The sequence below is a fragment of the Paenibacillus sp. DS2015 genome, assembly GCF_050433705.1.
GTDB lineage: Bacteria > Bacillota > Bacilli > Paenibacillales > Paenibacillaceae > Paenibacillus_AQ.
This window is the reverse complement of the sequence record NZ_JBNPWS010000042.1, coordinates 1-41,438: the sequence shown is the minus strand read 5'-3', so window position 1 is coordinate 41,438 and position 41,438 is coordinate 1. Positions and strand designations below refer to the sequence as shown.

The 41,438-nt window shown below is 40.8% G+C and carries 48 protein-coding genes and 1 riboswitch; of the genes, 5 read left to right on the top strand and 43 right to left on the bottom strand.

Annotated elements, in window-relative coordinates; translation table 11 throughout:
* Positions 1-116 precede the first annotated feature (116 nt).
* The 28 genes from J2T13_RS23960 to J2T13_RS23825 form a co-directional block, all read right to left on the bottom strand.
* The gene (locus J2T13_RS23960) at positions 117-650 is read right to left on the bottom strand and encodes a spore maturation protein (RefSeq protein ID WP_429374977.1); all 534 of its coding nucleotides are present in this window, start codon (positions 648-650) and stop codon (positions 117-119) included.
* 6 nt (positions 651-656) lie between these two features.
* The gene (locus J2T13_RS23955; protein WP_429374975.1) at positions 657-1,292 is read right to left on the bottom strand and encodes a nucleoside recognition domain-containing protein; all 636 of its coding nucleotides are present in this window, start codon (positions 1,290-1,292) and stop codon (positions 657-659) included.
* Positions 1,293-1,323: 31 nt separating this feature from the next.
* On the bottom strand, positions 1,324-2,511 hold the full coding sequence (locus tag J2T13_RS23950) for a D-alanyl-D-alanine carboxypeptidase family protein (protein WP_429374973.1): 1,188 nt from the start codon (positions 2,509-2,511) through the stop codon (positions 1,324-1,326).
* Between the two features lie 137 nt (positions 2,512-2,648).
* On the bottom strand, positions 2,649-3,134 hold the full coding sequence (ytfJ, locus tag J2T13_RS23945; protein WP_429374970.1) for a GerW family sporulation protein: 486 nt from the start codon (positions 3,132-3,134) through the stop codon (positions 2,649-2,651).
* Positions 3,107-3,784, bottom strand: a complete 678-nt coding sequence (locus tag J2T13_RS23940; RefSeq protein ID WP_429374969.1) for a DUF2953 domain-containing protein — start codon at positions 3,782-3,784, stop codon at positions 3,107-3,109. The genes ytfJ and J2T13_RS23940 overlap by 28 nt, the downstream gene beginning before the upstream one ends.
* A 181-nt stretch (positions 3,785-3,965) precedes the next feature.
* Entirely contained in the window at positions 3,966-4,565 is a 600-nt protein-coding gene (gene scpB / locus J2T13_RS23935) for an SMC-Scp complex subunit ScpB (protein ID WP_429374968.1), read from the bottom strand.
* Positions 4,534-5,316 (bottom strand): segregation and condensation protein A, encoded by a 783-nt coding sequence (locus J2T13_RS23930; RefSeq protein WP_429374967.1) that lies wholly within the window; start codon positions 5,314-5,316, stop codon positions 4,534-4,536. The genes scpB and J2T13_RS23930 overlap by 32 nt, the downstream gene beginning before the upstream one ends.
* A gap of 143 nt (positions 5,317-5,459) precedes the next feature.
* On the bottom strand, positions 5,460-5,927 hold the full coding sequence (gene ribH, locus J2T13_RS23925; RefSeq protein ID WP_429374966.1) for a 6,7-dimethyl-8-ribityllumazine synthase: 468 nt from the start codon (positions 5,925-5,927) through the stop codon (positions 5,460-5,462).
* Positions 5,928-5,964: 37 nt separating this feature from the next.
* Complete coding sequence (locus J2T13_RS23920; RefSeq protein ID WP_429374982.1) at positions 5,965-7,206, bottom strand: bifunctional 3,4-dihydroxy-2-butanone-4-phosphate synthase/GTP cyclohydrolase II; 1,242 nt, start codon at positions 7,204-7,206, stop codon at positions 5,965-5,967.
* 46 nt (positions 7,207-7,252) lie between these two features.
* On the bottom strand, positions 7,253-7,918 hold the full coding sequence (gene ribE, locus J2T13_RS23915; protein ID WP_429374965.1) for a riboflavin synthase: 666 nt from the start codon (positions 7,916-7,918) through the stop codon (positions 7,253-7,255).
* 33 nt (positions 7,919-7,951) lie between these two features.
* Complete coding sequence (ribD, locus tag J2T13_RS23910; RefSeq protein WP_429374980.1) at positions 7,952-9,055, bottom strand: bifunctional diaminohydroxyphosphoribosylaminopyrimidine deaminase/5-amino-6-(5-phosphoribosylamino)uracil reductase RibD; 1,104 nt, start codon at positions 9,053-9,055, stop codon at positions 7,952-7,954.
* A gap of 270 nt (positions 9,056-9,325) precedes the next feature.
* A riboswitch (FMN riboswitch) is annotated at positions 9,326-9,491 on the bottom strand.
* A gap of 254 nt (positions 9,492-9,745) precedes the next feature.
* The gene (locus J2T13_RS23905) at positions 9,746-10,183 is read right to left on the bottom strand and encodes a peptidylprolyl isomerase (protein ID WP_429374964.1); all 438 of its coding nucleotides are present in this window, start codon (positions 10,181-10,183) and stop codon (positions 9,746-9,748) included.
* A 284-nt stretch (positions 10,184-10,467) separates the two neighbouring features.
* Positions 10,468-11,799: a diaminopimelate decarboxylase gene (gene lysA / locus J2T13_RS23900; protein ID WP_429374963.1), complete on the bottom strand. Its 1,332-nt coding sequence runs from the start codon at positions 11,797-11,799 to the stop codon at positions 10,468-10,470.
* A gap of 123 nt (positions 11,800-11,922) precedes the next feature.
* The gene (locus J2T13_RS23895; RefSeq protein ID WP_429374962.1) at positions 11,923-13,500 is read right to left on the bottom strand and encodes a spore germination protein; all 1,578 of its coding nucleotides are present in this window, start codon (positions 13,498-13,500) and stop codon (positions 11,923-11,925) included.
* A 26-nt stretch (positions 13,501-13,526) separates the two neighbouring features.
* Positions 13,527-13,949 (bottom strand): stage V sporulation protein AB, encoded by a 423-nt coding sequence (locus J2T13_RS23890; protein ID WP_429374961.1) that lies wholly within the window; start codon positions 13,947-13,949, stop codon positions 13,527-13,529.
* Positions 13,949-14,590: a stage V sporulation protein AA gene (locus tag J2T13_RS23885; protein ID WP_429374959.1), complete on the bottom strand. Its 642-nt coding sequence runs from the start codon at positions 14,588-14,590 to the stop codon at positions 13,949-13,951. Before J2T13_RS23885 ends, J2T13_RS23890 begins: the two co-directional genes overlap by 1 nt.
* A gap of 140 nt (positions 14,591-14,730) precedes the next feature.
* Positions 14,731-15,486, bottom strand: coding sequence for an RNA polymerase sporulation sigma factor SigF (gene sigF, locus J2T13_RS23880; protein WP_429374957.1), 756 nt, complete (start codon positions 15,484-15,486; stop codon positions 14,731-14,733).
* Between the two features lie 11 nt (positions 15,487-15,497).
* Positions 15,498-15,959 (bottom strand): anti-sigma F factor, encoded by a 462-nt coding sequence (gene spoIIAB, locus J2T13_RS23875; protein WP_429374955.1) that lies wholly within the window; start codon positions 15,957-15,959, stop codon positions 15,498-15,500.
* A complete protein-coding gene (spoIIAA, locus tag J2T13_RS23870) occupies positions 15,956-16,309 on the bottom strand; it encodes an anti-sigma F factor antagonist (RefSeq protein WP_429374953.1) in 354 nt (117 codons plus the stop codon). Before spoIIAA ends, spoIIAB begins: the two co-directional genes overlap by 4 nt.
* A 92-nt stretch (positions 16,310-16,401) precedes the next feature.
* On the bottom strand, positions 16,402-17,592 hold the full coding sequence (locus J2T13_RS23865) for a D-alanyl-D-alanine carboxypeptidase family protein (RefSeq protein ID WP_429374952.1): 1,191 nt from the start codon (positions 17,590-17,592) through the stop codon (positions 16,402-16,404).
* A gap of 282 nt (positions 17,593-17,874) precedes the next feature.
* On the bottom strand, positions 17,875-18,696 hold the full coding sequence (locus tag J2T13_RS23860; protein ID WP_429374979.1) for a purine-nucleoside phosphorylase: 822 nt from the start codon (positions 18,694-18,696) through the stop codon (positions 17,875-17,877).
* Positions 18,697-18,981: 285 nt separating this feature from the next.
* Positions 18,982-19,890 carry a site-specific tyrosine recombinase XerD gene (xerD, locus tag J2T13_RS23855; RefSeq protein ID WP_429374951.1) on the bottom strand — a complete coding sequence of 303 codons (909 nt, stop codon included), beginning with the start codon at positions 19,888-19,890 and terminating at the stop codon, positions 18,982-18,984.
* 110 nt (positions 19,891-20,000) lie between these two features.
* Entirely contained in the window at positions 20,001-20,240 is a 240-nt protein-coding gene (locus J2T13_RS23850; protein WP_429374950.1) for a DUF4227 family protein, read from the bottom strand.
* 156 nt (positions 20,241-20,396) lie between these two features.
* Positions 20,397-20,858 carry a Fur family transcriptional regulator gene (locus J2T13_RS23845; protein WP_429374948.1) on the bottom strand — a complete coding sequence of 154 codons (462 nt, stop codon included), beginning with the start codon at positions 20,856-20,858 and terminating at the stop codon, positions 20,397-20,399.
* 502 nt (positions 20,859-21,360) lie between these two features.
* The gene (locus J2T13_RS23840; RefSeq protein ID WP_429374947.1) at positions 21,361-21,612 is read right to left on the bottom strand and encodes a GlsB/YeaQ/YmgE family stress response membrane protein; all 252 of its coding nucleotides are present in this window, start codon (positions 21,610-21,612) and stop codon (positions 21,361-21,363) included.
* A 148-nt stretch (positions 21,613-21,760) separates the two neighbouring features.
* Positions 21,761-22,384 carry a stage II sporulation protein M gene (gene spoIIM / locus J2T13_RS23835; RefSeq protein WP_429374945.1) on the bottom strand — a complete coding sequence of 208 codons (624 nt, stop codon included), beginning with the start codon at positions 22,382-22,384 and terminating at the stop codon, positions 21,761-21,763.
* A 148-nt stretch (positions 22,385-22,532) separates the two neighbouring features.
* On the bottom strand, positions 22,533-23,738 hold the full coding sequence (locus J2T13_RS23830; protein WP_429374943.1) for an endonuclease Q family protein: 1,206 nt from the start codon (positions 23,736-23,738) through the stop codon (positions 22,533-22,535).
* Between the two features lies 1 nt (position 23,739).
* Positions 23,740-24,327, bottom strand: coding sequence for an NUDIX domain-containing protein (locus J2T13_RS23825; protein WP_429374942.1), 588 nt, complete (start codon positions 24,325-24,327; stop codon positions 23,740-23,742).
* Positions 24,328-24,420: 93 nt separating this feature from the next.
* Between J2T13_RS23825 and mciZ the strand changes: the two genes are divergently transcribed.
* Positions 24,421-24,555: a Z-ring formation inhibitor MciZ gene (gene mciZ, locus J2T13_RS23820; protein WP_429374941.1), complete on the top strand. Its 135-nt coding sequence runs from the start codon at positions 24,421-24,423 to the stop codon at positions 24,553-24,555.
* A gap of 81 nt (positions 24,556-24,636) precedes the next feature.
* Here the strand turns inward: mciZ and J2T13_RS23815 are convergent, their stop codons facing one another.
* Positions 24,637-25,782: a M20/M25/M40 family metallo-hydrolase gene (locus tag J2T13_RS23815; protein ID WP_429374940.1), complete on the bottom strand. Its 1,146-nt coding sequence runs from the start codon at positions 25,780-25,782 to the stop codon at positions 24,637-24,639.
* Between the two features lie 92 nt (positions 25,783-25,874).
* Here J2T13_RS23815 and prli42 point away from each other — a divergent pair, with 92 nt between their 5' ends.
* On the top strand, positions 25,875-25,967 hold the full coding sequence (prli42, locus tag J2T13_RS23810; RefSeq protein WP_429374939.1) for a stressosome-associated protein Prli42: 93 nt from the start codon (positions 25,875-25,877) through the stop codon (positions 25,965-25,967).
* Between the two features lie 100 nt (positions 25,968-26,067).
* On the opposite strand, the gene lipB is transcribed toward prli42, so the two are convergent.
* The 5 genes from lipB to lpdA form a co-directional block, all read right to left on the bottom strand.
* On the bottom strand, positions 26,068-26,766 hold the full coding sequence (lipB, locus tag J2T13_RS23805) for a lipoyl(octanoyl) transferase LipB (RefSeq protein WP_429374938.1): 699 nt from the start codon (positions 26,764-26,766) through the stop codon (positions 26,068-26,070).
* 66 nt (positions 26,767-26,832) lie between these two features.
* Positions 26,833-28,206 carry a dihydrolipoamide acetyltransferase family protein gene (locus J2T13_RS23800; RefSeq protein WP_429374937.1) on the bottom strand — a complete coding sequence of 458 codons (1,374 nt, stop codon included), beginning with the start codon at positions 28,204-28,206 and terminating at the stop codon, positions 26,833-26,835.
* Between the two features lie 24 nt (positions 28,207-28,230).
* Positions 28,231-29,217: an alpha-ketoacid dehydrogenase subunit beta gene (locus J2T13_RS23795; protein WP_429374936.1), complete on the bottom strand. Its 987-nt coding sequence runs from the start codon at positions 29,215-29,217 to the stop codon at positions 28,231-28,233.
* Positions 29,208-30,284, bottom strand: coding sequence for a thiamine pyrophosphate-dependent dehydrogenase E1 component subunit alpha (locus tag J2T13_RS23790; RefSeq protein WP_429374935.1), 1,077 nt, complete (start codon positions 30,282-30,284; stop codon positions 29,208-29,210). Before J2T13_RS23790 ends, J2T13_RS23795 begins: the two co-directional genes overlap by 10 nt.
* Positions 30,285-30,488: 204 nt before the next feature.
* On the bottom strand, positions 30,489-31,910 hold the full coding sequence (lpdA, locus tag J2T13_RS23785) for a dihydrolipoyl dehydrogenase (protein WP_429374934.1): 1,422 nt from the start codon (positions 31,908-31,910) through the stop codon (positions 30,489-30,491).
* 152 nt (positions 31,911-32,062) lie between these two features.
* Here lpdA and J2T13_RS23780 point away from each other — a divergent pair, with 152 nt between their 5' ends.
* Positions 32,063-32,371 (top strand): DUF2627 domain-containing protein, encoded by a 309-nt coding sequence (locus tag J2T13_RS23780; RefSeq protein ID WP_429374933.1) that lies wholly within the window; start codon positions 32,063-32,065, stop codon positions 32,369-32,371.
* Positions 32,372-32,530: 159 nt separating this feature from the next.
* Here the strand turns inward: J2T13_RS23780 and J2T13_RS23775 are convergent, their stop codons facing one another.
* Positions 32,531-32,743, bottom strand: a complete 213-nt coding sequence (locus J2T13_RS23775) for a hypothetical protein (protein ID WP_429374932.1) — start codon at positions 32,741-32,743, stop codon at positions 32,531-32,533.
* 191 nt (positions 32,744-32,934) lie between these two features.
* Here J2T13_RS23775 and J2T13_RS23770 point away from each other — a divergent pair, with 191 nt between their 5' ends.
* Together J2T13_RS23770 and J2T13_RS23765 are read left to right on the top strand one after the other, a co-directional pair.
* Positions 32,935-33,504 carry a thymidine kinase gene (locus J2T13_RS23770; protein ID WP_429374931.1) on the top strand — a complete coding sequence of 190 codons (570 nt, stop codon included), beginning with the start codon at positions 32,935-32,937 and terminating at the stop codon, positions 33,502-33,504.
* 57 nt (positions 33,505-33,561) lie between these two features.
* A complete protein-coding gene (locus tag J2T13_RS23765; protein WP_429374929.1) occupies positions 33,562-34,293 on the top strand; it encodes a ZIP family metal transporter in 732 nt (243 codons plus the stop codon).
* Positions 34,294-34,321: 28 nt separating this feature from the next.
* Here the strand turns inward: J2T13_RS23765 and J2T13_RS23760 are convergent, their stop codons facing one another.
* The 8 genes from J2T13_RS23760 to J2T13_RS23725 all read right to left on the bottom strand — a co-directional run bounded on the left by J2T13_RS23760 (position 34,322) and on the right by J2T13_RS23725 (position 41,114).
* Positions 34,322-35,161, bottom strand: a complete 840-nt coding sequence (locus tag J2T13_RS23760; protein WP_429374927.1) for a stalk domain-containing protein — start codon at positions 35,159-35,161, stop codon at positions 34,322-34,324.
* 242 nt (positions 35,162-35,403) lie between these two features.
* The gene (locus tag J2T13_RS23755; protein WP_429374925.1) at positions 35,404-35,694 is read right to left on the bottom strand and encodes a MazG nucleotide pyrophosphohydrolase domain-containing protein; all 291 of its coding nucleotides are present in this window, start codon (positions 35,692-35,694) and stop codon (positions 35,404-35,406) included.
* Between the two features lie 38 nt (positions 35,695-35,732).
* Positions 35,733-36,116, bottom strand: coding sequence for a VOC family protein (locus J2T13_RS23750; protein ID WP_429374924.1), 384 nt, complete (start codon positions 36,114-36,116; stop codon positions 35,733-35,735).
* A gap of 436 nt (positions 36,117-36,552) precedes the next feature.
* Entirely contained in the window at positions 36,553-36,765 is a 213-nt protein-coding gene (locus J2T13_RS23745; RefSeq protein ID WP_429374922.1) for a DUF3006 domain-containing protein, read from the bottom strand.
* Positions 36,766-36,784: 19 nt separating this feature from the next.
* Complete coding sequence (locus tag J2T13_RS23740) at positions 36,785-38,164, bottom strand: MBL fold metallo-hydrolase (protein ID WP_429374921.1); 1,380 nt, start codon at positions 38,162-38,164, stop codon at positions 36,785-36,787.
* A gap of 784 nt (positions 38,165-38,948) precedes the next feature.
* A complete protein-coding gene (locus tag J2T13_RS23735; RefSeq protein ID WP_429374919.1) occupies positions 38,949-39,275 on the bottom strand; it encodes a hypothetical protein in 327 nt (108 codons plus the stop codon).
* A 199-nt stretch (positions 39,276-39,474) separates the two neighbouring features.
* Positions 39,475-40,149: an HAD family hydrolase gene (locus tag J2T13_RS23730; protein WP_429374917.1), complete on the bottom strand. Its 675-nt coding sequence runs from the start codon at positions 40,147-40,149 to the stop codon at positions 39,475-39,477.
* 485 nt (positions 40,150-40,634) lie between these two features.
* Positions 40,635-41,114: a GNAT family N-acetyltransferase gene (locus J2T13_RS23725; RefSeq protein WP_429374916.1), complete on the bottom strand. Its 480-nt coding sequence runs from the start codon at positions 41,112-41,114 to the stop codon at positions 40,635-40,637.
* Positions 41,115-41,438: the final 324 nt, after the last annotated feature.

The following is a 41,438-nucleotide window of genomic DNA, read 5'->3' as shown; positions in this document are numbered from 1 at the left end:
GGGGTGGTGGGTTTTTTTGCGCCATTTTTAGTAAAAGGCACCTTAAAGGACCCCATAACTGCTACGTTAGTGTAAAGAGCTATTTTCGTATAAAAAGTCATCCATTGATCACGCAGCTATCCAAAGAAAACTAAACAAACAGCTATGGCAGCTACAAATCCAACAGCATCTGAGAAGAGCCCTACCTTTAAGGCATAGCGTCCATTACGAATGCCTACAGCTCCCATATATACCGTTAACACATATAAAGTGGTATCTGTGCTCCCTTGAATCGTTGATGCCATTCTGCCAATAAGAGAGTCTGGACCATATACGCTAATTAAATCCGTCGCAAAAGCTAAAGAACCTGTCCCCGTTAAAGGACGAAGCAGACCTAACGGAATAATCTCACTAGGTACCCCTAACGATTGTAAAAAGGGCGCGGTCCATCCTACGAAGAAGTCAAGCGCTCCAGATGCCCGAAATACACTAATCGCAACCATCATGCCAACGAGATGTGGAATGATTTGCACAGCGGTAGAGAAACCGTCTTTAGCTCCATCTATGAAGGATTCATACACAGGTACTTTACGCACGAATCCATATAGGGGTATAAACGCAATAAGTAAAGGTATGGCCCATGCTGAAATAATACTAATCAATGCAATCAAGGATAATCATCCTTTCACACTAGGCTTAGAGGAAATCCCGTTCGGTCGAGGTCTCCTATCTTTATGAAGATTCCATCTACGGCACCAACGGTCTGCAAGAATGGCTGCGAGCGTAGCAATGGCTGTTGCTACTAGTGTCGTCCCCACAATTTCAGTCGCATTTGCTGAATTATAGTTAATACGAATAGCAATCAAGGTCGTTGGAATTAACGTGATACTTGCTGTATTTAACGCAAGTAGTGTACACATTGCAGGGCTAGCCACCTCTTTATCAGGATTAAGTGTCTGAAGCTCCTGCATGGCTTTGATCCCCATCGGAGTGGCCGCGTTACCTAACCCGAGCATATTAGCACTCATATTAGATAGAATGTAGCCAAGTGCAGGATGGCCCTTAGGAATATCGGGGAATAAAAATGAAACGATCGGGCTCAGTAACTTCGCTATTTTATTCAGCAGACCTGAATCTTCCGCAATTTTCATCATTCCCATCCAGAATACCAATACACTTATTAGACCTAAACATACCGTTACTCCTGTCTTGGCACCATCAAAGGCAGCTGTCGTCACAATTTCCACATTACCCGTTGCCGCAGCAAAACCGAAACCAATGATAATTAATCCAAGCCATATGATATTGATCAATTCGCTTCCCCTCCCCCGTTACTCATCCATCTTATTCCGTAGTAAACAACAACTTTTTGAATACTTTAGTCAAAGCATATTTCCATGTAGGAGTGTTTGTCCCTACTGAGTCTGATACCATTGTTGTTGTAGAAGTCGAAGCCGTGGCTTTCACGGGTAGAACACTCCCGGGTATGTATACAGGAGCACTGCCAATTGCATGTCCATCCAGTAGAAGATCTATTCGACCTCTTAATCCAAATGAAAGGTCTGCTGTATTGATATCAGATCTGAATAATACAAGTCGCTTACTCAAGGTATTCTCTTCTCCAGTTGCTAATGGATAGGAAAATCCCCTCCCCACGATAAGGTCATGACCTTCTACCTTTTGTCCTCGCTCCATCAAGTTCTGAAGTGGATAATAGGCGAAGCCATAATCCAACATTTTACCGTGGTCATTCCAATCGTCGCCATCATTTATCGTTACAGCAACTAACTGTTGACCATTTCTAGTAGCCGAGCTTACGAGGCAACGCAAGGCCTTCTTTGTATATCCTGTTTTCACTCCGTCCGCCCCATCATAGAAACGCAACATTTTGTTCTTATTATCCCACTTATAATCCCAAGTCTCGTTTGGATTAGGAACCTTTTTAACAGGTGTTTTTACAATTTCTTTAAAGGTTTCATTATGCATCGCATAAGCGGTCATTGTCGCTAGATCATTAGCGGATGAGTAATGTCCGTCTGCATCAAGTCCATGTGGATTTCGGAATTGGGTATGTTTCAGACCTAATTCCTCCGCTTTGTTATTCATCAAAAGAACAAATCCCTCTTCTGAACCTCCGACATGCTCAGCAATGGCTGTGGCTGCATCATTTCCGGATCGAAGCATTAAGCCATAGAGCATGTTCTCAAGACTCATTTGCTCACCTAACTTCAAATATATGGACGAACCTTCTTTGGCATAAGCATTCTTACCTACACTAACGGGTTTATGAAGTTGTCCATATTCAATCGCTACAATCGCTGTCATGATTTTGGTTAAGCTAGCGATGCGTAACTCCTCATCCCCATGGCTTGAGTAAAGCAATCTCCCCGATGTAACGTCTATTAAGGCTGAAGCTTGTGCATGGGTTGAAATTGTTGGTCTGGCTTCAGCGTAAGTTGATCCAGTACTGATGGTAAGTGACGACGATACGATGACCCACAGGATAGCCATAACCCTTTTTCTTCTTTTCATCTCTTCATTCCTCCGAAATTCTTGGAATCTTGTACAAGTATATGCCTTACTTCTGAGATGTATGTCCTCAACGGTTCTCTCATAATATACAGAAAAAACCCTCTCCCACTTCATAGCCCGGAGAGGGGTAGATCCATTTACAAAATGGGAGTATCAGGGATGTCATTAGCATTGAATGCTGTATTATCACTTACTGAATTTTTAGATCCCGTATTTTCTTTTTGGCACATCGATTGAATTTTCTCAACCACATAGGGTACGGTATCAATAATTTTTTCATAAATGTGAGTTTGGCAATCAATCGGTAGCATATATACGCCGTCCTTACCCACTACGAGAAACGAGATAGGACTAATGGAGATCCCACCACCAGCACCACCACCGAAAGGAAGCCTTTTTTTCTCTTCATTACCGTTACCCGATGTTCCACCTGACTTACTTCTGTCCTCTACATTGAAGTCGCTACCCCCTGCTGCAAATCCAAAAGTCACCTTACTAATGGGCAGAATCACACTTCCATCTGGCGTCTGTACCGGATCACCCACAATGGTATTGACATCAACCATATTCTTGATGTTTTCCATCGCTGTTTTCATTAAACCTTGAATAGGATGCTCTTCCATTTCTTAATTCCTCCTTTCACCTTAAACACGCGAACCATAAGAATCAGTCCAGCATACATAGCGTATCCGCAAGAGATTTGGGCTATGCAAGAAAGCTCAGTGGAAAATTGAGGCTTATCATCAAATACCGGCACTACAAACAATCTAGGAGCTGTTCTCATACCCATATGATAGGATAACCATCCAACCAATGAACCTTTAATACTCCAGACCATACCTGTTGCTATTGCTGTATAAGCGGCATCACCAGCAGATATATTCGTAGACCAATCCAACTTCAAGATAGACACATGTGATAGCGTCTTTTTCATCCATATTAGAAAGGAATCTGTCGCTTCAAGTATCTTAATGAATTGTGTTTGCCAGTAGTCAATCTTTCGTTTATCCACACGCGTCTTCTTAGTCTCATCTTTGCTTTCCTTTATATTGTTTTTCTTCTCAACCTTAATAAGTATGCCCTTTTTCATATTCTCAAATTTCATAATGGGTAATTCATAGTGAAGACGAATCAATCCATAGAGCATTCTAATATTAAGTACCACTTCGTCGTCTTTTCCATGCTTTTTAATCCATAGTTCAAACCTGATCACGGATAAACATACAGCCATTATTAGCAGCAGAACGATGACAATTATTCCGAATATCCACACATATAAACCCCCATGCACGCTTGAAGTTTACCCTGTAATAGGGTCCGTCTTTTTAGTTCATTCTGTATAGTATGGTAATATTGCATGGAAAAAATTCGGCTATATCATTTAAACAGCAAAAAACCGTCATTCTATACAGAATCAACGGTTCATACTCTATGAGTTAACAGCTATAACAACCTTATTTCACATCATCGAATGTAAGCTGTTGCCCATCCAATCGGTCAAATAGCATTTGTGTCTCTTCTTCCAAATTCTCATTATTCTCAAATTGAGACGGTTCAGGCAAATCTTTAATACCTGCCAATCCGAAATAATCTAGAAATGGTTTCGTTGTGCCATACAGAATTGGACGGCCGATAGCTTCTGCCCGCCCCTTTTCTTCAATTAAATCTTTATTGACGAGCGTGTGAATCGCTCGCTCAGATTTCACACCACGAATCTCTTCAATCTCCACGCGAGTTATCGGCTGCCGATAAGCTACAATCGATAAGGTCTCTAGCGCAGCCTGTGACAGAGTGGCACGAGAAGGCGAGTATGCTAATCTCTCAAAATACATAGCATGTTCTTGATGAGTGGCTAATTGATAGCTCCCAGCAATATGAACAATTTGTATTCCCCGCTGTTGTTTAGCGAAATCTTCTTTCATTTCCTTAAGAGCATCCGTCACCAGTTCATGACGTTGTTCTACAATTTCTGCAATCTGCTTAACAGTCAGACCCTCGTCTCCTGCTAGAAACAGCAAACCTTCAATAATTGATTTCAATATCGGATATTCCATGTAGTTCTTCTCCTCTCCATTCCATGACGATGTCATCGAATAAGTGTTCCTGATAGCATACAATTTGCTTCATTTTCATAAGTTCTAGAATCGCCAGAAAGGTGACAACAATTTCATGTCGTGCCATCTCCTCGTGCAGTAACTTAGAGAATAGCATTTTATTTCCTTGTCCACCTCGCATAGCTGCAATCACATCCCTAATACGATCTTTCATAGAGATCTCGTCACGATGAATTCGGGAGTAGGAATTCCGTTTCACGACTTTACGCAATGCCTTCTGAAAGGCTGCAACCAAATCTGCAATATGTAATCCTTCCAAGGGGTTCTCAGAACTCGTAGGCATCCAAGTGGTTAAATCCTCGGGTTCCTTCGAGTAAATTAAACTTCTCTCCCATTCACGTTCATGAAGATGCTGAGCGATCCCTTTATATTTGCGATATTCAATGAGCCTCTGGACTAACTCCTCCCTCGGGTCCAATTCATCATCATAGAAATCGAAATCATCGAAATCTATAATAGGTGGCTTAGGAAGTAATAGTTTGCTTTTAATGGACAACAAGGTGGCTGCCATCACGAGAAATTCACTAGTAACTTCCAACTCTAGTTCCTGCATCGTCCGCAAATATTCCATATATTGGTCAGTAATTTCCATGATCGGAATATCCTGAATGCTAATTTCTGCTTTGTCGATCAGATGTAGCAATAGATCCAATGGACCCTCAAATGTTTCCAACTTATAAAGTACAGTCAAGATAAGTCCTCCGCCCACAGTATAAAATATCCCCACAGAGTGGTGCCTCTGCTGCTGTTCGTCCATTTCAGGTATTATAAGGGGACCCCTGAAACTCAAAAAAATGTAGCGCCCAATAAAAAGGACACTACATTAAATAAGCACTATTTAAACTGTTTCGTCAAGTTTGCCATTTCAATTGCGGAAATTGCCGAATCATATCCTTTGTTGCCGGCCTTCGTTCCTGCTCGTTCAATAGCCTGTTCAATATTCTCCGTAGTCACAATTCCGAAGATGGTTGGGATGCCACTTTTCAGGTTAATCGCGGCAACGCCCTTGGCAACTTCATTACATACATAATCATAATGAGAAGTTGATCCACGAATGACTGTGCCTAACGTAATAACTGCATCATACTTACCGGTTTCAACCATCTTTTGAGCAATTAGAGGTATCTCGAATGCTCCAGGTACCCATGCTACATCTACTTCATCTTCTTGAACACCGTGACGTTTCAATGCGTCCAATGCTCCGTTAAGAAGTTTACTTGTAATGAATTCATTGAAACGTCCTACCACGATACCATATCTCAAACCTTCCGATACTAAATTACCTTCAAAATAATGTGCCATAATAAATCAACTACCTCTCTTATTGTATGATGGATTGTTATAGATTTGGATCTTCGTTCTGCTCCATATCATCGAATGTCATGAGATGACCGAGCTTAGCTTGTTTAGTATGCAAGTAACGCGTATTATCCTTATTCTCTTGCATTTGAATAGGGACACGTTCCACAACTTCTAAACCATACCCCTCTAATCCTCTAATCTTACGAGGGTTGTTTGTTAGAAGCCTGATCTGGCGCACACCTAAATCTTTCAGGATTTGAGCACCAATGCCATAATCACGCAGATCTGCGGCAAAACCAAGCTGTAAATTAGCATCCACGGTATCTAAGCCTTCCTCTTGAAGCTTATAAGCCTTCAATTTGTTAATCAGACCAATCCCACGACCCTCTTGACGCATATAGAGCAACACACCACTGCCTTCCTCATCAATCTGTCTCAAAGCAGCGGCAAATTGAGGGCCACAATCACAGCGATGAGAATGGAACACATCTCCAGTCAGACATTCGGAATGCACACGCACGAGCACTGGCTTAGTGGTATCGATCTCTCCTTTGACCAGGGCCAGATGTTCTTTGTCATCTACTTCATTCGTATAAGCAATCGCTTGAAATTCTCCGAAATCAGTTGGCATTCTGACGGCAACCTCACGTGTAACAAGCTTCTCTTTCTCATTACGATAGTGGATCAGATCTTTAATGGTAATAAGTTTCAGATCATGCTTCCGTGAAATTTCCACTAAATCTGGCAATCTAGCCATGGTACCGTCTTCCTTAATGATTTCACAGATCACCCCTGCCGGATATGCACCACACATGATAGCTAAATCGACAGCTGCTTCTGTATGTCCCGATCTACGAAGAACTCCACCTTTCTTAGCAATCAACGGGAACATATGCCCCGGTCTACGAAAATCATGGATCTTCGCATTGGGATCCATAATCGCTTTGACAGTCATCGAACGTTCATTAGCAGAAATTCCTGTTGTGGTATCTTTATGATCTATCGAGACTGTAAAAGCTGTACCATGATTATCTGTATTCTCTGACACCATCGGCTTAAGATCAAGCTCATCAGCTCGTTCCTGAGTAATCGGTAAGCAGACTAATCCTCGTCCTTGGCTAATCATGAAATTAATAACTTCAGGTGTTGACTTCTCCGCTAAGGCAATAAAGTCTCCTTCATTCTCACGGTCTTCATCATCAACAACGATAATGACCTTCCCACGCATGAGATCATATATAGCTTCTTCGATAGGATCAAAAACAATTTCTTCACTCATCATCGATTCCTCCTTGTACATTTCTTAACGAACAATCTTTACTGCTTTATGCAAATCCATGCTGAGCCAAATACTCTTGACTAATCCCAGATGGCTTACCTTCATCCTGCTGTCCTCTGGACCCGTAATTGAGCAAATGATTCACATATTTACCTAGCACATCGCATTCAATATTCACCGTATCTCCAGCACGTTTCTGATTAAGAACTGTCTGTACCAATGTATGAGGGATGACGGATACTTGAAATGTATGATCATTCACACTCACCACAGTCAAGCTGATTCCATCAAGTGTAATGGATCCTTTGGGGATAACGAATTTGAATAATTCTGTATTCGCTGGTGTAATCTCATATACGACCGCATTCTGTTCACGGGTAACTTGATGTATTGTTCCTATGCCATCTACATGTCCTTGAACCATATGTCCACCAAAACGTCCATTGGCAATCATAGCCCGCTCCAAGTTCACCTTATTCCCACTTTGAAGGTCCTTTAAGTTACTATTGCGAAAAGTCTGGGGCATAACGTCAGCAGCGAAGGAATGAGTCTCTATTGAAGTTGCTGTAAGACATACACCATTTACGGACACACTGTCTCCAATCTTCAAATCATTCATGATGACCGATGCTGAAATATGCAACACCATGGCTTCTCCTTGGCGAGTCATCCCACGCATCGTGCCCATTTCCTCAACTAATCCCGTAAACATGATGAAACACCTCCTCTGTCAACAGCTTTAGCTTTAGGTCCATACAGGTATCCCACTGATACACACATTATCTCCTAATTGTTCTACTTCCAAAGATACTAGACTTACAGCATCCCTCATGAGTTCACTTCCTGCAAAAGAGAAACTACCCGGGGCATCGTAACCTCCTACAATTTTAGGGGCTAAATAAAGTACAATTCGATCGATCAGTTGTGCTTCTAGCATCGCGCCGTTCAATGTACCTCCTCCTTCAAGAAGGACAGAACCAATGTTCAATCTACCTAGATTGGCTAACGCAACTTTCAGGTCCACACGTGGACCCTCACCACACGCAATCACTGTGACACCTGCCTCTTTAAGACGTACAGCCGTAGAATGACCCATAGAGGCATTGGTAGTTAACACAATCGTCTGTGCCAGACCATCACTAACAAGGTGAGACTCCAAAGGAATACGTAAGCGCGAGTCTACAACAATTCGGATTGGATTCAAGCCATCTACAGGCAAGCGAGTTGTTAAATGCGGATTATCTGCAATTACTGTCTCCACGCCGACCATAATACCTTGATGCCGATGTCTTAGCGTATGTACTTGCTCCCGCGCCGCTTCATTTGAAATCCATTTGCTATCGCCACTTTTCGAAGCGATTTTGCCATCTAATGTACTAGCTGTTTTTAGTGTGACAAATGGCATCCCTGTCGTAATATACTTGATAAACTTCTCATTCAATTTCAATGCACGATCTTGAAGTATACCCACTTCAACCTCTATCCCTTGCTCACGCAACATAGCGATCCCTTTACCTGCTACTTGAACATTCGGATCTTGGCAGGCCACTACGGCCCGTCGCACTCCTTCTTTGATCAAACGTTCGCTACACGGTGGTGTTGTTCCATAATGACTACATGGCTCTAAAGTAACATATACCGTGCTACCTTTCGCCTTCTCACCTGCCATATTCAGTGCATGAACTTCAGCATGACCCGTACCCCGCTCGAGATGAGTGCCCAGTCCAACCATCACACCATCCTTCACGACAACACATCCAACAACAGGATTAATACCTGTCTGCCCTTGTGCTCGCTCCGCCATATCCAATGCTAAAGACATATAAAATTCGTCATTCATAATGTCCATCATTGTATCTACATCACCTCCGAAATATGTGAATAACAAGTTGATTCGTATAAACAGAAAACCCCGCATCAGATGAACGAATTCATCCGTAACGGGGTTAGTATAGGAGATAAATAGATTACACAAAAACAAAGCTAAAGACAATTCCGAATACAAGTAACACAAAATGAAATATAGACCTCATCCGCATCACATTGTGAAAATTGCCACAACCTTCTGTTGCTTCACTTTTATGAACCGCAAATCACTATAAGTAAGTTGCGTCAGCTATTTATCCTTCTCCCATCCAGACTATACTGTCGGTCCCGGAATTTCACCAGGTCAACCATACGCCAAAGTTATGCGTACGGGTCACGGACTAAGTCGTATCATTAGAAAGTCTAACAACACCCCATCACCGTCGGTAGGGAATTTCACCCTGCCCCCGAAGGATAAATCAATATGAAATTGTTCATTTAAGAACAACTATTTATGTACGAATATTACCACCTAAGAGATAAAAACACAAGAGTTTTATTCTATATTTAATAAAGCAGCTTATTAAATGATATGAACTATCTGATTCAATGCCCTTTATACCCATCATATTTATTGGTTATTAGTGATGAATACAAGCCCAAATACCCTCTCCATCAGTTTTCATTCTGATGAGAGGGTATTTGGGTTACTATCTTTTGCTATTTGATACTCTTATGCTTCGTCCCAAACCTTAACTTCTTTCATCTTATCGTTAGCTTTGATCGTGTCTACATGTTCAATTCCACTGATCACTTTACCAAATACGGTATGAACTCCATCTAAATGTGGTTGCGGAGCATAAACGATAAAGAATTGGCTACCACCAGTGTCTCTACCTGCGTGAGCCATGGACAATACGCCTCTAGCATGTTTTGTTGTGTTGTTAGTCGCTTCACATTTAATTGTATACCCTGGACCACCCGTACCTGTTCCTGTTGGGCAACCCCCTTGAGCGACAAAATTAGGGATCACGCGGTGGAAACTCAAACCATTATAATATCCACTATTAGCTAATTTTTCAAAGTTAGCTACTGTGTTAGGTGCTTCTTCTGGTAAAAACTCGATTTCGATTACTCCACCGTTTTCTAATTCAATTGTTCCTTTTTTCATTATGATTCCATCCCCTTAAAATATTGTGTAATTCAATTTAAACTCAATACTTATCAAATCATTCACTTAGAAGTTATCTGTTATGTAATTCTGAAAAGGAGATCATTAACAGACATCCTATAGTTTACTATGAATAGGTACCTGAAAGCAAAAAAAGACGGAATGAACTCAAAATTAATTCATTACAGTCTCTACACAAGAACAAAAGGGATAACACCTTACGCTACATCAATAGTAACGTAAACGTGATCCCTTCTGATATATAACGATAACGACAACCTGAATTATTTCGTTACAGCTTGTTTAGCAATCCGTTCTGGAACAAGGTCATTACCAACAATATCCTGCAAGCTCTCACGTTTCACAACAAGATCACTTTGACCATCCTTCACAAAGACAACTCCTGGACGACGAATACGATTGTAGTTACTTGCCATCGAATAATTGTATGCTCCTGTACAAGCTACTGCCAGCAAGTCGCCACTAGTTACCTCAGGTAGCTTCACGTCCCAAATCAACATATCGCCACTCTCACAGCACTTACCAGCAATCGATACGGTCTCTTGTGCTTCTTCAAGCGCGCGATTGGCAAGTACTGCTTCATAATGGGATTGATATAGGGCTGGGCGTGGGTTATCTGTCATGCCTCCATCAACTGCTACATATTTACGGACACCTGGAATGTTCTTGTTCGTACCTACGGTATAGAGAGTTGTTCCTGCGTCCCCTACAATACTACGACCGGGCTCTACCCAAATTTCCGGCAGCTCAGACTGGATCTTCGCAAAGTGTTCTTTGACAGCATCCGTAATTGCCTTGACGTACTGGGAGACTTTTAGTGGTGTATCGCCATCCACATAACGAATCCCAAATCCTCCACCTAAATTAACAACTTTAAATACGATACCAAGTCCGGTCTTTACACCTTGTGCAAATTCAGCAACCTTTTGAACAGCAAGTTGGAATCCCTCAACCTCAAAAATTTGTGAGCCAATATGAGAATGGACTCCAAGTAACTCTAAATGGGATTGTTTAGAAGTAACCTCTACACCTTCATAGGCAGAGCCATTTCCGATATCAAAACCAAATTTAGAATCCGTCTGTCCTGTTGAAATATATTCATGCGTATGAGCCTCAACACCTGGTGTTACCCGTAGCAATACATTAACATGCACATTTTTCTCTAATGCTATAGCCTGTAAAAGATGTAGTTCAACCAAATTGTCCACTACGAAACAACCGATTCCCGCATCAATAGCCATTTCAATTTCATCCGGAGTTTTGTTGTTTCCATGAAAATGGATTCTTGCTGCCGGAAAACCAGCTTGTATTGCTGTATATAATTCACCTTCAGATACAACATCTAAAGACATTCCCTCTTGTTCCACCACTGTACACATGGCCATAACACAGAATGCTTTACTAGCGTACGCCACTTGAAACTTCAATCCAGATGCTTGAAACGCCTCAACATATTCTTTACAGCGTTGACGAACTAATTGTTCATCTACAATATAAAGAGGTGTACCAAATTTAGCCTTAAGATCAACAACATCACAACCACCAATTTCTAAGTGTCCACTATCATTTATTTTGCTTGTACCATGTAAGAACATTTCAGACAATCCCCCACTTATTATGGAATAATAATATTCCAACTGATTTTAACTCAGTATAGCAGATTTGTGAAATGAGTATAAATGGATTATTATGCAGATCATTTGTATTTTCCTCTCCTATTACTCATCCTTACTTTTCTCCGTGTTAAGTCTGGTATTATCTCTTGTTTTGTTGAAGGAAGGGCGTTTTGAAGTAGATAACACCGGCTTTCTGAACAAAACCTCCGCCATAGCCTTTGCATTAAAAGGTATAAATGGCCACATATACGAAGAATTATTGGACCGATGAAGTGTTAACAATAAGATAAGTAGAGTGATCCCAATAATAAAACCTGGCACTTTGAAGAAGGCCACGGCAAATAATAGAACCAGACGGACGATACGGTTGGCAAGACCTAGCTCATAGCTTGGTGTCGCGAACATGCCAATAGCCGCTATAGACATGTAAAGTACCACTTCATTGACAAACAACCCTGTTTTCACCGCCACGTCCCCTACTAATATCGCCGCTATGAGCCCCATTGCCGATGCAATGGCCGTTGGCGTATGAACAGCAGCTAACCTAAGGAGATCAACCCCGAACTCGATCAGAATGAACTGAGCAAAGAGTGGGATTTTGCCCTGCTCATGTGGACCGATGAAATCCAATACGGGTGGCTTTAATTCCGGATGAAGAACAAGCAAAAGCCACAGTGGTAGCAGAAACATGGATGCAAAAATACCCAGAAATCGAACCCAACGTAAATAGGTGCCTACAAATGGAGTCTGACGATTCTCTTCCGCATGTTGGCATAGATCAAAAAAGGTGGTAGGCATAATCATGACACTAGGTGAAGTATCTACAAATATAACGACTCTACCTTCAAGTAAATGCGAAGCTACGACATCGGGTCTTTCTGAATAGCGTACTAGCGGATATGGATTCCATCCTTTGTTAACTATAGCTTCTTCAAGTTGCTTATCCCCAAGTGGTAATCCATCCATGTCCACTTCTTTAATTTTATCCCGAATGACATTCACCTGAACTTTATCGACGATATCATCAATGTAGGCGATACATACATCTGTTCTTGTCCGTCGTCCAACTTGAACGATCTCATATTTCAGACCTGGATCTCTCAGTCTACGCCGAACAAGCGAAACATTCGTAAGAAGTGTCTCCGTGAATCCATCCTTAGATCCTCTGACCACACGTTCAATATTGGATTCCTCTGGATTTCGGGAAGGATAGCTCCGAGTATCCATAATAAGAACGGTATGTTCACCTTCAATGAAGAGAGCACTCATCCCCGTCAGTACTTTATTAACAACTTGACTTAATTTATCTACCTTTTCCACCTGAACATGGGGGATGTATTTCACGAATATTTTATCTAATGCACTGGAATCCAACTCATCGTGCCTAATATAGGTTAATCTCGATAGAATTTCTGTCATAATGTCACTATCTGTGAATCCACTAATAAACAAGGTACCTGTTCTGCGCCCACCAAAGCTCATCTCACGAAATGCAACATCGAATGAAGTTTCAAGTCCCATCACTTCACGTAATACTATTTTCAATTGTTCAAGATCACCTGTAAATTCATCACTATCTTGCCAATATTGAATCGATTCTTCAACGGTGTCAGACCTTTCATTTTCTCTTTTGTTCTGTATTTCCTGATCCTCTTGTTTATTAGAAGTATCTTCTGCCATGCCAATCCCCCCATCTTCTTTGTTTATTATTTCCTGTATACATACCAATCGAAGAGAGAACCCGCCACCTTCCCCAGAACCATCGCCATTAACAAGCCAAATAAGTAATTTTTCATCCAGAGTCGCTTAGCTAGTATAGGTAGCACATTGAGTACTTCTGTTAAAGCCGCTGCTAAGAGTCCTATAAAAATACCGTGCATACCTCCGATGATCAGACTGATTATCGGGTTGAACGAACCTTTCCAATGCCAGAAATCTGAAATGGTTCCAAACAGTGATCCCGAGATTAAAGCTCCTTCATACCAATGAACTTTGTCATATGACTTCGTGAGTTGCGCAAGTCTTGGTACGATGTCAAGTACAAGTATGAATGCGATCACACCACTTCCGACAGCAATTCCTCCTGCAATACCTAGTAATATTTCTACAGCCCAAGACAATAGAATCATTAGGTCTCCTCATTCTGCTTGTGTTCGTTATTCATCCGCTTGTATTCCTCAGCCAACACAAATTGATCAATATTTTCTTGATATAGAAACATCTCTACTTCCAGTGGTGTTGGCTCTTCATTCCATTTCTTTTTGAATAAATGATTGAAGAAGACGACCATTCCTATCCCTATACCTAGCGAATAAGAAGTCTGAAAAAGATATGGATGCTCGTCTCGCTTTCCCGTAATCATCTCCACTACCCGAATCTGCACCTCTTGCATATTCACATCCGCATGGAAATTCATAATCGTCAGAGCCGCGCCAAAGAACAATAGCAGCCACACAAGGATAAACATGGCGAAGGATGGGTTTTTGGGAGCACTAATAATTTCAATAATGGTGTGATGTTGACCCACAAGTTCTATTTGCACCACCGGAATAACTTGCTTAATTGCGGGAATAATCCGCATTAAGTCCAGCACAAGCAGATTTCCATCCTTTTTACTCGGAGCTACCAGTTCTAGTTCAAATAATAACTTCATGTATTCTGGAGCACTCTGAACATTCGCAATATCCCCAAGCTTTATTACTTTTCCCTGAGGAAGCTGTATTCTTTTTTTGAGTTGTATGTAAACCGTGGGAGTGGAATTATGAGACATCCGAAAATCACTCCTTTGTTTGTATTTAACTTTAGTATGAGAATAAATGTAACTTTCTAGTCTCAAAAAAAAAGAATATCCCCGTCGTCTTTAGCAGACTTCGAGGACATCCTTAATTGTACGATTAGCCATCTGGTTCATTATTGTGCAATCTGCTCGCGAATCAATTGTAGTATTTTCTTCTCTAATCTGGATACTTGAACTTGAGAAATCCCTAGCCGATTTGCGACTTCAGACTGGGTCTGATCTCGGTAATATCTAAGGTACACAATGAGCTTCTCTCTTTCGGATAACCCATCTATGGCCTCGTTCAATGCCAATTTATCAAACCAGTGGTCCTGACTCTCATCAGCAATTTGATCCATCAAAGTAATGGGATCCCCATCGTTCTCAAAAACCGTCTCATGAATCGACGTCGGTGGTTTATTAGCTTCTTGAGCGAATACTACTTCTTCGGGTGTCACCCCGAGTGCTTCTGCTACCTCTTTGATCGTAGGTAACCGATTCAATACCTTAGACAACTCGTCCTTTTTTTTACGCACCTTGTTAGCCATTTCCTTCAATGAACGGCTAACCTTGAGCGTACCATCATCTCGCAAGAAACGCTGAATCTCTCCGATAATCATGGGGACCGCGTAAGTCGAGAATTTCACATCATAGCTTAAATCAAATTTGTCAACGGATTTCAAGAGTCCAATACAGCCAATTTGGAACAAGTCCTCAGGCTCGTATCCCCGGTTCATGAACCGCTGTACAACCGACCAGACAAGACGAATATTGCTATTCACTAACGTGTCTCTAGCCTCGCTATCTCCCGCGTGACTGAGCGCAATAAGACGTTTGACTTCCGAATCCTCCAAGTAAGTCTGCGAAGCTTTCTTCACATCAGCATCCATACGTCCAACCCCTAATTATATAAAGCTTTCTTGGATTCAATCCTTTTCATCATTCTGATCGACGTTCCGGCTCCAGGCTCACTAGACACTTCAAACTCATCCATGAAATTCTGCATAATCGTAAAGCCCATACCTGATCTTTCTAGCTCTGGTTTCGAGGTATATAAAGGCTGTTTGGCAAGTTCCAAATCTTCAATCCCCTCACCACGGTCTTCAATTGTTATCGTCACAGAGTCCTCAGTAATCGTAGCTGTAATGGTAACAATTCCAGTCGGATCACAATTATATCCATGAATAATACAATTGGTAACCGCTTCAGACACGACAGTCTTCATATCACTAAGTTCATCCATGGTTGGATCTAATTGTGAGATGAAGGCAGCCACTGTTACACGAGCAAATGATTCATTCTCTGACTTCGCTGCAAACTGTAGCGTCATGAAATTAGGAGCGTGGGTCTTATCTTCACTCATGACACAACCTCCAGACCTGTAAGTGCATGGCTTTCACTTTCATAGACTGGCATAATCTTTAGCATTCCTGACATCTCTAGCAAACGATATACCGGTGGAGTTGCGTCACACACGGCCATCTTTCCACCCTTACTCTTAATGAGCTTGTAGCGCCCAAGAATGACACCTATGCCTGAACTATCCATAAAGAGCAAATTTTTCAGACTGAGTACAATATGATCTGTTTGCTTAGTCAGAATGGCCTCATCTAGCTTCATCCGCACATGATCGGCGGTATGGTGATCGAGTTCTCCTGAGAATCGGACAATTAATACCTGTCTGTGATGCTCCATTTCCATTTGTAAGTTCACGTCATGCTCACTCTCCTCCCTGTCATAAACAAAGAGTTCTAGAAATGAAAATCATATTCCTGCATCACGACAAAACTAGAAGAAAACTGCTATCAATCTACAAAAAATATTTTGGCAGTCGTGCGCTTAAACAACGTCCACCATCCTGCTTTCTCAATTCTAGTGGGTGACTTCAATTCGAATTTCTTCACCATCTGTTCTCCTTGATATACCACTATATTCCCTAGCACTTGTCCATCTTGAATGGGAGCTTTCAATTCAGGCTCTAATTGAAGTTCATGTCTGATGTTGGTCTTGTTACCACTTTTTTTCATCAGAACACTGTAATCTTGACCTGCTACAAGGGGCAACTCTGTAAGTTTACCTTTATTTATTTTAACGGTACCCATCACATCTCCCTTTTTATAGATTGGCTGCTTACTATATTGGGAGAACATATAATCAAACATTTGGGACACTTCACTATTCCGAGTCTTTGTATTGGGTTCCCCCAGTACGACCGCTATTGCTCTTAGCCCATCTTTCACAGCTGTAGCCGTTAAACAGAATTTAGCCTCCGATGTATAACCCGTCTTTAGACCATCTACACCCGTGTAGAAACGAACCAATTTATTCGTATTTACAAGCCAAAAGGGTTTCTTGGAATCCTTACGTAAATAATCTTGATATGCCCCTGTATACTTCGTAATCTCGTTATGCTTAAGCAATTCACGACTAATGACCGCGATATCGTGAGCAGACGAATAATGATTCTCTGCAGGTAAGCCATTACAGTTGGCAAAATGAGTATCCTTAAGACCAAGCTCCGCTGCCCGCTCATTCATGAGCTGTACGAAACCTTCCTCTGATCCCGAAATTTTCTCAGCCATCGCTACGGAAGCATCATTCCCAGAGGCCATTGCGATTCCCTTGAGCATCTCATTCACGGACATTTCTTCTCCGGGCTCCAAGAAAATCTGTGACCCCCCCATAGATGCTGCATATTCACTCGTCCGCACTTTATCGGTCAGTTTGAGCTTTCCATCATTAATAGCTTCCATGGTCAGTAACATCGTCATGACTTTAGTGATGCTGGCTGGCGGTAATTTATCATGACTGTTCTTCTCATAAATAATCGTACCCGTATCTGCATCCATTAAGATCGCCGATAAGGCACTAGCCGCTAGCTCTGGTGATGTCTGACCCTTTGCAGTCTTTTTCTCCTCCGCAGCAAATCCACGCACTGGAAAGCTTAACGAAACAAGACATACGCACAACACGGTGCCCAGTAACATTTTTTTCAAGATAAGTCCCCTCCTAACGAGTAATTGTTCATACTGAACTTGTTGCTTTCATTCAGTGTCGTCAGGTTAGCTGTAAAATATTCCAAGTGTATACTACTTTGTGATGATTATTTTCGATAGGGAGGCTGATTGAAGAGGTACGCAGAAACTCTTAAAGTAAAATTAGACCAAAAACGCAAAAAGACCCGAAAGAAAGGTCACTTTTTTCAAAGCGTCCATCTTTCGGGTCACAGTTCAAATCTAGAAACTTGCTTCTTGTTCATATCTGTAACTATGTTGAAGTTACATTTGTGGGATAACGTCTAATACTAGGCCTAAGAACTTCTCACGGACACGTTCTGTCGTCTCCATCACTTCACCGTGGGATAGGGGTTGATCTAGAATCCCAGCAGCCATATTACTGATACATGAAATACCAAGTACTTCTAACCCAGCATGACGAGCGACAATAACTTCGGAAACCGTAGACATTCCAACAGCATCAGCACCTATCGCACGTAACATCACGATCTCAGCAGGGGTCTCATAAGTTGGCCCAAGTAATCCTGCATATACCCCTTCTTGTACATCAAACCCTCTTGATTGTGCCGTTTCCTTCGCTAGCGCACGTAATCTACGGCTATATGCTTGGGACATATCTGGAAAACGTACACCAAGATCAGCATCGTTCGGTCCTATCAGTGGATTCGTTCCTGTCATGTTCAAATGATCTGAGATCAACATCAAGTCACCTGGTTCATAGGTTGTGTTCACACCACCAGCCGCATTCGTCACGAGTAGACTTTTCACACCAAGTTCATTCATCACGCGCACTGGAAATGCTGTCGTTTCAGGACCATACCCTTCATACATATGAAAGCGTCCCTTCATCATAACTACTGCACGGCCTTTTATCGTACCTAGCAAAAGCTCACCTTCATGTCCTTCTACAGTGGACACAGGGAAATGAGGGATATCTTGATATGAAATCGTAACACCATTCTCTATAAGCTCTGCTAGAATACCCAGTCCTGAACCAAGAATCAGTCCTACCTCAGGAATAATGTTACTCTTACTATTGATATAAGCTGCTGCTTCTTTAATGGCCTGATTTGAATTCGTCATCTGTAATCTCTCCAATTCTTTATACTCATTGATGTAATAAACTTGTTCCATTTTCAGTGCTTGTGCTCCAAAGTTATCTGCAATTGTAGCGCCCACATCTGAGAATGTGCTCCGCAATCCCAACACGATCTAGTTCGATGATGCATATTCGCTTAAAGTTAAGTTCATTAGAATTTTCCATGAAGGTTTCACTCATTCTTCGTGTGTTCATCATTCAATACTATCATTATACCAATCAACAGAAATGCCATTCCTCTCAGAACGGGTGTGACATCCAAACAGTACTTATGATAATGACCTTATCGATCCTCGAGGATGATGATGATCATATTCTTCCTTCATACTTTTCTTAGCTATTGAGCTGTAAAGTTGTGTCGTTGAAATATCAGAATGACCTAACATCTCCTGTACCGACCGTAAATCCGCTCCATTTCCTAAGAGGTGTGAAGCAAAGGAATGACGTAGTGTATGAGGCGTAATGTCCTTCTCAAGGCCGGTCTCTTTGGCATACTTCTTCATAAGTTTCCAGAATCCCTGACGCGTTAATCTACCCCCTAAGGTGTTAAGGAATAGAGCCTGTTCATCTCCGCTCTCCCTCGTCAGCTTATCCCGACCCTCGTGTACATATCGATCGACATGTTCAGCTGCTACTTTGTTAAAAGGAAGAATACGCTCTTTACCCGAGCTACTCATACAATGTAAATATCTAAGGGTTGTATGCACATGCCCCATATCGAGTGAGATCAATTCAGACACTTTCATTCCTGTAGCATATAATAGCTCCAACATTGCCTTATCTCTTAATCCCTGAGGTGTTGACAATTCAGGAGCAGCTAACAATTGCTCCATTTCCTCAATAGATAGCACTTTAGGCGCTTTTTTCTCAAGCTTCGGAGTTTCCATATCCAGAGAGGGATCTTGTCCCACAATAGACTCCTTAGATAAATAATGAAAAAAGGAGCGAATAGATACCATCTTCCGAGTCACTGTAGAAGCTGCACGACCCGCCTGTTTCATATCCTGCAAGAAAAGAACGATATCGCTTCGCATGATCTGATCCGGAGAATCAATACCTCGAGCTTTCATAAACTCTAGTACCTGTATCAAATCTCGCTCATAGCTCTCAAGCGTATTTCGTGACAACCCTCTCTCATCATCCATGTATCGAATGAAGGATTCAAGATACTGTTTCATGGTCAGCGTGCTCCTTCTATATTCGAGTGCATGAAGCTTTCAATGCAATGCTCCAGGGCTTCATTAACAGTATTTTCGACATAAATCTACATAATCCTGCGTACAGAACCTTATTCACCATACCAATAATAGAATCGTAAACGTTCACCCATATTAGCATGTTCTACATTTCGGGTTCCATCCTGAGACTGAAATGCTTTGACAGCATAGCCTTTAGGAATCCTATATTGATCCACAGGTGTGATCCAACGACCAAATAAACCTAGCATGTGATAGAACATATAAGTTAATGCGACAAACACAATAATAAACTTTAGAATCCCAATACATTTGCGCAATGAAATAACCATAGGAACTCCCCCTCATCCAAGAAGATATGACGGTCTGTCCCCATATATTCCATTGCTACTAGACATCACCATAGTCTACATGGACAAGCAAAAAGCCCCCCCGAATGAATCCAGTACCGGTGAGAGCTTCATATTCCCAATCAATATTGATAATCCTTAAGATTCTTTATTGTTGTCGTTCTTTTCTTTACAACGGTAGCAAATACCATGAAAATCAAGTCGATGATCAGATACTGCAAAATTGTATTCTTTATCAAGACGTTCTTCCAATGGACCGAGCCAATCTTCACGTATTTCATCCATTCTACCACACTGTACGCAGATTAGATGATGGTGATGATGCTTGGCAGTATCTGTCCGTAGGTCATAACGAGCGACGCCATCTCCGAAATTAATTTTCTCCACGACATGTAATTCACTCAGAAGCTCTAGTGTACGATACACTGTAGCGAGTCCGATCTCGGGAGCTATTTCTTTGACTAACATGAATACATCTTCCGCACTTAAATGATCTTCTTCATTCTCAAGTAGAATTCTGACCGTTGCTTCCCGCTGGGGTGTCAGCTTATAGCCTTGGGATTGTAATTGTTGTTTGATTTTATCGATCCGAGCTTGCATCTTCTCCCTCCCCCTAGGAAATTACTGCATTTAATAATCACTTCTTTCATTATAGTGGGATTATATAAATAAAGTCAAACCCATTCTATTGTAGGAATGAGAGTGTCGAAGAATGGATTAACCTAGGTGTTACCTGTGTCCCCTCCCCTATTGCATCATTATTCGTCAGCAACAGTATCAATATGTAAAAATTAATGATTTTAGCGTATTTTATTACTCATGACAGAAATTTGTAAGCTAGTGTATTATGGCGGTATAACGTAATTATTTCCCTGTGGTTAAGAAACTAACTTTAAATAAAACGTTGGAGGGTTCATTTTCGGATTCGTAGGTGACTTCGATTGGATTCTCTCGCAGGATACCATATGAAGTCTTCAGATTGATTATAGATGGGATTTATAGGTTGGGATTTACCAATTAATGTTCTCAATGTCCCCCCTTTATTTAGACCAAAATAAAACCGCCTACTTGTTAGGCGGTTGGCTGTGAACTATTTTTGTCGTTAGCGAAAACCTCTCCCACGCATAATAGCGAAGTAAATAAGCAATGTTACTATAGCGCCAATGATCGCTGGAACGATATGAAATCCGCCTACGACAGGTCCTCTAGCTCCAAGCAATTCTGTACCCAACCATGAGCCAATAAAACCTGCTACAATATTACCAACAATACCCCCTGGAACATCTCTACCAATCAGATTGCCACTTAACCAACCAATTAACCCACCGATAATTAATATCCAGATCAGATACATTCACTTGTCCCCTTTAAACCGTTTTTACAGTGTATGCTCGCATGTTGGGATTGGTGACTTTTTTTTCTTACGTGAATGAACACACCTATTAGGTGTTAGTTCTATATTCGAATATTGCAGAGAACGTGATTTTTCGTTTTCAATGATTTCAAATCATAAAGGGTGTTACCCAGCGCATCATCGCTGGTGTAACCCAAGTTTCAAATGAAGATATCCCTAGCATGAGCACAGCCATAACTAACGTAAGCACAACGTAACTCACAAATGGACGTTTGAAATTGTTATTATGGTGCATAAGCACTCTATTCTTAATAATATGCAGTGAAAAAGTAATAGCAGACACACTACATATAAGCAACACGGGAATAACCAATAAATTATGTGGAGCAACGGAGACTAAGGCAAATAAAAGTCCTTTCCAAGAGAATTGCCCCACTAAATAACCTACGGTGAAGCCGATGAGTACACCTTTTAGAAAATCTAGAACTAAAATCCCTGGTAATCCAATGACCGAGAGACCACAAATCCAAATTAAGCCTACCCATTTCAAATGTAGACCTGCAATGCTCCAATAGGTGTCTTGTACAGATGTACTATTTCCCTGATCCACAGTCACAAAATAATTACCTAAATATCTAGCTAAATCCTGCTGTTGCTCGAGCGAAAGGGCGTTAACCATTAACGCACCGAAGATAACCCCTACTAAGAATAACACCGCTACAAAGATATAGAGTGTGGTCTGATCCTTAAAAGAATGGCGTAAAGATGGCATAGCTGAAGAGTCTCCCTTCCTATCACATACTCCTAGGTTATGAGAGACTTCCACAAACTATGACTTGTCCTCGATCCACTCTTATTCGTCATATCCAGCACACTTTAAAACTCATAGATACTCAAGGGTTATGTAACTCCCATATGAGTTACGGTTTAATCACTTTGCCATACGTTCCGCCTCCACCAGCAGTTAGGGATAACAAGCCACTACGTGCCATTACGATTTGAGAGGCCATATTAGCTCCAACGACTTCTGCAATTAACTCTTCCTTCGCTTGATGAAGAATAGCCATTTCCGTACCAAATACTTCAAGCAGGCTTGCCATAGTGGCCTTGCCTAGACCAGGAATAAATTCGAGTGGTACCTGATAGTGATAAGGTGGACGATGTTCAGGAATGTAAGCTTCCTGTCTATCAGCGATACTTAGGATACGATCAAGTACACCTTGCACCACCTTTTTACTTCCACAATGTGGACATAAATGTTCGGCACTAGAGGATTCCTCAACAATCGCATGGCAATGGTTACAATAGGTGCGGTGATATTTGCCTAATCGAGGATTTAATCCATAGTTCGCCATCACCCCTCGCCCATCGATCCTAGACAGCGCTTTACTGAATTCTGCAAAAGAAGGCGTGCTCAATCTTAATTGATTATACTCTCGTCCTATTTTACCAAGGGAATGCGCATCTGAATTACTCAAGAAAGTAAAATCATCAAGTTCACTCAGCGTTCCTGCCATGGCAGAATCTGCACTAAGACCCAACTCAATTCCACTTACCATACTCAGATCTAATACATCTGCCATTTTACTTGTCACGTTACCGTAAATCCCTTTATGCGGTGTGAACACATGGGCTGGAATCATTAACCCCCCACGCGCATAAATTTCCTCTTGTAGTATACGAGCGGGAACATACAACCGCTGCGAGCTAAGATTCACATTCTTCATGTGCGAACTCATCCATACCGTGAAATGCTGCATAACTTCAAGATTTGGAAAATAGGCAAGTACATGTGCTGCCCCTTTATCTGGCTCATAGATTTCAATTTCAGAACCCAGTAGGATCGTGGTACCTCTATACGCAATACCCCCTCCAGCAACTTCAGACATTTCTCCCGAATGTAGGCTCGATATAATATCATTTTGTACTGAAGGAGAATGGCAATCGATGATACCAATTAACTCAATCCCTTTCCGTTCAGAGGCTTCTCTAGCTATATTCTCAAATGTAAGATTACGGCTGCCTGTAATTTTTACAGCTTGCCCATCTGAAGCACGTCCAATGTGTATGTGAAGGTCTGCGTAATACGCTTTAAGCGTGTCATCTCTTAATTCATTTTCGCTCAACCTATTCACCAAACTTACCTGTCAACGTATAGAGATGCCAAGCATACACCGCCATAATGGTCTTCGCATCGCTAATCCGCCCATCTTTGATATAACGGTATGCTTCTTCCAATGTAATTTCTGACATTTCCAGAAACTCATCTTCATCTGGCGCCATTTCGCCTACAGTCAGCTCCTCCGTAACATATAAGTGGATCAACTCATCTGCAAAACCAGGGGATGTATAAAAGGATTGAAGGTGCTTAATTTCACCGCAGCTATATCCTGTCTCTTCCTTTAATTCTCGTATAGCCGCTTCCAGTGGATCTTCTCCTGGTTCAAGCTTTCCTGCTGGAATCTCCACTTCACAACGCCCCATAGGTTGACGGTATTGATCAACCACAATCAACTTCCCTTCATGTAAAGCAAGGACAGCAACAGCCCCAGGATGTCTAACAACTTCACGTGTAGCTGTATTTCCATCAGGTAATTGTACCGTATCCACCTGTAGGGAAATGATTCTCCCTTGAAAGATAGATTCAGTTGATAACGTGATCTCCTCTAGTGAAGACGAAGATGACTTTGAATTTATATTATTTGTATTTTCCACAAAAAAAACCTCCTTTGATATTAAACAAGTATGAACGTTTGAGCTCCTACATATGCTTATTATAACAAACCTCATTCGAAAGAAGGAAAACCTATGAAGAGCTATCGATCAACGGATTCATTCCACATGGTAGGACAAGCCTGGCAGATTAGAATCATGCTCCAACAGTGGCAAAAACAATGGGGTCAAAACATCACAGTCAAAGAACTGCTAGAGAAGACGAAATAGGCGGGTTCATATAAAAGAAACCTGACCTTCGATAACACTGGAGGTCAGGCTTCTTGTGATCTATATAGAATATCCCGAGGGTTATTTCCCCTTGGTTGCTGTTTCTTTACCGGATTCTTGAATGATCGCAACAACAACTTCAGCTGCTTTTGCCATATCTGCGGCTTTAATCCGTTCTTTTGTTGTATGAATATTTTCATAGCCAAGAGCTAAATTCACGGTAGGAATACCAAAACCGTTAAAAATGTTGGCATCACTACCTCCACCCGAATGGAATAAACGACTCGTCAATCCTAAGCTTGTAATGGCACGTTCAGCAAGTTGTACAACAGCATCGTTCTCATTAAAGTTAAAAGCAGGGTAGACGATCTCGCCCACGAATTCACATTGCGCGCCACACTCACGAGCTGTTACTTCTAGTGCTTCTCGCATATCTGCTATTTGCTTATCTACTTTTTCTTGTACGATACTACGTGCTTCTGCATCCAACTCCACGTAGTCACACACAATATTAGTAGCTCCACCACCGAAGAATTTTCCAATATTCGCTGTCGTCTCATGATCAATTCTACCTAATTTCATACGTGCTATCGCTTTAGAAGCCACTTGAATAGCACTGATCCCATCTTCAGGATTGACACCTGCATGAGCAGACTTCCCTGTAATACTCATCTTGATTTTGGCTTGGGTAGGAGCAGCTACAGCAATTGCACCAATCTCCCCATTAGAATCCAGCGCATATCCGAATGCGGCATCAATATTTGTAGGATCGAATGAACGCGCACCCTTGAGGCCGGATTCTTCGCCCGCTGTAATAATAAATTGAACCTGACCATGGGGAATTTTCTGTTCTTGGATCACACGAATCGCTTCCAAAAGAGCAGCTACACCCGCTTTATCATCTGCACCAAGGATCGTTGTGCCATCACTAGTAATCCATCCATCTTCATGAAGTGTTGGTTTAATACCCTTACCAGGCGTAACAGTATCCATGTGACAAGTAAAGAAAATATGCGGAGCATTCTCTAATGAATCGGCTTCCCAAGTGATGATCAAATTACCTGCACCATGGCCTGTTAACTCTTGGCTATTATCTTCTACAACATGTAGCCCAAGTTCACTAAACTTTCTCTTAAGGATCACAGAGACTTCCTGTTCTTGCGTCGTTTCGCTGTCTATTTGAACTAATTCCATAAATTCTTTAACGATTCGCTCTTGTGAAATCAATGGACTTCCCTCTCTCTCGTGGATACGTTATAATAAGACTAGATTTGCCTGTGCCTAAAATTTAGATTAATCCAAACATAAAGGAGTTACTCATGCAACGTAAAAAATGGTTCCGTGTCATTATTTATCTCATGTTAATAGCCATGTTAGGTTCTACTCTGCTCATGGTCATTGAACTCTTTTAGCCCGTTAATCAACGGGCTTTGTTCAATATTAGCAAGTACGAACATTCTAAATAACGAAAGTCGTCCTTGGGGGACGACGAAGGCGTTAATCTGTGATTGATCAACTCACATCTTCTCGAATACACTGCCCTTCATACTGATCAAATACTTCGGTAAATAAAGGAATAATTTCATCCGCGACTTGCTTCATTGTGAACGATCTACCGGTACAATCCTCTAATGAAGTTACCCCGAAGCTATCTATTCCACATGGAATAATACCTTGAAACCCTTCATCTTGAATTCCTGATTTAACGTTAAAAGCAAATCCATGACTTGTCACAAAACCTCTTTGCTTCCGGCATTTATTAAACTTAACACCTATGGCACAAATTTTGAGATCCCCAACCCATACCCCTGTGTATTTCGGTTTACGTCCTGCCTCAATTCCATACTGAGCGAGGAAGTTTATCATGACTTGTTCAAGATTCCGCAAATATCCATGTAGATCCAAGCCCATTTGTCCGTCTAATAGCAATAAAGGATAACCCACCAATTGGCCAGGTCCATGATATGTAATATCTCCACCACGGTCAATTTCAAACAATTCAATCCCACGTTCCTGTAATTGTTCTTTACTCAGAAGAAGATGCTCAGGATGACGTTGTGAGCCCACAGTATATGTCGGGGGATGTTGTAAGAGCAACAGACTTTCCTGCTGCTCTCCAAGATCAATCCGGCGTACTAACTCTTTCTGTAAATCCCAAGCCTTACCATAGTCCATCATTGGTGTATAAGATATCTCAAGTATTCTGCGCATTGCAGGTCCCGCCTTTTCTTAATGAAGAATTAACCCTCTGCTTATGACTATTCCAATAGAGCGATCTTAATACACTTTCGTGTCTAGAGTATAACTTTCTAAGTTCTCTTTCACACGCTGTAAGAATCGCCCACAGATGACACCATCTAGAATACGATGATCTAGAGATAAACATAGGTTAGCCATAGAGCGAACCGCAATCATATCATTAATAACAACGGGTCTTTTCACGATAGATTCAAAGGTCAGTATAGCCGCTTGTGGATAATTAATAATTGGATAGGACAAGACCGATCCGAATGACCCCGTATTGTTCACGGTAAACGTACCGCCTTGCATATCATCAAGCTTTAATTTTCCTTGCCGTGTTTTGGTAGCTAGTTCTTCAATCTCTCTAGCAAGACCCGCAATATTCTTCTGATCTGCTTTTTTAATAACAGGCGTCATAACCGTATCTTCGGTACCCACCGCAAGCGCAATATTAATATCACGTTTGACGATAATCTTATCGACACCCCAGACAGAGTTCATAATAGGATAATCTTTAATCGCATTTACAACAGCCTTTATCAAAAAGGCAAGATACGTTAAATTAAAACCTTCATTTCGTTTGAATTCATCTTTTATCTTATTACGAAGTAGCACCAAGTTCGTGAGATCGACCTCGATCATCGTCCATGCATGTGGAATTTCAGACACACTTTGCCGCATGCGTGTAGCTATCGTATTCCGGACAGGCGTAATATCGATCATCGTATCCATTCTGCCTTGTTGACTGGCCGCAACATTATTCGGGATTTGAGGACTTTCATTTAAATGGAGTCCTGAATTCCGTAATGCTGGAGCTTGATTCTCCACATATTGTTCTGGCGTTACTGATGGATTGCTATTCTGCATGCCTTCGAACGGCGAATTTGAGCCCGCCTGAGGTACTGACGCTTGGGAAGACGGTGTAACTTGTCTAGAAGCCCCTTGCTCTATAAAAGTCAACACATCTTTACGTGTAATACGTCCGCCCATCCCTGTTCCCGGTATATCAGCTAGATTCAATTGATTATCCAGCGCTAGACTTTGAACTGCCGGAGAATATCTAGCACGCATGGACTGATCTGCTCCCGTTGCAGCATCATTCTGAGCTATTGCATTCGATATAGGCGCTGATGTTACAGCTCCAGACACTTCGTCGGTGGCATTCACTAGAATGGTACAAATGATCTGACCTACATCTATCGTCTGACCTTCTTCTCCAATCAGCTCACCCATAATCCCATCTACAGTAGACGGAATTTCAGCATTGACTTTATCTGTAATCACTTCACAGATCGGGTCATATTGTTCTATGACATCTCCCGGTTTCTTCAGCCATTTGCCAATCGTTGCAGATACGAGTGATTCGGCAAGCTGTGGCATAAACACATCGATTTTTTTTTGATTAGACATATTTTATTCTCACTCCTCAGCTTCCTAGTAGTTCGCCAGCTTAAGCATAGCTTCTTTGACTTTATCTTTATTTAGCAAGAAGAATTTCTCCATCGGTGGACTGATCGGCATCGCAGGAACATCAGGACCACAAAGGCGCGTAATCGGAGCATCTAGATCATACAAGCATTCCTCAGAAATGATAGCTGACACCTCGGCACCAACCCCACCGGTCTTATTATCTTCATGAACAATCAATACTTTTCCCGTCTTCTTACACGCTGCAATAATAGCATCCCGATCCAGCGGCTGGAGCGTGCGAAGATCTAGAATATGAGCTGTAATGCCAGACTCCTTCTCGATCTCTTCTGCAGCTTGCATACAGAAATGTAGGGGCATACTGTAACTAATGACCGTAATGTCATCCCCTTCGCGTAGCACGTTTGCTTGGCCAAGTGGCACTATATAGTCATCTAAAGGCACATCTTCTATGATCAATTTATAGCATTTCTTATTCTCGAAGAAGAGTACTGGATCAGGGTCACGTATAGCAGCCTTGAGCAATCCCTTCGCATCATATGCCGAATAAGGTGCAACAATCTTAAGTCCTGGTGTGCCCAAGAAGACAGATTCAGGGCATTGAGAATGGTACAATCCACCGAAAATACCGCCACCAATCGGTGCTCTCACCACAATCGGACAGCTCCAGTCATTGTTAGAACGATAGCGAATTTTGGCTGCTTCACTAATGATCTGATTTGTAGCAGGGAACATGAAGTCCGAGTACTGCATTTCAGCAATAGGCTTCATTCCGTACATCGCAGCACCAATCGCTACACCCGCAATCGCGGACTCTGCTAGAGGTGTATCCATGACCCGCATCTCACCAAACTGATCTATTAGACCTTTAGTGGTTGTAAACACCCCACCTTTCACCCCAACATCTTCACCTAATAGAAATACGTTCTCGTCACGTTCCATCTCTTCTTTAATTGCTAATCGAATCGCATCTATATATTCCATTACTGCCATGATTTCGCCTCCTTAACATTCTCACTAGGAGAATTAGCACGCTGAGCATCATCTTCGGGATCAGCATAAACATGCAGAAGTGTATCCTCTGGTTTCGGGAACGGTGCACGATCAGCATATTCTATAGCTTCTTTAAGCTCCATATTAAGCTGTACTACTAAGTCTGCATCCTGCTCCTCATTCCAGATCCCACAATCTATAAGATAAGTCTTCATCCGAGCTACGCCATCTTTCTTCCAGTTATCATCTATTTCTTCCTGCGTTCGGTAAGCTAGATCGTTATCTGAAGTTGAATGGGGCGAAAGTCGGTACATCATCGCTTCGATCAGCGTAGGTCCATCGCCTCGAATTGCACGCTCTCTAGCTTCTTTTACCACACGATAGACTTCAAGTGCATCATTTCCATCTACCCGGATCCCTGGGAATCCATACCCTAGAGCACGATCGCTAATTCGGCCACTAATTTGCTTGTGAAGGGGAATGGAAATGGCATATTGATTGTTCTCACACATTAGAATAACAGGCAATTTATGTACACCTGCAAAGTTACAACCTTCATGAAAGTCGCCCTGATTACTCGAACCTTCCCCAAAAGTAACGAACGAAACAAAGTCTTTCTTCTTCATCTTGGCAGCAAGTGCTAACCCAACCGCATGCGGTACCTGAGTCGTAACCGGACTTGAACCTGTGACAATTCGAAGACGTTTGCTTCCGAAATGTCCCGGCATTTGTCGTCCACCACTATTAGGATCTTCCGCTTTAGCAAAGGCAGATAGCATTAACTCACGGGGAGTCATACCCACAGCAAGCACAAATCCGTAATCACGATAATAGGGAAGAAAATAATCCTTCTCTCGATCAAGGGCAAAGGCTGCCGCCACTTGAGCCGTCTCCTGACCTACACCAGACACGTGGAAGTTGATTTTTCCCGCGCGTTGCAACAGTAAATTACGCTCATCGAACTTTCGTGCTAGTAGCATATATCTGTACATATCAATCACTTGTCCATCACTTAGCCCAAGTTGCTCATGTTGGTTCACATTCGTAGTATTCTTATTATCATTCATGGGAGATACCTCCTTATTCATAGCGCCTTTCCCTTTCTCTGATCTGATCTTATAACCAGGTACTAAGACTAGGCTTAACCTTATTATAATCCTATTACCCCCAAAAAGAAAAGCCCATTTGATCACATCGATGTACAACAAGGAATTAAACTACCCTTTATTGAGTGTACTCGAATGAAATGAACCCTTCTTCTAGCTTACATTCTACAACCCTATCGCTTTCCCATCTACAGCAAGCATGGCCTCACCCATAATTTCTGACAAGGTCGGATGTGGATGAATCATCTGGCTTACTTCCCAAGGCGTAGCATCAAGGACCTGAGCTAAAGCCGCTTCACTAATAAGATCCGTAACATGAACACCAATCATATGGACACCCAGAATATCGTTGGTATTCTGATCTGCGATAACTTTAACGAATCCATCTTTACTACCTTGGACTAAGGATTTCCCTATCGCTTGAAAAGGAAACTTCCCTACTTTCACATCATAACCTAATGCTCGTGATTCTTTCTCTGTGTAACCTACACTCGCAACTTCAGGTCTCGTGTATACACATCGTGGAATAAGATGAGATGGGTACAAATGCACCGTTTCACCCGCTAGATGGTTCACAGCGGCTATTCCTTCGTGACTTGCCACATGGGCTAGTTGTAAGCCACCAATCACGTCTCCAATCGCATAAATATGCGCTTCACCCGTCTGCATGAAGGAATTAACAGCAATGAAACCACGCTCTGTACGAACATCCGTATTCTCAATTCCGATATTCTCCACGTTCGCTTGTCTGCCAATCGATACTAGTAACTGATCAGCCTCAAGGATCTGTTGCTGTTCTCCAATTTTCACTCCTATAGAAACATGTCCATTCTGAACTTCATATGTATCTGCAAGTACCTGACCGCCTGTTATCACTTTAATTCCGCGGCGCGTAAATAGGTTGTGAAGTTCGCGCGCGATATCTTCATCTTCTAAAGGAAGTAATTGATTCGCAGCTTCAACAATCGTCACTTCCACACCGAAATCGTTCAGCATCGAGGCCCACTCCACACCAATAACCCCGCCACCAACGATCACCATAGATTTAGGTAACTGTTCCATCACTAACGCTTCATCACTACTTAGAATGTATATCCCATCTGGTTCTAGACCTGGCAGAACCCGCGGTCTTGAGCCCGTTGCAATAATTAGATTCGTTGGAATGATTGTCTCCATCTCTCCATCGGACAATTCCACGGCTACGCCTCCGCTTTTTGGTGAGAAAATAGAAGGTCCTGTCACGCGTCCTTTGCCGTAGAGTACTTTTATTTTATTTTTACGCATGAGATATTGCACACCTTGATGCAACTTCTCCACGATATCCGTCTTTCGTTGTTGTACTTTAGGGAATACTAATGTTGCTCCGTTCGTTTCAATCCCATAACTTTCACTCTCTTTAATTTCGGCATATACTTCGGCACTACGTAACAAAGACTTACTAGGAATACAGCCTCTGTGCAGACATGTTCCTCCGAGCTTGTCCTCTTCGATAATGACGACATCTTTACCCAGTTGGGCCGCGCGTATAGCAGCGACATATCCACCCGTTCCCCCACCAAGCACTGCAACATCACAAGTAATAGACATAAACACCCTCCACGAATTCATTTTTTCTAATTTATATTGTACTCTCTTTTGTCTGCAATACAAATGTCTGACACTTCACAAATGGACAGACAAACACGAACACGTTATGATACAAGGAGATCAACATTTCAACCATAGGAAGGATTTCAGCTATGAAATTGCTTATTACCCGCTTCATCGCCATTATCATTCTAGTTGTTCCAGGTCTGATGGCCATGGTCGGATTTCTAATGATGAAAGATTCTATATACGAGTATATTGTGCTTCATGGGGATGACTCGGTTATAGACCCGAATTTTCAATGGCTACATTTTGGAGGAGGATTACTCCTTTTTGCTGCAGGAATGGCCTTCCTTGGAGGTTGGATATTGTCTCGCGACCGCAAACGTAATTATGTTGGACCCCGCTTTAAACAAAAGCGCAAACCCCAAGAATCCAAGTCACCTGTACAACCGTCGTAATTTACAACCCAACAACCCAACATCAACAACCCGGCATAGCATGGAGGTATCCCTTCTCAACAGGGCTAACTTCCACTACTACTCGGGTTTTTTTGTAAGCATAATTAGACATAATACTTCAATAACATCTTAATCATCAGGTGACAACGTAGTATTCGTCTATTCCATGAGTGCATCACGAAGCTTCGTGGACATTCTGGACTCTTTGGAATTAGATTTCAATACCGCTTTTCTTAGGGAAAGATTCTGCTGATAACATTTCTCCAAGTCCTCCACCAGATGGTTCAGTAACAATAACATGTCTGGATCTTGATTCCCTTGATTCTCTATAACAGCAATCCGCTCTTTATAATGTTCTAATGTATCATTCATTGTTGTTCCTCCGTTTATGCTTAACTTCACCTTATCAACCATAACACTTCTAGGACAGGAACTTCAATGATTCGTAGTATGGAAATCGTTAATTATATAGAATCAACTCTATTTTGGTACTGTTTATATCAATCGAGTTTTGTTATTATGAAGAAATGACAAAAAAGTAGGTTTGAAAGGACGCGGAAACCTTGGCACAGTTATTTTTCAAATACGGAGCTATGAACAGTGGGAAATCGATTGAAATTCTAAAGGTCGCCCATAATTATGAGGAACAGAACAAACATGTTTTACTTTTCACTTCCGCTATGGATGATCGAGACGAAGTCGGTTATGTTTCCTCTAGAATTGGTCTTAAACGGGAAGCCATTCCTGTATATCCAGATACAGATATTTTTAGCATTGTTCAGAAATATCAACCTAAACCTTCCTGTGTACTCGTAGATGAATGTCAGTTCATGAGTCAAGAAGGGATTCAGCAGCTTGTTCGGGTTGTGGATGAACTTGATGTACCCGTCATGGGTTTTGGGTTAAAAAATGACTTTCAGAATAATCTTTTTGAGGGTAGCAGGCATATGCTAATCTATGCAGACAAAATAGAAGAGTTGAAGACGATCTGCTGGTTCTGTGAGCGTAAAGCGACAATGACCCTACGTGTTAAGAATGGGAAGCCGGTTTACACCGGAGAACAAATCCAGATTGGTGGGAACGAGACGTACTACCCTGTGTGCCGTAAATGTCACGCTAACCCTCCACTATAGAACAACAAAGTCATATTACTTGATCTTAACCCGTCGAATAAACAAAGGAGTTTTCCCGTGGAAACAGCTATACTTGGAAGTTTCATATCGGCTATGGCTACAATATTAGGTGCAGTCCCCCTCTTGTTTGTAAAAAGTCTCTCTGAGAAATGGAAAGATATCCTTATCGCCTTTACAGCAGGAATTATGGTCTCTGCCTCCACTTTTGGACTCATGCCACAAGCGATTAATGAATCTGGCATTTGGGTATTAACGATCGGTTTCATGCTCGGCATTATCGTATTAGATGTCATTGAAAAGAACATTCCACATATCGATGTAGAGAACGATTCAGGAATCAGCACCTTTGATTCCAAATCACTGTTAGTGCTGATCGCCCTCTTTATTCATAACATTCCAGAGGGACTGAGTACAGGATTTAGCTTCGCTAGCCAGAATGAGAGTCTGGGACCCATGGTTGCGATATCCATCGGAGCTCAGAATATGCCAGAAGGGCTTATCCTTGCCGTATTTCTTCTCAACTCCAATGTATCGAAGCTGAATGCTTTTCTCCTCGTTGCTGTAACTGGATTTATGGAAGTGATCTCTGCCATTATTGGTTATTTCGCTGCTAGCTACGTCGAATCCTTAATCGGATACGGACTAGCCTTTGCTGCGGGTGCTATGATGTTCATTGTCTATAAAGAATTGATTCCAGAAAGTCATAGTCATGGCTATGAAAGACCCTCAACGTATTCCTTCATTATTGGTCTACTCATTATGGTATATATCAGTTACATATTCGGATAAAGACTAGCCAACGAGATACAATAGGCCGCTAGTCTTCATATCCTATAAAAGTAGCCGTTCCCCCTTGTAAGAGATCATCCTTGAACACATACTGGACCTGCAGCTCACCAATATAATCCGAGAGAAATCTTGGGACAGCTGTTGTTGCCTTCAGTATGTTGTTCTCCACTTCATATTTAATAATGCCACCAAGCCCAATTTCTTGGGTTGTCTCCTTATTCTCTGCGCCTACTTCAGCATCAGCAATAACCATATGTTGCTTATTCAGATCAAATTCAATGCCTTTAGCTGTCGCCTGACCTTTACTGAATTGCTTCCTAAATACGGATAATGCATCCTCCGTATGAATTTCAATTCCTGTATCCCCTTCCAATACTCGAACTTCACTTTGATATACACCCGTACCATAACCCGTGGTTAGAATAATCACGATCTCGTCTTTGCCATCCCCATTTACATCCGCTGATATGATCTCTGGGGCATAGGAAGGGTTGACAACATTATAACCTCCACGTAAACTTCGACTGAAATTTGTCGTTACAAGCGTCAGTTGTTCATAAATGCCATACTCTCCCTGATTAGCAGTAATTTTCATTTCTCCTGATTCTGATTCAGCAATGATCTTACCTTGAATATCCTTTATATTCACGTTCTTAGCATTCTTATCATAAGTTGTTTCCTTACCAAACACATTCGATATCACGCTGAGAGGAACCATAATTCGTCCATTCATAATTTGTGGGGAAACCTCAGTATAATGTTCCGTACCATTGATCATTAATTTTATGGGATTAGAAGCGAAAGCCATCACAGAGGTACCAAATAATACACACGCAGCCGTTGTAGCGATAATCCATTTTCTTTTCAAGGATGACTCACCTTCTTCATTTATATTTGGGAATAATTTTTCCTTTAGTTGATTCTATATGCTTGTTATTTCCTCTTTCCCTCTTATCCTATGCTTATTTTAGCAATATTTCCAGAAAAAAGTTTGTAACTAATATAGCAAATTGTTACAGTGTGGGAATGCCTGTTCCATTACTGAAAAAGCACAAAAAAAGCATGATAGATTACCATGCTTTTTGCGTGTGAATTTTGAGATTCCTGACCCTATTTCCAAGTCCTTTTATCATTGATTTCCTGTTTCTTTGTGAAGGCCTGATCTAAATCAATATTTAGCTTATTGGCTAAATCGAAGATATTCCATACGACATCATACATCTCGAATCCCAAGTTCTCTTTCGTTTCCTCATCTGGGTGAAAAGAGACAGTCAATACCTCTTTAGACAACTCCCCCACTTCAGTCATGAGGTACAACATTCTTTGCTCAATAGAACTCTTGTCGAATCCTTTAACTTTACTAAACTCACTTACATATTGTTGAAACTCAGATGTATTCATCTCCATACTCCTCGCTTTATTCTATAGACGAATCTATCTTATGAATCATAGTTAGCTGCGAACTCAATGATATTGTGATCTAGATCCAGAATAAATATTTGAGCAAACCCAGCAATACTATTCGGTCTAGCTTCGTAAGTAATGTGGTTTGACTCCAGCCATTGGATGGTCTGTTGATAGCTTTTAACCCATATTGCACAATGACCGTCTGTAGTATCGACTCCGCGTGTACGTAATGTCTCACCTGTTGGGTGCTCAAGAAGATGTAGTTGCTGATCACCAATCGCATACCACACCCCTTTGGAATTGAATGCTGGACGTTCAATCTCACGAAATTTAAGGATGTCGGAATAGAATCTCTTAGCTTTCTCCAAATCTCTTACAGCTAAACTTATATGATGTATATGTTCGAACTCAATCATGGTTAATTACTCCTTTGTACGTAAAATATATAGAATTGATAGATGACCGCTACACGAACGGATTGTCCAATCTAATCTCTGTTACCCTCATATTTCTTGATTATATACCGCTTATTGCGGTGATATCTATGGGTTGCATGAATTGCTAAAAATGATAGAATAATCTTTTGGATATTTATAGAGGGTGATTTTCCGGGAAATGAGAGTAGCAACAGGATTATTACTAACTTTGTATCTTATATTTATGTGGTATATGGCACTAACGGTAAATGTAGTTTCTCATGATGGTGGGGTCGTGAATAGCATGGTAGAAAACAAACTAAAAGTAGGGCACACAACGCCCTACTTTTAGTTATAAGCGGCTATTCACCTACACCACACTACAAATAAACATAAAGAAACAAGTGTAGGATATTTAATTATTATTTTAATAGGATTAATCTTCCCAGACATCATCCATAAGCTTCTTAATCTGCTGTTCTCGTTGTCCTGTCTCCGTTGCATCCGTCTTCCATACTCCAGCAACGAATATAACGACATCTCCTACTTTGACAGATACAGCTACATCAGATTTATCAATGTCTCTTGTCTGACCCTCAATCTCAATGACAACGTAATCTCCTTCAAATCGATCAACTATACCCTTCATAAATAAGACCTCCTAATCATTACTCGCAAGCAATCCCATCCTTATCACGATCCAGCTTCGTACTATAACCAGCATCCCCCTTATACAATGGAGCCTTCCCTGCATCTCTGACAGCCGTACAATTTGCGTAGGTGACTGATTCCTGCTTCGACTTCTCAACGGACTTAGGAGTGGTTGTAGGAACTTCTGATACCGTTGGTTTAGTTGTTGTTACCTTCGATTCAGTCTGTGACGCTGTAATTTTCTTTCCATCCGTTGCAAAGATGATCGTACCCTGTTCATCATTTCGATATATTTTAATCTTTTTATCCGTAAGTCGTTTTAGAATTTTACTTGTAGGATGACCATAGCTATTCTTACCTACTTGAATTACCGCATAATTAGGATTAACTGCATCTAAGAATGACTGACTTGTAGAAGAGTTAGAACCATGGTGCCCAACCAACAGCACATCTGATTTTAAAAGAGTACCCTCATCGAGTAGGTCATTTTCACTTTCTACTTCTGCGTCACCAGTAAAGAGGAATGAGGTATCTCCAAACGTAAGCTTTAGAATAGCACTCATATTATTCACATCGTCATACGTATTTATTGGAGCTAATATTTTCAGGGAAATTTGTTCATCTAGTGAGAGATCAATTCCCGCTTTTGCCGTGGTGACTTTCAAATTTTTATTGGCTATGGACGTTAGTACCGATTCAAATGTTTTTGTATTAGAAGAAACCTTCGGCATGTATATGCTACCCATTTCGAATGCATCCACTACGGCATCTAAACCACCCACATGATCAGCATCTGGATGTGTACCAATAAGAATATCAACCTTAGTTACACCTTGTTCTTTAAGGTAGTTAACCACACGCTGTTCATCATCATTGTTACCAGCGTCTATAAGCATTGTTTTACCGTTAGGTGTTAATATTAATTGAGATGCGCCTTGTCCAACATCTATATAATGTATTTTGAGAGTACCTGTAGGTGTTATAGGAGTCTCTGTCGCGCTTTTCACTTCTTTCGTCGAAGCCGCTTTGGTTGCCTCAACTTTTATTGTTGTCGTTGGTGATAATTCAACTTGTTTATTATCCGTTGTCTCACGGTCACTATCTGGCGTTTGATTAATAGCTGTTGGTCTTTCATTTTCTGCTGATTCCTTATTAGCGGAAGTGACAACTACTTCCTCTTTCTGCGACACATGCGTCTGAAGAGCAACTGTACTGTTATCTACAGGAAGTAGTAAACTACCAATAACAGTTAATATAATAGAAGCAATTAAAAGATAACTGCTATTTTTCCTATCCTTTATTCCAAGAAATTTAATACTTCCTTTGATTATCCCAGTAATAGCTAAGATTAATCCAACCATCGACAATAGAACTAATATTGTTGCCAAACCCTCCATGATGTATATCCCCCGATTAGTGTTATTGCCATTATCTTATAACCAACTGGATGTATTAAGCAAGATATTACATTTACCATGATTAGATTTACCATTTATACAACCATATTATCCAATTTTTTCAACATTAGTTATTAAAAACACCATTCTTTTCGGTTTGGTTACAGGGAAAGTTTCAACTATAATTCTGCTACTCTCTTCCTGAAAAATTAGGTTGTCAGCAATACAAAAGAGCACCTAGCCTACTGGACTAAGTGCTCTTCTTCTAACGATATTTAGCTGCTACTCGCTATTTGTGTTCTTACAGTAACTGTGCAGCACTTCCCCTTATTTATTGTCTTCTGATGTTTCTGTATTTATAAAACTATCTATTAAAAAAATCCATACAAACAACAAATGATATCCTATGAAAGTCACAATATATTCAGGCTCGATAAAAAGCACTATAGGTAAAAGTAATAACAAGAGTAATACTAAAATAACTATATAGCTAATAAAATTCCCTGTTCTTCGATTAAAGTACTTCATCATAAAATTACGATAGCATTCAAAAAATTTCAATTTCGAAACTACCTTAAGTATAAAAAGAGCTGCAAATAAGTTGACTAAAACATCTAAAAATAAAGAAGCATAGTAGTTATTTATTTCGAATTTTTGGTAAAGTGTTTTGGATCCATCATTGCTACATAACAATGAAAATATAAGGCAACTCAAAATCAATAAAAAAAAATTATTTTTCGATTTGCCTTTCATCTTGAAGCCCCATTTCTATTTTTTTCTTTGCCTATTGCTGCATTTCACTGATTTTCGCTTCATCTTCCTTATCTTCTTTATCCCATAGAGCAAAGAGCTTCCAAGCAACAGAAAATACCAAAGTAATAATTCCAATTGTATACAGTGTTCTTAAATAATCAATTTGATAAAAAACTAGGTATCCGTCTACTTCTTCTCGATCTACAATTAAATTAAAAAGAAATACATAACTATATCCTCTAATGTCTTTTTCTGAACCCCAAAGTTCAAAACTTGGAATAAAGATTATACTTGAGAAAATGATTACTACAAGATACGATGTCAATAAAATACTGTTACGTGATATTTTTTTATTCATTTCAATCAGACCCCTAGAATTTTCTTAGTTTCATCGATTTCACATACCGTTCGTGCATTACCCCGCTGATTTCCCTTAAATTGCTCTTATCTTAGGAAAATCAATGTGTCTCCTGAATCCTCTTCTCTGAAGATCCATAGCAAGATCAATATATATGCCCGAAGCATGATATGGTGTTATATGAAGTTAGTGTATACATTCAAAATAGCTGTTCTCGCAGGTCTTTTAATGAATTAATAGTTCTAATATGAGAATTTGAGTTGTCACCATTTCTATTCAACCAGATCCCCTTCATTCCAGTCTTCTCACAAGGTAATATATCCGTTTTTAAATTGTCCCCTATATAGAAACAATCTTCCGGCTTTTCTTGTACCACCTTACATGCATGTAAAAATATTTCTGCGTTAGGCTTTGAGATTCCAATATCTCCTGACGCTATAACGAACTGAAAGTTATAAAGTATACCTATTTTTTCAAGCTTTTGTCTTTGTTGCGAGGAATCACCGTTTGTAATGACGCCTAAACGATATTCTTTAAGATTATTTAGACAAGGAATTACATCATTAAATGTTATCCAATTTTCTTCAAAGTAATTGAGATAAACTTGAAAATAATCCATGGCTCTTTTTTCATCAATCTTAATGCCGAACGATTGATAAAGATCAATCATTCTTACAATTTTTTGTTGCTCAAAGTTTAACTCGCCAAGCAAAAATCTATCGAAATGTTTCTTTCCTATTGAACACCAAAGATAATAAAAATCCAATGCATTACATTTTGAAGATTCTTGAAATTGTCTATAAAACGCAATTACAGCTGAGTATTCAGCCGACTTAAAATCGAATAATGTTTCATCCAAATCAAAGAATATCATTCATATGTACCTCCATATGTTTTACTTGTATTGCGCTGATTTCATATAACGCGTTCACAAACCCAAGAGGCTTAAGGCTCATCAGCGCCGGAAGGAAGACTTAGCCTCATAGGGTTGTCTTCCTGCAAATGCTTCACCGAACTCTTTTCCGCAGACCAAGGGCTCACTCCCTGCGTAAATGCATTGTTGAACTAAACCGCTACGCGGTAGCTTTTTAAATCCCACAATCCTTTAGTGCCATTTCACCATACCTTCCTTTATCATCTAGTGAAAAAGGAGGTATTCATATATGCAAGATTTGATTCAATCCATAACATTTTCAATTGAGTTACGAGGCTTTGCCAAAAGAACTCAAAAAATTTATTTAGCTCATATGATATCGTTATTCAAAGACTTCATACTGAAGGTCTTTTTTTCGGGCAACTGCGCAACCAATCCAGAGTGTTATATGATGTCAGCGCCTTCTTCGATACACATTCGTTATTTTACTTATCTCCTTCGATAAGTAGTTTTTTTAAGTCAATCCTTTTATATGTCTTCTTAAAACTTGAGCCATCTTCATTGAAGTATATAGCGTTTTTTGAATACGGTGCCGAAATAGCATAATATCCGTGTTTAGAAATTAGCTTAATCATATTGGGATTTTCAATAGGGTCAACGCTAACATACATTTCGATATAACTTAATTCCTTTGCAAGACGTTCTCTATATCTTATCAGTTCTGAACCTATGCCTTTCCCACGGTACATTTGTTTGACATACAAATCACTTAACTTAGGAATCAATTTTCCTGTTAATCGTAGAACACCGAACCCTAATACCATATTATCCATTTCAGCAACGAACAATATTGCTTCTTTATTCTCTTGCTGTGTTAGGTATGAGTTAAATAAGTCTTTATTATTTCTTATTGAGCAGAGTCCATCAATATCATTTACAGTAGCTACCCTTATCGCATATTGCATAAATAACCTCCCTTAAACAACTTGTTCGTTAACGCTTTCATAATTTGGTTAGTAATTTTGATTTTGCGCTGATTTCATATAACGTTGCGCATTTCTGACGTCCGAACGGCTCAAGGACCGTAGGTCCGGGTGGCTCTGCCACTTAGCTGGTTGGATGTGTCGCCTGATTCCACTTCTACGATAATCCTCTTGGCGACCAAGGAGCGTCAGCGACGCAGCAGAAATGCAGTGTTGAACTAAACCGCTACGCGGTAGCTTTTTAAATCCTACAATCTTTCACTGCCATTTTCTAAACCTTCCTTTATCATCTAGTGAAAAAGGAGG

Coding starts and splice junctions, on each gene's coding strand:
- J2T13_RS23840 (WP_429374947.1), bottom strand. CDS start 21,612: ATGTATCTGATCTGGATATTAATTATCGGTGGGTTAATTGGTTGGTTA.
- spoIIAB (WP_429374955.1), bottom strand. CDS start 15,959: ATGAGTGAAGATAAGACCCACGCTCCTAATTTCATGACGCTACAGTTT.
- sigF (WP_429374957.1), bottom strand. CDS start 15,486: ATGGATGCTGATGTGAAGAAAGCTTCGCAGACTTACTTGGAGGATTCG.
- J2T13_RS23735 (WP_429374919.1), bottom strand. CDS start 39,275: ATGAATAAAAAAATATCACGTAACAGTATTTTATTGACATCGTATCTT.
- J2T13_RS23750 (WP_429374924.1), bottom strand. CDS start 36,116: ATGATTGAGTTCGAACATATACATCATATAAGTTTAGCTGTAAGAGAT.
- ribH (WP_429374966.1), bottom strand. CDS start 5,927: ATGGCACATTATTTTGAAGGTAATTTAGTATCGGAAGGTTTGAGATAT.
- ribD (WP_429374980.1), bottom strand. CDS start 9,055: ATGGACATTATGAATGACGAATTTTATATGTCTTTAGCATTGGATATG.
- J2T13_RS23800 (WP_429374937.1), bottom strand. CDS start 28,206: ATGTCTAATCAAAAAAAAATCGATGTGTTTATGCCACAGCTTGCCGAA.
- J2T13_RS23890 (WP_429374961.1), bottom strand. CDS start 13,949: ATGATTCTATTGTCTTGGGCTGTAGAAATATTACTAGGTATTGCAGGA.
- J2T13_RS23895 (WP_429374962.1), bottom strand. CDS start 13,500: ATGGCAGAAGATACTTCTAATAAACAAGAGGATCAGGAAATACAGAAC.
- J2T13_RS23745 (WP_429374922.1), bottom strand. CDS start 36,765: ATGAAGGGTATAGTTGATCGATTTGAAGGAGATTACGTTGTCATTGAG.
- J2T13_RS23730 (WP_429374917.1), bottom strand. CDS start 40,149: ATGATATTCTTTGATTTGGATGAAACATTATTCGATTTTAAGTCGGCT.
- J2T13_RS23795 (WP_429374936.1), bottom strand. CDS start 29,217: ATGGCAGTAATGGAATATATAGATGCGATTCGATTAGCAATTAAAGAA.
- J2T13_RS23725 (WP_429374916.1), bottom strand. CDS start 41,114: ATGCAATATGCGATAAGGGTAGCTACTGTAAATGATATTGATGGACTC.
- J2T13_RS23860 (WP_429374979.1), bottom strand. CDS start 18,696: ATGACGAATTCAAATCAGGCCATTAAAGAAGCAGCAGCTTATATCAAT.
- ribE (WP_429374965.1), bottom strand. CDS start 7,918: ATGTTTACGGGATTAGTTGAGGAAATGGGCACGATGCGTGGGATGACT.
- J2T13_RS23905 (WP_429374964.1), bottom strand. CDS start 10,183: ATGAAAAAAGGAACAATTGAATTAGAAAACGGTGGAGTAATCGAAATC.
- lpdA (WP_429374934.1), bottom strand. CDS start 31,910: ATGTCTATTACTTGTGATGTTGCAGTGCTTGGTGGGGGAACGGGTGGA.
- J2T13_RS23845 (WP_429374948.1), bottom strand. CDS start 20,858: ATGCAAGCTCGGATCGATAAAATCAAACAACAATTACAATCCCAAGGC.
- J2T13_RS23850 (WP_429374950.1), bottom strand. CDS start 20,240: ATGGTTATTTCATTGCGCAAATGTATTGGGATTCTAAAGTTTATTATT.
- J2T13_RS23740 (WP_429374921.1), bottom strand. CDS start 38,164: ATGGAGGGTTTGGCAACAATATTAGTTCTATTGTCGATGGTTGGATTA.
- scpB (WP_429374968.1), bottom strand. CDS start 4,565: ATGGAATATCCGATATTGAAATCAATTATTGAAGGTTTGCTGTTTCTA.
- J2T13_RS23780 (WP_429374933.1), top strand. CDS start 32,063: ATGAAATTGCTTATTACCCGCTTCATCGCCATTATCATTCTAGTTGTT.
- J2T13_RS23920 (WP_429374982.1), bottom strand. CDS start 7,206: ATGAGTGAAGAAATTGTTTTTGATCCTATCGAAGAAGCTATATATGAT.
- lipB (WP_429374938.1), bottom strand. CDS start 26,766: ATGCGCAGAATACTTGAGATATCTTATACACCAATGATGGACTATGGT.
- mciZ (WP_429374941.1), top strand. CDS start 24,421: ATGAAGAGCTATCGATCAACGGATTCATTCCACATGGTAGGACAAGCC.
- ytfJ (WP_429374970.1), bottom strand. CDS start 3,134: ATGGAAGAGCATCCTATTCAAGGTTTAATGAAAACAGCGATGGAAAAC.
- J2T13_RS23885 (WP_429374959.1), bottom strand. CDS start 14,590: ATGTCTCATAATTCCACTCCCACGGTTTACATACAACTCAAAAAAAGA.
- J2T13_RS23755 (WP_429374925.1), bottom strand. CDS start 35,694: ATGAATACATCTGAGTTTCAACAATATGTAAGTGAGTTTAGTAAAGTT.
- prli42 (WP_429374939.1), top strand. CDS start 25,875: ATGCAACGTAAAAAATGGTTCCGTGTCATTATTTATCTCATGTTAATA.
- J2T13_RS23790 (WP_429374935.1), bottom strand. CDS start 30,284: ATGAATGATAATAAGAATACTACGAATGTGAACCAACATGAGCAACTT.
- J2T13_RS23950 (WP_429374973.1), bottom strand. CDS start 2,511: ATGAAAAGAAGAAAAAGGGTTATGGCTATCCTGTGGGTCATCGTATCG.
- lysA (WP_429374963.1), bottom strand. CDS start 11,799: ATGTTCTTACATGGTACAAGCAAAATAAATGATAGTGGACACTTAGAA.
- spoIIM (WP_429374945.1), bottom strand. CDS start 22,384: ATGCCATCTTTACGCCATTCTTTTAAGGATCAGACCACACTCTATATC.
- J2T13_RS23775 (WP_429374932.1), bottom strand. CDS start 32,743: ATGAATGATACATTAGAACATTATAAAGAGCGGATTGCTGTTATAGAG.
- xerD (WP_429374951.1), bottom strand. CDS start 19,890: ATGAAACAGTATCTTGAATCCTTCATTCGATACATGGATGATGAGAGA.